This window comes from Alkalicoccobacillus porphyridii (genome assembly GCF_007293315.1).
Taxonomy (GTDB): domain Bacteria; phylum Bacillota; class Bacilli; order Bacillales; family Bacillaceae_D; genus Alkalicoccobacillus; species Alkalicoccobacillus porphyridii.
This window is the reverse complement of the sequence record NZ_VLXZ01000011.1, coordinates 57,672-115,342: the sequence shown is the minus strand read 5'-3', so window position 1 is coordinate 115,342 and position 57,671 is coordinate 57,672. Positions and strand designations below refer to the sequence as shown.

Sequence of the window (57,671 nt, the reverse complement as noted above, 5' to 3'; positions counted from 1 at the left end):
AGTCATAAAAACACTGCCTTAACGCTACAAGTACTCGATGAAGCTCGCCGCCAAATTGGGCTGGTTTTTCCTAGCGACTCCTGAGTGTAACTTTTTAGAAATAGGGTATGAGATACACACTACTCAAAAAAGGAGAAGATGTATGTCTACCTTTAAACGCGAATCATATTATGTCACATTAGATATGGCTCTTATGGCTATTAGCAAAACAAAAACGCCGGACAATACGATCCAATATCAAATTTATGCTACCGAAAAGGAAAAGGATCAATTAGCCTCCTTGCTAGAACGAGTGAAATCAGAGGATTTTGAACAGCAGCAAATTCTTCAAAGACCCTTTGATGAAACCAAAGCGGACCAGGAAAAGGTACAGACTCAAAACGATTTAAAAGATGTATACCAAATGCTTTATGATTTAGGCACACTCGAAACAAAGGAAATTATAGCGGACATCATGCCCACTTAAAAGTGGAGCGTGTAGCCAAAAGACTTCGAACCATGTTGGGTTCGAAGTCTTTTGTTTTCAGCACCGTATCTATTTATCCTTCATTCTGATGCAAAATAAGAGCGGCCGCCCCAAGCAAACCGGCATTTTGATGAAGCATAGCAGGAACAATCTCTGTATTCCTACCAGCTGAACTAATCGCAAATTTCTCTACATATGCCTTTACCCCTGAGAATAATGGCTCGCCAACATTTGTTACTCCACCTCCAAGGACAATCCGTTCAGGCTCCAACAAGTTGATAAGTGTTACGCAGCCAACACCAATTTTTTCAAACACTTTATCTACTAATTGCTTGAGTTCTTGATCACCAGCTGCTGCTTGTTCAAATACCTCCTGCGATGTCATCGGCTTTCCTTTAAGGGCTGTTGCTTGTCTTGCAATCGCCGTTCCAGAAGCAATCCATTCAAGAGTACCTTTCTGACCACATGCAGAAGTGCCATATGCAGGATCAATGACTATATGTCCGACCTCCCCTGCGTTTCCATAGGCACCCGTTAGTAATCGTCCATGACTGTAGATCCCTGCTCCTATCCCCGTACTAATGGTCATATAGATAAAATGCTCACACCCTTGCCCGGCACCCAGCCACTTCTCTGCCAGTACTGCAGCATTTGCATCGTTCTCCATAATAACCGGGCATGAAAATGACTCTTTGAACCAGCGCTTGATGGGCGCTCCCCACCATGCTCGTAGGTTTGGTGGTTCTGTTAAGACCCCTTCTTTTCCATTAAGTGGTCCAGGTGCACCAATTCCGATTCCGATTAATTCATCTGAGTTGATATCTTCTATCATGCTTTTTAATTCAGAAATGACTTGATTTATTTTCTTCTCTGGAGTTACTGCCACGGCCTCTGTCGGAATGACGGCCTGTTTTACGATCTCCCCCGATTGATTAATTAAACCAGCAGCAATCTTTGTTCCACCAATATCTATGCCTAGCGCGTATTTCATAGCTCTCTCCTTATCTCTCCATCAATGTAAGCGTTCACTAAAACGATCAAACATGGTATAGTTAATAAAGTAACATAATGATTTAATTGTATTTGTTTTGTGACGAGCTTGTAAAGCATTTTTGAAATCGTATACAACCTTAACTTTAAAATGGAGGCCGATTATCAATGGATATGCGTGGACCAATGGGTGGGTTGCAGAAAATTGCTGAATGGATTACACGATTAGCTTATATTAATTTGTTATGGCTAGGCTTTACGATAGCTGGTCTTGTGATCTTCACTATTTTTCCGGCGACCTTCGCTATGTTTGCTGTCATTCGTAAATGGATCTTGGGTGAGACAGATCTTCCCGTTTTCAAAACGTTCCTTTCCTATTTTAAAAAGGATTTTATTTCCGGAAACTTAATTGGTTTATTGATTACCGTCATTGGTTTGATTCTATATGTTGATTTACAATTTCTTATCACCTTTGCTGGAGAGGGCATCGTAGCTTATTTTTATTATCCTGTGCTCTTTGTTACTTTAGTGGTTGCCTTAGGAACATTATTTATCTTTCCAGTATATGTACACTACGACTTAAAGCGTCTACAAGTGATAAAAACAGCCTTTTTCTTAATGGCTGTTAATCCAATTCTTTCTATATTAATGGTGGTGGCGCTCGGAACATCTGCCTATGCTATGCTTTCATTTCCAGCGACGGTTGTCTTTTTTGGTGCTAGTATTCCGGCCTATCTGATCATGAGAATTTCATATGGCATTATTCAGTTGGCTGTAGCTAAGCAACAGGCTAGAGATGAGAAGGCTAAAGCTGCACCTCATGCATCAGGAATGTAACACCTCAAGGTAATAAAAGGAAATAAGTCCAACCAATTGCTTATTTATAGCTGATTTCGGCTGATTCCGAAACTTTTTGATGCGTTGATCTGTAGATAAATAGTAGATCACACATTTAAAGGAGGATTCTTATGAGTTATCAAACAGATGCACAACAGAACAAGCTGTTAGCCATTGTTGCCTACATTCCTATATTATTTTTGATTCCTTTATTTGTAGCTAAAGACTCTGCCTTTGCGCGATACCATGCAAATCAGGGGATTTTAGTTACTATCATCTGGGCTGCGGGATTAGTTGTAGCCTCCATTCTACCAGGCTTCTTGAGCGGATTATTTAGTACGGTTTGGATGTTGGCGCTGATCGCATGCTTTATTATCGGACTGTTGAACGTTTTGAGAGGTGAGACGAACCCTCTTCCATTTATTGGTGAAACGAAGATTATTAAATAGCCACGGCATAGAGACTTAAGAGTAGTGGGTAAGGTCATTAATGACCTTACCCACTATTTTTTATAGTAAGAAACGAAACTCAGCTTTACTCAGGTCTCTCAAACCAGAATGACATAGCATAACGATTGTCCCAAGCACATATATATTCTAACTAATTCTCACAAACCTTATGAGTTTACATTACTTTTACTAGGGTATATAGTAATCCTTGCACAATTTATTACGTGATGGGAGGACTTATTCTATGGCTCAGACTTCAACTTCTACGGTTTCAACTGAATGGAACCAGCGATCTACAACAGTAAAGGGTCCTATTCAACCTATACAAAAGCCATACGTCTTCGTTGGGCTCTTAGGTATTATCGCCCTATTCACGGCAACGGTTATTGTTGCTGATTGGGTTCAGGGTATTCTATTTTTGATTGGTTTAGCCTTAGGCATGGCTTTATTATATGCACGTTTTGGTTTTACCTCTGCCTTTCGCAGATTAGTCTCTGTTGGTAACGTCCAAGGACTACAGGCACATATGCTGATGCTTGCAGCAGCGACAACCTTATTTGCTATCATCTTTGCAACAGGGTTTAGTTTTACAGGGACAGAACCCACTGGCTTTGTTTCTCCTGTTGGGATTAGTGTATTAGTAGGAGCCTTTATGTTTGGAATTGGCATGCAGCTAGGGAGCGGCTGTGCATCCGGAACGCTTTATTCCGTAGGTGGAGGGTCTTCTTCTATGGTTCTCACACTCCTATTCTTTATTATTGGTTCGGTAGCAGGCGCTTATCATCTAGCATTTTGGCAAGGCACGCCGCAAATGGAGCCATTTTCATTAGCTGAGAGTACTGGATTTGGCTTTTTTGGGGGCTGGGCGATACAAATGGCTTTATTTGCAGCCATCTACTTCGGAACCGTCTTATTTGCAAGATGGAAAAATCCTCCGATGATGAAGCCACTAACAACAACAAGTGGTTTCAAGAAAATTTTGCGCGGATCATGGCCGTTGTTTTCAGCTGCCATTGTGTTAGCACTCTTAAACGCTCTCGTGCTTGCCATTCGCGGAACTCCTTGGGGGATCACATCTGCGTTTGCATTATGGGGAGGTAAATTTCTCAACTTTATTGGTGTGGACGTAGCATCCTGGGATTATTTCACTGGGGAGAATGCTGCAGCATTAACTGATTCCGTCTTACTCGATACAACCAGTGTCTTAAACTTTGGAATTATTCTTGGAGCATTTGTCTCAGCTGCCCTGCAGGGGACATTTAACCCTAAACGAGTGAAACCTGGCGTAGCCGGAGCGTCTATTATTGGTGGACTGCTAATGGGTTATGGTGCACGACTAGCCTACGGTTGTAATATTGGTGCGTACTTTGGAGGAATTGCTTCCTTCAGTCTGCATGGTTGGGTATGGGCGGTCATGGCCATTCTCGGCACAGGCCTCGCGCTCTTTATCAGACCGCTATTTGGGCTAACGAACCCCACGCCCAAAGACTCCGTCTGCTAAAAATAAAAATGACAAAAACGATGAGCCATTCGCTGCATGCTGAGCTCATCGTTTTTTGTTATGTTTATATACATCATGTATTAAGAATATGGGAGGAAAGCGAAATGTTAGGTTTTTTGCAACGAATTGGGCGGGCGTTAATGCTCCCGATTGCCGTTCTACCAGCAGCGGGGCTTTTGTTTCGGTTAGGTCAGGAGGATTTATTAAATATTGCATTCATGGAAGCAGCGGGAGCAGCCGTTTTTGATAACCTAGCCTTAATTTTTGCGATTGGGGTAGCGATAGGCTTCTCAAGAGATGGGCATGGGGCTGCTGCCCTCTCAGGTGCGATTGCTTTTTTTGTATTGGACAATGGAACAAAGGCTATAAACGATCAATTAGATATGTCCATATTAGGTGGGATTCTTTCAGGTGTGGTTGCTGGGTTACTCTATAACCGCTTTTATCAAATTCAGCTCCCAAACTGGCTTGGCTTCTTTAGTGGTAAACGATTGATTCCAATCGTAACTGCGCTTACGATGTTTCTATTGGCTGGACTATTTGGGGTTGTTTGGACCTTTGTACAAGAAGGCATTGATGTGGTTAGTCAATGGATTGTCGGCGCAGGCACTTTAGGCCTTGGGGCATTTGGCTTATTAAACCGACTGCTACTCCCCCTTGGTCTCCATCACGTACTTAACAGTATGGTTTGGTTTGTGTTTGGTGAATATGAAGGCAGTACGGGAGATTTAACACGTTTCTTTGCTGGTGATCCAACTGCCGGTGGTTTTATGGCTGGATTTTTCCCTATCATGATGTTCGGCTTGCCTGCAGCTTGCTTAGCGATGATTCTTGCGGCAAAACCAGAGCGTCGTGCGTCCATAGCAGGTATTTTAGGCGGGTTAGCTCTGACCTCTTTTATTACCGGAATTACAGAGCCGCTTGAGTTTACATTCATGTTTCTTGCTCCTGTTTTGTTCGTTGTCCATGCGATTTTGACTGCCTCATCCATGATGATTGTGAGTGAGCTAGGTATCTTGCATGGCTTTACTTTTTCAGCAGGCGCCATTGATTACGTTTTAAATATGGGTATTGCAACAAGGCCACAACTCTTACTCGTAGTTGGTGCGGGTTATAGTTTGATATATTTTCTATTGTTTTACTTCCTAATTATTAAATTTGATATTAAAACTCCTGGGCGGGAGGATGAACCAGCTCCCGAATCAGTCCACACGACCTCCAGTGGTTCAAAAAAATATGAAGAAATGGCTCCCTTATATTTAGCTGCCTTAGGAGGAAAAGAAAATATTCAATCCTTAAACAACTGTGTCACCCGATTAAGATTAGAAATCCATGATGTCACAAAGGTAGACGAAGAGAAGTTAAAAACTCTCGGTGCCAAGGGCGTCCAGAAAATCAGCACCAAGGATCTTCAAGTTATTATTGGAACAGATGTTGAATTTCTTGCAGATGCCATGCGTTCAGAGATGAAGTGACCGGGAAAGACCAACCTTGAATAATGTAGAGGCCTTAGAAAAAGAAGCTTTGTATGATATTGAAATTTTTTAAAATACCTCATTTTCTTTACAGAAATGTTGGTCTAATCGGAAATATGAGCGAAAGGAGAAACCGAAGACTCCTGCGTAACAGAACGAGGCAGACCGACATTGAAGTGGCGCCCTTCCACTTTAAGGGCTGAGGCCGTTCCCTTGAAAAGCGTAGGTTTCTCCTGTAGCGGTGCACATAAGCTCATTTAAGGATGTAAAGGTCAGTCTATCCTCTTTTACAAGAACTAGCTATCATTCTATGATAAAATTAGTAAAAAAGGAGTGAGTTTACAATGATTAAACCTTTACATAATGCAGAAGATATTGCTTCCTTTATTCATGAGCTTAATGTAAACGCAGATCACCATATTGGTTATGTCGGTACAGATCTTGAAGAGATTACAGATACGCTCAAACATGATTTTTCTGATTTTTCTCTTAATCAATCTGTTATTGGAGCTTATGAAGGCGAGGAGCTTGTGGCCCTCATTGCTTTCGATGTAGATGAAGTGGAAGCAACTGTTGAAGTATGGGGACCATTTTTAAAAAATCCAGATAATGAGGAAGCGGCTTTAAAGCTTTGGCATACTTGGTGGAAGAACACACCATGTTCTATTTTAAGATATTATTTATTTCCAAATGTACATAACTACGCTGTTATTGAATTTGCTAACGCAATTGGTGCGCGTCCTAACGGGGAGCACTATGTTCTTTCAATTGAACGTTCATCGCATCAGCCATTAACCAAGCTTCATACAATAGTACCTTTTCATGAAAAAGACACTGATGCTATTGCGGCGTTGCACAATGAACATTTTCCCGACACCTATCTCTCGGTAGAAGATATGGTTTCATCTCTCGACTCTAATAACAAGCTTTTTCTATATAAAGAAAACGATGTCGTTAAAGGCTATGTATATGTGGAGGCAGATCCAAAATTTGAAGAGAGTGACATTCATTATATCGCTGTAAAACCAGAGTATCGTGGACAAGGCATTGGAACCCTTCTCCTTCATGAAGCAACAACATTTTTGTTTTCTTTTTCAGCCATACAAAATATCTCTTTATGTGTTTCAGCTGACTCAGAGGACGCTTTGTTTATGTACAAAAAAGCCCATTTTACATTGGATCACCAGTTAATTAGCTTAGTCGGTAAAACGTAAGGAGGTACAAGCATGAGTGAACCACTTCGCATCAGCAAACAAACAGCCAAGCGATTTCTGTTAAAGGCTCTTGGATTTTACCCACAATTAGAAGTAACCACGGAAACAATGTGGAGACAGCTTGAGGCTGTTCAATTAGATCCTGTAGCAACAATTGAGCGCAATCATCATCTTGTGTTAATGAATCGCGTACAGAGCTATCAAATACCGAGCTTCAGTCAATTGCTAGAAAAAGGTCAAGCCTTTGAATATTGGGCCAATGAAGCATGTATTATACCCATAGAGGACTACCCTCTATTTGAATTCGTCAGACGATACCGCCAGCAGGCCTTTAAAGCTGAGCTCGAGCAATACTCTTCAACGGTGAAGCTAATGAATGACCTCTTTCAAGAAAATGGCCCACTTAGCTCAAGGGATTTCACTTCTTCTGGAAAAGTCATTGGCGGCTGGGATTTGGATAAAGCGACAACCAAAGAAACCTCATATGTGCTCTCCTTATTACATCGAACAGGTGATATTCAAGTTGTCAGACGCGACGGCGCGACTCGATTTTTCCATTTAACTGAACAAGTGATACCAGAGCAGCTATTAGAACATGCATCAAAGATCACTCCATCAGAAGCAAGCCGACGACTTCTTGAAAAATACTATCGTGCCTACCGCTTGTTTTCAGCCACCGATGCTCGGTACGGCTGGCAAAAAATAAAAGCAGCAGACAGACGCAGACTTCATGGGGAGATGATGCATGAAGAGGTTATCGTTCCGGTTGAAATTGAAGGAGTCGCCCGACCATATGCTGTGCTAAAAGAAGACGCTAATCGTATCATGGCTGAAATCACAGCACCCGAAACAAACAGTGTTCGATTTCTACCTCCGCTCGATAATTTGTTGTGGAGCCGGGAACGCCTTGAGGATATATTCTCGTTTTATTATCGCTGGGAAATTTATATTCCCAAGGACAAAAGGCAGTTTGGTGCGTATGCCATGCCAATATTGGAGGGCGATCAGCTTATTGGACGTATGGATCCCCTGTTTGATCGGAAAAGTGGCACACTGATTGTGCAACGCTTGGAGCTCGATAGTGACTTTTCATTGACAAATAAAAGGAAAGAAAACATTCAGCATGGATTAACCGTGCTTGCTAAGCACATTGGTGCACATTCTGTTCAATTGGAGCATTCGATGTGAACGGGTATGGCTCTTGGTAAAACGACAACGTTCTTGGTAATGAGCCTGTTCATCTTGGTAAGTCGGTTTGGCTCTTTGTAAAAAGCCCGTTCCTCTTGGAAACGGGCTTGTTCTTCTTTGTAATAGGCTTCGACTCTTGGTAGTAAGGTCGAATTTCTTAGTAAAACGTAGGTTTCTCTTGGATAGGAGCTTTTCCTCTTGATAAAGAGCTGGTTCCTCTTGGTATTGAGCCCCTCCACCTTGGTAAAACTTCCACACCAACAATGCCTCATCCTAACTTGTGACTGGTTCGAATTGCTGCTCAACCATTTCCCGATACACGTCATGAGTCTGAATTAATTCCTCGTGTGTTCCAATACCGGTAGCTTGCCCCTTCTCTAGTACAATCAGACGATCGGCATGACGGACGGTGGATAAGCGGTGGGCAATCACTAGCGTTGTTCTGCCTTTCATTAATTCTTGCAAAGCTTCCTGCACAAGACTTTCAGATGTACTGTCTAGATGCGCGGTCGCTTCATCCAAAAGCAGGAGCTCTGGATCACGAATAATGGCTCTGGCAATGGCTAGTCTCTGACGTTGACCTCCAGAAACTTTTACCCCGCGTTCACCAACCTGAGTATCATATTGATCAGGAAGTCCTTCAATAAATTCCCTTAGATTCGCCTGATTCACTGCGAGGTCTATCTGTGAATCTGTTATACCATCTAGCCCATAGGTCAGATTATCTCGAATGGTGCCTGCCATCATTGGACTTTCCTGTGAAACATAAGCAATCTTGCTGCGCCATTCTCTTAACTGATACTCTGAAAGGTCGCTTCCTTCATAACGAATCGCCCCACTATTTTGTTTATAAAAACGTTCGATCAGTGAAAAAATCGTTGTCTTGCCTGCCCCACTTGGTCCAACAAAGGCTGTAACCTTGCCTTTATCCACTTCAAAAGATAAATCATTTAAAATACGCTTATCCTCGGAATAGCCAAAGCTTACTCGATCAAACACAAGACCTTCCTGCTTAGCTTTGAACTCAATAGGCTTTGTTAAGTCGGCTTCAATTCTTTCATCCATAATCTCTCGTATTCTCTCTGTAGCTCCCATGGCCTTTTGAGACTGCGTAAAAAATGTCGCCATCTGACTAAAGGGGACAATGATTTGAAACATATACAAAATAATGGCGACCAGGGATCCGGCACTAAGTGTACCCTCGGATACACGGAAACCACCATAACCAATTAAGAATACAAGCATGACAAGGTTAACCGTCATCATAAGCGGGGAAACCACTGCATTAATTTTTGCTTCTCTTAGACCGTACCTAAAAAGCTTGGTAATTCGTTGCATGCCTTGCTCTTCTTCTTTAGGTTCAGCAAGTGAAGACTTTACCAATCGGATATCTGATAAAACACGACCCAGATCTCCTTGAAATTGAGCTGTTTCGTCTTGTGTCGCTTTTGATACTTTGTACATCTTACGGCCAAGAGGCATAAGAATAGCAAAAGCCACTGGAATGATGACAAGCATCATTAACGTGATTCTCCAATCGATAATGAGTAGAAGAATAACGGAACCAATAATTGAGATTACCCCTGAGAAAAAGGGAATAATCTGCATAACAACAAATTCCTTTATCACATTCGTGTCGTTTGTAATGCGACTCATCGTCTCTCCAGAATTACGTTTATCAAAAAAAGGAATCGGCAGCTTAACAACATGCTTCCACAGGTCCTCTCTAAGTTTAGCAATCATATGCTGACCAACCCTGGTCATCATATATATGGAGAAACCAGACATGACAGCCTGAGCCAAAAACACTCCCACAAGTAAAGCAATTAACCCTGTAGATATAGTAGTTACTGATAAGATATCAACTAATTGCATGGTTAGAAGTGGCACAAGAAGCGAAAGAATCGTTTCTCCAAGTCCAAGAACAATGGCCCCGCCCATTAACCATAACGACGGTCTATACTTCATTAATAACTGCCAAAACTCGCCCCATTTAGGACGTTGATTTATCGTCTGCTCTTCTTCTTTCATCATTCTGCATCTCCTTTTGCATCTCGTATAAAAATTGTTCCAGCTTTGTGCTCATTTCATCCATAAGGAACGGCGGAGCATCCTTTATCTTGTCAGCATTTTGCTCTAGCTCTACTAGCATTTCCGGTGTGAATATAGACTCTACTATTTCAAAGAGGGTTGTGACTTTTTCTTTTGCATACTCGCTTGAAGGAGAGTGCGTATGAATAACGTTCGTCAGTTCCGTTATAAGCAGCCAATATTTTTTCTGTGTTTCTAACGCAAACAATACATCTACTAACTCCTTTGATAGAAAGGAAGATAACCACTGTCTACGCTCTTCACCCTGCTGAAACGTTTGAATAAAAGAAAGAATTAATTCTGGATCTGCTTCGCCTGTTTCACCAAGCATCTTTTCCACCGTTTCTAATGACTCAATGACCTTCTGCAAGCTTTTTTGCTTTTCAACAAGCATACGTTTTTGAAAGGAAATTGTTTCAGTTAAATTTATTTCAGGGTTTTCCAGAAAGTGAGCTATTTGATCTAAGGAAAAGTCTAGATATTTAAATGTAATGATTCTCTGATAAAGAAATAAGTCTTCCTGTCTATATAGTCGATGTCCTTGCTTATTAAATGTGGTAGGCACCAACAGTTTTTTCTTATGATAATATCTTAAGGTCCGCACCGTTGTGCCCGTTAATTTTGCGAACTCACCTACTGTGTACAGCTGATTCATGGTAGCTTCTCCTTTCCATATAGTTAGTATAGCCCCTAACGTAACGTCATGCACAAGACATATCTAAATTCAATATAAATAGAATTTATTATTCTAAAAATATAGAATAAAGAACCGTCTTTATGTATACTAAAACCAACAAAGTAAGAGAGGGGACGCAAAATGAAGATTCTAGATTATTCGAATCCCAACCGTGAAAGCTATACTATTTCCTTTCATTCTTCCCTATTATGGGAAAGTGCTCTCGGAATAGCCGCCATCACTCATGACAAGCTTAGAGAGACATTAACCGAGGAGGCGTTTTTTTCACCTGTTCACACTGGGGAAATCTCTACGAAGTTAGCAACAGAATTAAAAACCGTTCACGCACATAACACCTGGAAGGCTTTACTTCAATTGCTTCATCATCTTGAAGATCATTCACTACCTGGTTTTCAGCGATTTATAGAGACATTAGATGCTACGAAGCTACGTCATTACTGTTTGCCTTATCTTAATAAACAATGGGTAGCTTTGATGGAACAAGCAGCACAGGGGGACGCATCATCAATTGAAGCCTATGCTGATGCTTGTCAACACATTGCATTTTTCCCCGAATACGTCCGTTACATATGCCGGACTGACATTGTCGTGTTAAAAACGCATTTAATTGATGTGATGACCCACTGGTTCGATGAAATCTTATCGTCTAATCAAAACAAGTTAGAAAAAATGATCCACCGTGATTTAGATACAAAACGGGCAAAACTAAAAACGTTTAATCGAAGCGAGGCTTTTGTTGAGTTTGTCACGGATGGCATTGATTATCAGCCAGAACCATCTGTATCAAACGTACTTCTCATTCCACATTTCTCGTATCGACCTTGGACAATTGTTGCAGACTTACAGAATACAAAAGTGTTTTATTACCCAATTGCAAATTCCAGCATCCACCCAGGAGATCCATTAGTGCCAGATCGTATGCTTCCTCTAGCTTACAAAGCTCTTGGAGATGAAGCCCGTTTAAAAATGGTCAAGCTACTTTATCAAGGACCAAAAAGCTTGCAAGAGATAGCTGCAACTTTAAATATGCCAAAATCGACTCTTCATCATCATCTTACCCAGCTTCGTTCAGCCAGACTCGTCACAAGCCAGTCATCAACGTACAGCTTAAACAAACAAAAGCTACATGAACTAGGAGAAGCACTTACCGAGTATCTATCAAACTAACTGGAGGCGATTTCATGGAAGTAGCATTGCATAGAAATCAATCATTTTACTGGCTCATGGGAGGCAACCTCGCCTCCTTTGCTGGAGCTCAAATTTATTTAGTAGCTCTTCCACTTGTCGTGTTATCACTAACAGGCTCAGCGATTGCGATGGGTACAGTTGCCGCTATTGGACAAGCCACTGCTTGGCTCCAGCCCTTTGTTGGGCCTGTAGTTGATCGATATTCTAGAAAAACCCTGCTTCTTCTGTCCGATTTCATAAGAGCTTTTGTGCTGTTGTTAGTCAGTGCCCTTTATTTTGTGGACTCTCTCCTCATTTCCCACCTATTTATTGCAGCTTTATTAGTTGGTATCTGCACCCAGCTTTATAACACCGCTCAGTTTGCTCTCATACCGACTATTGTCAATAAAGAGGACCTCCCGCTTGCCAATACCATAGAATCCAGCTTGTTTCATACAACCATTCTTATCGGACCTACACTTGGCGGTCTGCTCATTGTCTTTGTGAATCCAGGCGCTGGGCTCTTCGCCAATAGCATTGGTTTTTTTCTTGCATTTATAACCGTTCTATTTATTCAAATGCCTAAGAAAAATTGGTTGGAACCCAATGAGAAAAGCCGAGGTTTTTTTCGCGAGGTTGGAGATGGTTTTAGCTTTATCTATCAGAAAAAAATCCTACTTCTAACCAATCTAGGCACAGCAATGATAAGCTTCGGCATTACAATGTCATTAACTCTCTTAGTCTTTCACCTTCAAGCAACTGTTGGACTAACCCCTTTAAAAATTGGTTGGCTTTTATCGATTGGAGGAGCCGCCGCCATCGCAGGTTCTTTTTTATCAGTAACGATAAGGAAAATCGCTAATCAGCGAACGATTCTATTCGTGGGATTCCTCGGAGGCGGACTGTCACTCATATGGCTCGGATTAGCAGAGTCCTATATTATGTTAATCCTTGCTAATGCGGTGGGAACCTTCTGTGCCTCCTCCTTTAATCCTGTACTTAAAACAATAAGACAAACCCTTACGCCGGACCATATGCTTGGCCGCGTGCAAGCAAGCAGTCGCTTTATCACAATGGCTCTGATCCCACTAGCTGCCATCATTGCCGGCTTTCTCGGAGATTACATAGGCACCCATTTTACAATTGCGGTCGGCGGGATTATTGCTTCACTTTCCGTACTTATATTTTCACACCCAGCGATGAGGGAATTGAGTTAGCGCTAATTTTGCAGTGAAGATGGAAATTTTTAAGAGGTACGATGTGCGTTATAAAGACGGGTGCTTGGTTTATCAAGAAGTTCGGCGGGTTTACCAAGACGCGCCGCACCATCGACCTGTGCTGCTGTGCTCACCAAGACGGTTTGTCGCTTTACCAAGAACCGCACCTAATTTAGCAAGAGGTTTGGCGCTCCTACCAAGCGCGAGTGGGCTTTACCAAGATCCATCTCCTCTTTAGCCAGACGTTTGGTGCTTTTACCAAGCCCGAACAGGCAATAGCAAGAACTATCTGCGTGTCACCAAGAAGATGAGTGGGTTTACCAAGAGCCGGAGGGCCTTTCCAAGACGGTTGCTTGGTTTACCAAAAAGTTCAGCGAGTTTACCAAGACGCGCCGCTCTCTCCTTCTGTACGGCGAGTGTACCAAGTCACACTTCCCCTCTTCGCGTGCGGCTGGGTCACCAAGACACGCCTCCCCTGCCCGTGTTTATTCACCCGGCTTCCCACTCTCCCTCAGCGATATACCACAGAAAAAACCCCGGATCACATGTGACATGTGGTCCGGGGTCCTAAAGGTTATCTTCCTAGGATGCGTTTTAAGTTACCGATACTAATTTCAACACTTTCTAAAGGTGGTCGTTGGCAAACGTCTTGTTCTACAATTAGACGCTTTGCTCCTGCTTCTTCTGCGGCAGATGTAATAGCTTTGATATCTAGTACACCTTCTCCAACCTCAGCGAAGGTCTTTTTTGGAGTTGTGACCATGTCTTTAATGTGAGCGAGTGGCAAGCGGCCTTTGTATTTATCCATGTAATCCACTGCTGATACTCCTGCAAATTCTGCCCAGAATGTATCAAGTTCTACTTGAACATATTCGGGGTTCGTATTTGAGAAAATGATGTCGAGTCCATATTCTCCGTCATATTTCTCAAATTCAAAATCATGGTTATGGTAGCAAAGCTGCATACCTGCTTCTTTTACCTTTTCGCCATAGTGATTCAGGGATTCTGCTAGTTTAAGATAATCTTCTTTAGAGGCTCTGCGCTCTGGGACCAGGTAAGGAATTACGATGGTTTCTACACCTAATTCCTTATGGTACGCAATGATTTCTTCTGCGTCTTTTTCAAGTAATTCAATACCAACGTGACTTGAGAAAGGCTTTAAGTCAATATCCTCTAGTATTCCTTTAAGCTCTGCTGCTTCCAGGCCGCCAAATCCTGCAAATTCAACCCCATCATAGCCAAGCTCTTTTACTTTTTTCAGTGTTCCAACAAAATCCTCTTTTGTTTCTTCACGCAGTGTAAACATTTGAAGTGCAATTGGTAATTGTGCCACGTACATTCATCCCTTCAACTCATCATTTTACTTTAACAAATGCTCTTGTCTCTGCTGACTCTAAGGCCGCAAGTACAACATTTAGTGATTTCATTCCTTCTTCACCTGTGATCGCAGGCTCTGTGCCTTCTTGGATGCTTGTTATAAACGCATCAATGACCCCGCTGGAGTGTTGACCGCCTTCTTCATTAGTAGCAATTGCCCCTACTTGATAACGTTCCACTGTACCATCTGTTAGGCGCACAACAACCTGTTCCTCAGAGCTATCTTTGATCTCAAGCACACCATGCTCACAATAAATGCTTGTGGTGTTATCTTCGCCTTTATAATAGGTCCAGCTAGCGGCCATTGTTCCAATCGCGCCGCTTTCCATTCGAAGCAAGCAGGTGGCGTTATCATCTACGTCCCCTTGTTTATCAAGCGTTTCGACAAACGCTGCTACTTCAGTGACTTCCTCGCTTAGTAACCAGCGAATTAAATCAATTTTGTGTACGCCAAGGTCTCCCATGGCACCTACAAATGCTTTTGAACGATCAAAGAACCAGCTCGTATCGCCTTGAACACTCCATGCATCAGGTCCACCATGGCCAAAGTTTGTTTTGAAAGTGAGCACCTTACCTAATTTACCAGATGCCAGCACTTCCTTTGCTTTAACATGAGGTGGCATGAGGCGTTGATTATGTCCAATCATTAATTGAACATTATTTTCTTTTGCTGCAGAAATCATTTCCTGTGCATCCTCGATTGAGGTCGCCATTGGTTTTTCGCAAAGAACATGAGCACCTGCTTTTGCTGCTGCGATTGATACTTTAGCGTGGTCTACGTTTTGCGTGCACACACTCACAACATCTACTTCTTCATTAGCGAGTAGTTCTTCATAGCTTGTATAAGCTTTTCCACCAAAGCGTTCTACATTTTTCTCTGCAAGCTCAATGGTAAAGTCACAGAAAGCTACAAGCTCTACGTCTTCTCTACTTGCATATTCAGGAATATGACGATATTTTGCGATACTGCCATTTCCAATTACTGCTACTCTTAGTTTTTTCATTCGTCACAAATCCTTTCGATATTCAACTCGTACCTATTTAAACCCACCACATATCAGGTAACGGCTCTTTAATGACAATCTGCTGCAGATTTGCAACAGCCTTGCTGAAACCTTCGTCAATTGACATTAATCCATCTTCATGTTCGATACTAACAGCGCCATCGTACCCTACATTACGCAGTGCACTGATAATGTCAGACCAAACCTTCATGTCATGACCGTATCCTACAGAACGGAAGATCCATGCACGATCTTGCATATTGGCATACGACTGCATATCAAGAAGTCCATGCATGTTAACATTTTCCTGATCAATGTACGTATCTTTAGCATGGAAGAAGTGGATGGCATTTCTCTTTCCAAGGATTTTGATAGCGGCAACGGGATCGATCCCTTGCCACCATAGATGACTTGGATCCACGTTTGCACCAATAACATCTCCAACCGCCTCGCGTAGCTTAAGTAGAGTTGCAGGCGTGTGCACTAAGAATCCTCCGTGAAGCTCAAGAGCAATCTTCACATTATGATCGGCTGCGAATTGACCCGCTTCCTTCCAATAAGGAATTAGCTTTTCTTCCCACTGCCATTTTAAAATTTCGCCATGCTCATTTGGCCACGGGGCAACCGGCCAGCTTGGCGCTTTTGCTCCCTCATAGGCACCTGGAGTTCCTGAGAACGTGGTAACAACCTCTACTCCCAGTTTCTCAGCTAAACGAACCGTATCTAAGAATTCTTGGTGACATTGATCAGCGAACTCTTTATCTGGTGTGATAGGATTTCCATGACAGCTTAAGCTACTGATAGTTAGCCCACGACTCTCTACTGCATCTTTGAAGGCTTTTAACTTGCTTTCATCTGCAAGCAGCTCTGACGGATTACAATGAGCGTTACCAGGGTATCCACCCGTCCCAATTTCAACTGTTTCAAGTCCTAAGCTTTTAATATGATCTAGCATTTCTTCAAGTGGCTTTTCCGCAAATAATACGGCAAAAACTCCTAGTTCCATAGTATCTCCTCCTAATGAATTAGTTTGTTTCAACTGGCGCTGGACGTTCACACTTGCTTTCCATAACATAATGCTGATTATTTGTTGAAGCCGTGTAGAAGCCATGCATCGCTTCAAGCACGTGATAACCCATGTCTCCTGAAGCTCTGGTTTTGCCATTTGTTACAATTGCTTTTGCCATATCCTTAATTCCCAAACCTCGGGCATTTTCAATATCACCATGAGTTAAAGCTAGCTCTGTCCATTCTTGCTCACCCGCTTTTTTTATGTAAACAGGTCCGCCAAATGTATTTGGATCAGGCACACGTAGTGTTCCTTCTGTCCCATAGATTTCAATCCATGGAAGCGTTGCCCCCCATACATCAAAGCTCATAATAATTGTTCCAACTGCCCCGTTTTCAAAATCAATGACACCCGTCACATGAGTTGGCGTGTTAACAGGAATAACTTCTCCGTTACGTTCTGGACTTGTTGCCACTCTTTCCTGTAAAGCAGATTGAGCCGATCCTGTTATACGACGGAATGGGCCAATTAAGTGAATTAATGCTGTTAAATAATAAGGTCCCATATCAAAAAGTGGTCCTGCTCCTTCTTGATAATAGAAATAAGGATTTGGATGCCAGCTTTCAGGTCCGTGTGACATCATAAAGGCTGTAGCAGCAACTGGTCTTCCAATTGAGCCATCGTCAATGATTTTGCGACACGTTTGCAGCCCTCCACCAAGGAAAGTATCCGGAGCAACACCTACTTGAAGACCTTTCTCTTTGGCAACCGTGAGGATTTGCTCCGCATCCTGCAAAGAGATAGCTAATGGTTTTTCAAGAAAGACATGTTTGCCTCCTTCTAGTGCTTTAAGAGACACCTCAGCATGAGCCGCAGGGATGGTTAAGTTTAGAACAATATCAATATCAGGATCTTGATACAACTCATCAGGAGTTAGGACTTTTTCAATTCCATACTCTTTTGCTTTCTCGCGTGCAGCCACTTCATTTAAATCACTACAAGCTGTTATCTCGATGTATTCGTCAGTAGCACAATTACGCAGGTAAATGTCACTAATTGTTCCACAACCTACGATCCCTACTCTAGCCTTTTTCATCTACATCACTCTCCTCCATTTTGATGAACTGCTAGCAAAAACAGATCACAAAAAGACTTATCATGTATACGCTATCATTCTACCTTTTTTTTAGAAGAATGTATAACATTTTTACCATTGGTTATTAAATTTCTTCTAATCTTTAGGTTTCCCCCCCTTCTAGCACTAATATCAGCTGGGGACAGCTGTATCCTGCGCTTGATGAATTGACATTTAATTCTCCACATGAATATTACTTAGCTTCAAAGCAACGCCTAATCCATTTTGCATCTTCCTTATTGCATCTTTTTGTTACCATTCGTATAGTTATAGAAATAGGTTTCTGAGCGAAGGGAGCTTTTGTATGAAGATAAAAAATCTAGCTAACATAGATCTAATGGAGTTAACGGAGTGTTTTAACGCTGCTTTCGCGGATTATAGCATTCCTATGCAGATGACACCTAGCCAGCTGCAGGACCGTTTTTATGCTGGGGGCATTTCCTACGATCTTTCATTCGGTGCCTTTGATTCGGATGATCGTTTGGTTGCGTTTGTTATGCACTGTACGGATCATCCTGAACAGCCAACTACTGTATTTAATGTTGGAACAGGTGTGATTCCTTCATACAGAGGGCAAAGGCTTGTTCCCCGTATCTATACATTCGCAGCACCCCATTTAAAGGAGACAGGTATAAAAACTAAAATGCTTGAGGTCATCCAAACAAACACAAAGGCCATTAAAGCTTATCAATCTGCGGGCTTTCGGATAGAAAAAGAGCTTACTTGCTTAAAAGGCAAAATTAAATCCGTCTCGAAAAAAGAAGCATCTATTATCTATGCTTCTGGGAGAGCTTATCAGACACTCAATAATTCTTTGTTTTGGAACTACCTGCCTGCATGGGAAAACTCCACTCCCTGTATTCTAAGAAATGTGGAGGCATATACCTTTTATTTTGTGCAAGATCCAGAAGATGTCTGTGGGTATGCTGTGGTACACTCCACAACTGGCGTGATCAAACAATTTGGTGTATTGCCTGAGAAAAGAGGAAAAGGATTTGGTCAGGCGCTCTTCCACTCAATTGGCCAGGACCACGATGAAGTAAAGATATTAAATATCGATCAACGTGATACCTCAACCCTCGCTTTTCTTGAGAAAAATGGGTTAACTCCATTTGTTACGCAATATGAGATGCACCACACCGTTTTTTAAAGGGTATTTAAAAAGGAGTTTATTTCTTTAGTACCGGATAAGACATACACTGAACGCTCCTGGTTCGCTTGTTTAAATGTATGTATCAACTCTTTGTGCTTTTTCTTTCTTGAACGATAGGTTTTTAAGATAAATAGTAGAAAGGCCATGTCTATCTTTTCATTACAGCCATGGGTTAGATCTGGTCTAGACTTTCCATGGTACATTACTCGGCGCTTAAATACACGATACAGACACAGCCATAAGGGTTGATGTACACTAATGATTGTGTCCGCTCTGTTAACTCTTATATAAAATGTAGAACTATAATTGCCTTCAATAATCCAATTGTCTGCTTGGACGATGCCCTCTTGTTTAGAGCGGAATGCTTCTTTGTCCTCTTCAACCCAACCCGGCTTCCAGTATAGTGTATCTAGATGATAGACGGGAATATCAAGCTGCTTAGATAAACTGCGAGCAAAGGTAGATTTGCCCGCACCTGCTGAAGATCCAATTACCATAATTCGTTTCATGAGAATTCACTCCTTTTCAACAGGGCATCTCATTAAGACTTCATGCCTGTTTGCTTTTGACTCCACTCCCACAGCTTATCAGCCAAGCCATCGTCAGCCGCCCTTTTTGAAATCGGTGCTCGGGCTGCTTTAATAAAATATTCACCGCTCACATGTTCAATCTCTTCATCTGTTGCTAGATATACGGCTGTCCTTGAGCCCTGTTCTGGCGTTTGAAAAAATGGCTTTAATAATCGATAGATGGCCTTTCCAAAACCAGTATCTCGGTTCACACCTAAATTCGTAGCAACCGCCCCTGGATGCAGAGCATTCACTGATACATTTGTGCCCTTAAGCTCTTTTGCTAATCTTCTAGTGTATAATATATTCGCTAGCTTAGACTGCCCATAGCCCTTCATGATACTGTATTTTTTAGTCATGTGAGGGTCGTTAAAGTTAATATCTCCCCATTTATGGGCGCCGGAGGATACGATGACGATACGCCCATCTAATGATTGCTTGAGCTTATCTAATAAAAGCTGAATCAGCAAAAAGTGCCCCAAGTGATTAACACCTAGCATGGCCTCAAATCCGTCCTTCGTTTCTTGACGCTTGGTCGTTACCACCCCTGCATTTGCAATCAAGACATCAAGCGCTTTGCCAGACTGAATAAACGATTCTGTGTAGGAACGTATATCATCTAGAGAGCCTAAATCACAAAGCTGTAATTCCACAGATCCATTGGTTAGCTGTATCTTAGCCGATTCAACCGCCTGCTCTCCGCGTTGTTTGTTTCTACAAAGCATGATTACATGGTAGCCCTTATTCGCCATCTCTACTGACGTCGCAAGCCCCATGCCAGAATTCGCTCCAGTCACTATGGCGACCTTCTGATTCATTCCATTTGCCTCCTGATAAATAAATTTATGATTCTATCGTACCTTAGCACTTTAAAAATAGACATGAAAAAGCACTTTTTCTTCAAGATGAATCGTAATGAAAATTGACTTACTTCCAATCAAATGGTAGATTCGTACGTATCAATTAATATATTTTGTCCTATACACCCATAGTCATCCGCACAATTTGTAGCTTATTTGTACTTTTTGATGAAAGCGCTTTCTAATCTATGTTTGGAAAGGGGTCTGATTCTAGTTGAGTGGAACAAGATTATCTTTTGTGCTTGTCTGTGCCCTCTTTTTGTTAACAGGATGTAATGAGACGGAGCAGACAACAAGTGACGGACGAATTAGTTTAGATTATTGGGTTTTGTTTGGTGGTGGTGATTTAGGCTACATGCAGGATATTGTTCAAGATTACAATAACTCTCAGGATGAAGTGTATGTAAACATTATTCTCCAAGACTTTGACGATTACTATACGAAGCTAGTTACAAGTGTAGCCGCTAATCGTGGTCCTGATATAGCCGTATCTCATGCTGCTATTGTGCCTGAGTTAGTGAATCAGGGGTTGACCACTCCACTTAATGATTTGGCAGAAGATGTAGGTCTTGATTTTGACAGTTTCTATGAAAACCTTCAAGAGGCCATGGAAATTGAAGGAGCTTACCATGCGGTGCCAATTGATTCCCACCCATTCATTATGTATATCAACTCGGATTTGGCAGATGAAGCTAATCTGTTAGATGAAGAAGGGTTGCCCATTATTGAGGAAACACCTGAAGGGTTTCGACAATTTTTCATGGACGCCATGGAGGTTCATCCTGACAAAACCAGCATTGCCATTCCCACAAATGGTCATGATGTGTATCGGTGGTGGTGGATGACGTACTTTCAAATGGGTGGCACGCCTATCTTTTCTGATGATCTGACGAATCCTGAGATTACGATTGATCAAGAGATTGCCGTAGAGGCAGCTGAATATGTACTCAGTTTTTATGGTGAGATTATCCCCATGCACATAAGTGACCCTTATGAAACATTTCAATCAGGAAATGCGTTTAGCCTATTTACTGGTGTTTGGGGAACAGGAATATGGGAAAGTGCTGATCTTCCTTTTGTAGCTGTACCTTTCCCGCAGTTATTTGAAGAAGAGGCTGCTCAAGGGGGTTCGCACACATTAATTATTCCGATTAAGGAAGAGACTACAGACGAAAGACAACGAGCAAAAATGGAGTTTATCGAATATGTCAGTGATAACGGCTTAGAATGGGCAGAAGCAGGTCATATTCCATCTAAACCAGAGATCGTTGAATCAAGTGAATTTCAAGAGATGCCTTACCGGTCTGATTATGCAAACATCGCCCCTTACATCGTCTATCCAGATCAAACCATTTATCAAAGTCCTGCTGAGACAGATATATCACGAAGCTTAGATGAAATTATGGCTGGTCGACTAACGCCTGAGCAAGGCATTGAAAGTATGATTAATGATTTAGAGGTAACGATTCGCTAATCAGATGAATGGAGGTGTTGTGATGAATAAACAGTCTTGGAAAAATGAGCTCCGTCCTTTACCTTTTATCCTACCGTTTTTTATTGCGTATCTCGCATTTACGATCTATCCGATATTTAAAGGCATGCAAATGAGTTTCTTTAATTGGACTCTCATCGAGCAGCAAGAATTTATCGGTCTTGAACATTATCGTAATGTGTTAGTAGACCCAAACTTCTGGGAAGCCTTTCGAAACACCACTCTATTTGTTGTCCTTTCTACACCAACGATGGTTATTCTTGCATTAGGCTTAGCGCTCCTTGCCAATTTAAATACTCGTTTTCGTACTCTCTTTCGAGGAGCCTTCTTCATCCCAAGCATCCTGTCCGTTTCCGTTATTTCGTATGTGGCGATTTTTATGCTGCAGCCCTATACGGGAGTCGTAAATAATTTGATCCAAGCTATAGGGTTGAACATCGAACCATTTTGGCTTGCTACTCCATCACTTGCCTGGGTTAGTATTATTGGTGTTACGCTTTGGTGGACGGTTGGGTTTAATATGATTCTTTACCTTACCTCATTGCAGAATATTCCTGATGACTTGTACGAGGCGGCAGAGGTTGATGGCGCAACTCGCTCGATGATGTTCTGGAAAATTACCATGCCTCAGCTTATGCCCATTACACGAGTCATACTACTACTACAGATCCTTGCTTCCTTTAAAGTATTTGGCCAAATCCTACTAATCACTGATGGTGGACCTGGAACATCCACTAGACCTATCATTCTCTATATCTATGAGATGGGCTTCCAGCGCTATGACCTTGGCTATGCGGCAGCCATGTCGTATCTCCTATTTGTTGTATTGCTGATTCTTTCGCTCATTCAATTACGTATGGGCGGTAAAGGAGGGCGAATGATTTGAGTCAAACAGATACACTTCTTGAAAAAAAACGGGATCCGCTACGTATACCAAAAGTCGCACTAGCTTTATTTGTTACACTGATTTTTCTTTTCCCGATAATTTGGATGTTTTTTGTATCGCTTAAGCCAGAAAGTCAGCCTGCCACCACGCCTTTAGAGTGGTTTTTGCCGCCATATACCTTCGTAAATTATGTAGATATTATTGGCGGTAGTGACATCTTTCTATGGGTATGGAATAGCTTTATTGTAGGCATTATTACAACTGCACTAACGTTAGTGTTAACTTCACTCGCTGCTTTTGCTCTATCAAAAATGCAATTCCGCTATCGTCGTGCTCTATTCGTCTTCTTTATCGCAGGCTTGATGGTGCCTGGTGAGGCGATGATTATCCCGCTCTATGAGATTATTGGAAATCTGAATTTACTAGATACGTATAGCGGCTTAATTCTACCAATGATTGCCGCTCCGCTTGGGGTCATTATTTTAAAGAGCTTTTTTGATGGTGTACCGAATGAGGTCATTGAAAGTGCTCAAATTGATGGTTGCAGTGACATTCGCCTTTTTTGGAACATTGTTCTTCCGTTAGCTAAACCCGCACTCGCCGCTATCGGGATCCTAACCTTTATTGGTTCATGGAATAATTTCCTATGGCCTTATCTTGCTATCATTTCCGAGTCTCTGTATACGCTACCCGTAGGGATTCCAATGTATAACTCGAATTATTCGGAGAGCTTTATCCTACCTATGACGGTAAATGCCTTAGCCTCTGTACCCGTCATTATTGCTTTTCTAATCTTTGAAAAGCAAATTGTTAAAGGAATTAGCTTCACCGGTATCAAAGGTTAATATAGGAGACTCAGAGGGAGGTATCCTTATGATTGTGTAATTACTCATTCCAACACCTATCTAAACAAGTGGACGAAAATGGTGGGCCGACACCTGGGGGGGGGGTAAAAAGGGGGCACTGAAAAGGTCATGTAAGAATGAGCTGAATGGCGCCGCTACAGGAGAACCCTTCGCTTTCCGCGGGAACGGCCTCAGCCCTTGAAGTGGAAAACCACCCCTTCAATGTCTTCAGACTCGTTCTGTTCCGCAGGAGTCTACGGGTTCTCCTTCCGCTCATGTTCCTAATCAGACAAATGAACGCATTATTTTTTAAGGAAATGAGGGCTTTTAAAAAAAGAAGTGTCAATTTCTTATAAAGCTTCTTTTTCAGAGGACTCGATGAAAAGGTTCATTGAGATAAAAGGGTATTGCCTGTTAGCTCAGGTACTCCCGCGGTAAATATGCCCCCCATTTTCGGGAGCGGCAGCCGAAGAAACAAAACATGAACATCCAGTAGGAGGTGATATGAATGACTGGGGTTCGAGAACGAATCCTTAATGCCTTAGAAAATGTAAGCGTTTTAGCATATCTAAACATCCTGTGGATTATCTTTACCCTTCTTGGTTTAATTGTTGGTGGGTTCTTCCCTGCGACTGTGGCTATGTATACTTTAATTCGAAGATGGCTTCAAACTGCTGAGCTCGAATCCCCATTTAAAGCATTTTGGCAGGAATATAAAAAGCATTTTTGGTCTGCTAATCTCTATGGATACATCTTCTTTTTAACTGGAACTGTTTTAGTTGTAGATCTTATGATTTTGGCGTCACTGGGCACCACATTTGGCTATATCGTTACAAGCATCTTAACCACATTCACCATTGTATTTCTATTAATGTCGGTGTTTTGCCTACCCGTCTTTGTTCATTTTAAAGGTAAACCGTTGCAGCTGGTAAGGAAATCGCTCCAACTAGCGATCCCTTGCCTGCCCTATGCTCTTCTATCACTTTTACTAACAGCTGTGCTCCTACTTATTTTATTCTTTGTGCCAGCAGCTGGTGTATTTTTCTCTGGTAGTATAGTAGCTTTACTGAATATGAAGCTTTTCTTATCGGCAATTCAACGACTTGAGCAAAAGCATGTCTCATCGGAAGTTTCATCTCTATAACCAAAACGAAGGAGTGTTTCATCATGACGATTTTGCGCACAGAATATCCTAGACCTGATTTCAAAAGGGAACAATGGACCAATTTAAACGGCGAATGGGAATTTGACTATGATGACAATGGGATCGGTAGTAAGGAAAAATGGTATCAAGACCATTCTTTTTCACAACGAATTCACGTTCCTTTTTCCTACCAAAGCGCTCTAAGTGGAATAGGTGATACTACCTTCCATGATTTGGTTTGGTATCGTCGCAAGCTTTCATTACAAAAAAATTCCGACTCTACTTATATCCTTCATTTCGGGGCAGTAGATTACGAATCAAGAGTGTGGGTAAACGGTGAGTTAGCGGGCTATCATGAAGGGGGGCATACACCTTTCTCTTATGATGTTACGAGTCTACTACATTCAGGAGAGAATCAAATAGTTGTGCAAGCATTTGACGCATCAACAGCTCTTGATCAGCCAAGAGGTAAGCAATACTGGAAGGAAGAGTCTGAGGGCATCTTCTATACTCGTACGACTGGCATTTGGCAAACCGTTTGGCTTGAAACACTCTCAAAGAGTTATCTAGCAAACGTATCCTTTACTCCTGACATTGATCAGAAGCAAATTAATATAGATTATTCTATTGCATCCGGTAATCCCGAACAAGTACTTGAGGTAACCATTTCCTTTAAAGGTCAAACCATTTCTAAAGACAGCATACAAGCGATTAATAATCACGGTTCACGTAGCTATAGCATCGACCATCATGCCCTGCAATTAGAAGATTGGCTCTGGAGCCCAGAGCATCCAAATCTATTTGATGTTACGTTCCAACTGTTGGAGGATAAAACCGTTTTAGATAAGGTTGAAAGTTATTTTGGCATGAGAAAGATTTCTGTTCACAATGGAGAGGTGCACCTGAACAATAAGCCATATTATATGAGACTTGTCCTTGATCAAGGATACTTCCCGGATGGTATACTCACTGCACCTTCAGAGGATGACCTCATTGGTGACATTAAATATACAAAGGAATTAGGATTTAACGGCGCACGTAAGCACCAGAAGGTTGAAGACCCTCTTTATTACTATTGGGCTGACCGTTTAGGTTTGCTTGTCTGGGGTGAGATGGCGAACAGTTATGTGTTCACTGATCGTGCCGTGGAACGTATCTCAAAAGAATGGCAGGAGGTCATTGCTCGAGATTATAATCATCCGTGTATTGTAGCTTGGGTGCCTATTAATGAGAGCTGGGGCATTCGCGATGTTGTTCAGAATGCAAAGCAACGCAGCCATAGTTTGACGATGTATCATTTAACAAAATCATTGGATCAAACCAGACTGGTAATGTCTAATGACGGATGGGAGCACACGACTTCCGATCTGTGTACCATTCATGACTACGAGGCCTCTAAGGGGGTATTAGAGAATCGCTATCAAGCGGTAGAAAATGCCTTAGCATTTTTACCTTCTGGCAAACCTATTTATGCACCAGGACACTCGTATCAAGATGAACCAATTCTAGTAACGGAATTTGGCGGTATTTCATTTAAGCAAAGTGACTGGGACGGCTGGGGCTATTCTCATGCAACAACAGAAAATGAGTTCCTGACTGGCTACAGGGCCGTTCTCGATGCCATGCACAACTCTCCACTTGTGAAAGGCTTCTGTTATACACAGCTAACAGATGTCGAGCAGGAGATTAATGGATTATTAACGTATGATCGCAAGCCAAAAGCAGAGCTGAAGAAAATCAAAGAAATTACACAAGTGGGGAAAGGCTGATTGAATAAAAGGTTGAAGGGTTCGGGTTCTACTGAAGCTTTCGCTTTTTCTAGGGATCCATTACTTAGATTAAACCAAACGGCAACCGCTCATTTTATACTGAGCGGTTGCCGTTTTGGTTTGTTAACCTTTTTTTGTGTATAGAGGATGGTTCATAATTAATTTCTTTGTCCGCTGCCCCCAAAATATGGGGCACTTACCATAGGCAAGGTAATGAGGACTATTTTTTAATTGGCCTCATTTTCTTCCCACAGGTGTCGGACCTCCTATTTTGTCCGCTTGTTTTAGATAGGCATTGGTGTGACTACCCTTGAGTTCACTTTCATTTTTGTTCTTAGTATTATGAGCTTCTTCTTGGTGAGCTGGCTATTCTTCTTGGTATCGCTCCTACGCTCTTGGTAAGGGGAGCTTCTTTCTTGGTGTCCTGGCTTTTCTTCTTGCTATCGCTCCTGGGCTCTTGGTAATGGGAGCTCCTTTCTTGGTGTTCTGGCTTTTCTTCTTGCTATCGCTCCTACTCTCTTGGTAATGGGAGCTTCTTTCTTGGTGATCTGTCTTTTCTTCTTGCTATCGCTCCTACTCTCTTGGTAATGGGAGCTTCTTTCTTGGTGATCTGTCTCTCCTTCTTGGTATCGCTCCTACCCTCTTGGTAACCGGAGCTCCTTTCTTGATCAACCACTTTTTCTTCTTGCTATCGCCCCTACGCTCTTAGTAACCGGAGCTCCTTTCTTGATAATCCGACTCTTCTTCTTGGGATCGCTCCTACGACCTTGGTAATGGGAGCTCCTTTCTTGGTCATCCGCCTCTTCTTCTTGGTATCACTCCTACGTTCTTAGTAATGGCACCTCCTTTCTTGGTGTCCTGGCTTTTCTTCTTGCTATCGCTCCTGCGCTCTTGGTATTGGGTGCTCCTTTCTTGGTGTTCTGGCTTTTCTTCTTGCTATCGCTCCTACCCTCTTGGTAATGGGAGCTCCTTTCTTGGTGTTCTGCCTCTTCTTCTTGCTAAGGCCTCCCCGCTCTTGTTAATCTCTCAGATCTTACTCCGCAAATTCCTTTATTACCTGATCCACTAACTGACTCAAATCTTGCCTGGCCTCGGGAGAACTGTATGAGTGGTTCTCCTCCTTGTTTAGCTCTTCTTTAAATACCTCCATTCGCTTAACAACCTGTTTGGCAGATCCCGCTTCTGCGTGTGCTGTGGCACGCTCAATCTCCCTAAAGAGAGTTTTACTCACTGGCTCCACAACTACTTCATCCTCTAGATATCTGGTCAAGTTAGCCTCTAGCTCTTCTAGCGGATCTTTAAGTTGTTCAACTGGAATGGGAACGTACGCCCAATCCATATCTGAAGCATAATAAAAGCTTGGATAAGAAGGCTGGTTATACGTTACGTTTTGCCATGCGATGCCTGTGCGGTATTGAATATCATGCATCAGGGTGTAGAGCTTGTGTTCTGTCACGTCTGTATTTATGTAGATGCGGATGGCTGAGCTATCTTCTGTTCTAACAAGTAGCTCTTCTCTAAAATCACCAAAGATATCGGCAACTAACGACGGCGTTCCCTTTGTATAATTATTTGTTCTTGTTCCCTCTGCCACAAGCATTCGACCGTTTTGCCAATCATCAATGGTTGGGGTTTGATCTATTGCTCCGTTGACAATTTGTGTCGTTAAATCTCCAGACCATTTAATATTAAAATTTGTTCCTGGCATGGAATCGCTAAGCTTTTCTCCATCTGCCGTCCACAAACCTACAGCCCAGGTCTCGAGTCCTCGCTGCTCAGGGTTGACATCGCCCACCATGCCTCGCCCGGTATCTCTGCCTGTATATCCACCATAAATGACTTCCCCTGTTTCAGCATCACGTAGGGCGTAACCATATGGAGCCCACTGACCGCCTTCAAAAACCATAAAGCTCTCTAATCCTGGACGATCAGGATTTACATCTGCTACATGTAGGGCATCTCCATGCCCAAGCCGTGCCCACGCTCCAGGATCTGCACTTTCAGGAGGCATTACATCAAAGGAGCTATATAAGAGGGAGCCGTCGTGATCAATGGTCGCTCCTCCGTAGATGATTTCATGCTTACCATCTCCGTCCACATCAGCCACACTTAACGAATGGGCACCTTGAGTCGTGATGGTTCCAAACTCTTCATCGGTTCCATCCACACCGTGAGGACCATCGTTAAATGGGTTTGACATCGGTGTCCACCCACTGTCTACATACCAGTGTTCATTCAATGACTCTCCGTCCCAATCATAGGAAACAAGAGTTGTTCTTGTGTAATATCCCCTCGCAAAAACGGCATATGGATTCTCTCCATCAAGATAAGCAACCCCACCTAGAAAACGGTCGACCCGGTTTCCTGGTTCAATTCGAGACATTGCATAATCTCCCCACATTAACCCATCATCCGTTCTACCGGGCTTATAGTGGATCGTTTCTAACTCTTGACCCGTTTCTCCTTCAAAAACAGTCAAATATTCAGGACCTTCCACAATAAATCCTTCAAAATCCGTTAAATCATTTCGGTCACTACGTGATGGTGCATACTCATTAATAAAGTAATCTGTTAACGCTTCAGCGTCCTCTTGTGAAAGAGGATACTCATATTCAGGATCAATACCAAAGCTCTCCTCTAATGTCTCCGGCCAGTTACCTGCAACCACTTCCTCATGTTCATGCCAGCCTTTGAACATCTCGACTACATGCTGATAGTAATCATCTGCGCTCATTCGATAGTCGTCCTGATGACTGTAGCCTCTCTCAATGTCTTCTTGAGGCATGGTTATATACTCTTCAGACTCAACCTCACCATTCTCATCAAACGTCATGATTTTTGTTCCTGGCGCTGTCTTGAACATCATTTCTGCCTTACCGTCACCATCGAAATCGTAGACAAGAAACTGAGTATAATGTGCACCAGAACGAATATTGACTCCTAAATCAATTCGATACAAAAGCTCTCCTTCAAAGGTATACGTATCAATATATGTGTTGCCAGTATAGCCTTTTTGCGAGACGTCTTTTGAATTAGACGGTTCCCATTTCACAACAAATTCATATTGGCCATCACCATTTACATCGCCAACGCTCATGTCATTTGCATGATAGGTGTAGGTTTCGCCAGCTGGTGTCACCCCATCCTCTGGCTTTTGTAATGGTAAGTCATAGTAGCCATCCTCCCATGGCGTAACTGCCGTACTGGTTTCTAGCTCCTCTTTCCCAAGTACTGCTTGGACTTGATACTCTGAATCCGCTCTCCCTTCCTTATCGAGATAATTGGTGCTGTCAGTGACCTTGTTCAGCTTTGTTCCGTCACGGTACACAACAAAATCGACACCCGTTAAACCCGTTTCAGAATATCCATTTACTTCGTCCTTCATCAGCCTCCAGCTTAAGAAAACCCCCTCATCCGTGGATACCGCTACTAGACCACGATCTAAGTCCTCTAATTGTGGTTGAAAGTCTTTCTTTATTTCCGATCGTACAGTATTTGAATGATCCTTCTCCTTGCCATTAGCGACTGGAGCCACCTTAAAATAATGTGGCACATGTGTTGAACGTTTAAAGGTGAAGCTAGTTGTATTCACTGTTTCCAGCAGCTTAAACTCCATGGTCTCTGTATTTTTATCAGCCCAGTACACATGATAGGCCTCTGCTGCATCTACTTCCTCCCATGACAATGACACACTGGATTCTGTTACCTCAGAAATCTTCAATTCTAAGGACTCTTCTGCTTCCGACTGTGTGGGAAAGTTCACAAGAAATAACGATAGAACGGCAACAATACAACTTACACGGATCCAGGTATTTTTCATAAAAACCTCCTAATACAGTATATTAAAGCGCTTACATTATTTTATCATACCTTTTCCTTGTAATTGGATGTTGATTATTTTCCCAACATCAAGTGAGTGTTTCAATCTTTTAAAAACCGGTTATATACATTACAACAAAACGTCTAAAGACGAGAGGGAGATTTCGAAATGCTTATACAAGCAAAGACACTAGAAAGCTATTCCATGAATGCAACAGATGGCGAGCTCGGTTCCATTGCAGATCTCTACTTTGAATCAAATACATTTACCCTACGTTATTTTGTAGGTGATACGAGAACCTGGTTCTTTGGAGGAAAAGTGTTGTTAAGCCCTGAATCCGTTACCTCTATTGACCCAGATAAAGAATTCATTAATATTAACGCCACAAAAGACCAAATTAAAGATAGCCCTAAACCATCTGAGCATGAACCTGTCACGAGACAATATGAAGCTCAGCTTAGAGATCATTATGGCTGGTCTCATTATTGGGGGGCTCCTATTGGCGGGGCTGGAGCAGGTCTTGGTTCACCCGGTGCTTATCCAGGTCCACCAGGAATGATGATACCACCGGCACTATTAAAAAATGATGCTGAAAAAGATGGACGACAAACAAATTCTCTTGACCAGGAAATGGACCAAAACCAGCTTCAAAGTATTGATGACTTACGCGGTTATTCCATTCATGTTCAAAATGGTGAGGTAGGTAAGGCGCTAGATTTTATTCTTAATGATGAGAATTGGACGATCAATTATATTATTGTTGATGTAGGTGGATTATTCTCAAGAGAACCAGTACCTCTTGCCGCAGAATGGATAACAGACATTTCTACTTTTGATAAGACCATCACTATTAATGTCGAAAGTAATTTAGTCGAATCTGCTCCAAATTTTGAAATGTATCAAGATTTCACAAGAGATGATGAAACGGAGCTATACGCTCATTATGGTCAAAAAGGTTATTGGGAAGACCGGTCATAAATGAAAAAGCCGCAGGGGATTATATTCTCCTGCGGCTTCTTTCTTCATTCTATGCAATTCTTAATTTTCTTTTTGACGCTCTTCCTTTAAATCCTCTTTCAGCTGATCCTGTACACTCGTTTCTGTCATAGGAACCCCTGAATGATAGGCGGCACGACAAATTAAGTGACCTGCAACGGGTGCTGTTAAGAATACGAAGAAAATCCCCAACAGAAGCCGCACACTTACAAAATCATTCACTAACCAGAAGAAGACAAATGTCCCTGTTAATGTACACAATACACCGAGTGTAGCACTTTTGGTTCCGGCGTGAGAGCGCGTATAAACATCAGGTAACCGAATGATACCAAAAGCACTAATTAAACTCATCGTGGTCCCCACCATTATAAAAATGGCTGCAATGACTTCACCTGTCCCGCTTACGTTCAATGACAACACCCCTCTCTATAAACTTAGAAAAGGCAACTGTTGCGATGAAGGCTAAAATTCCTAGCAATAAGATAACCTCAAGAAACGCTTGGGAATCAAGGGCAATTGAGATTACTGCTACTGCCGATATTAAATTAATACCAATCGTATCAAGAGCCACCACTCTATCTGGCATGGACGGCCCTTTAATTACTCGGTAAAGTCCGATTACGATTGATATGGAAAGAAAAACTAGGGCTACATATCCTACTATTTCAAGCATTACCGAGTCACCTCCATGATGGCTTTTTCAAATGTGGCTTTAGCCTTTAATACAGCATCTCTTGATTCTGGTATATCCATCGCATGAATATAAAATACGTTTCCGTCCTCGGAAATCTCAAGTACAACAGAACCTGGAGTAAGGGTTAGAAGCAGCGATAATACCGTTAGCTCCAGATCACCCTTCAGCTCTGTTTCAAAGCTGAAAATACCAGGTGTAATATCTAGTTTCGGTCTTAGAATCTGCCTAATCATTAGAACACTTGATAGAATCAGCTCTAAGATAAAAAGGTAAAGCAGACGAAGAATGGAAAACACTTTCTTTAAATAAAATTCTGATGGAAAGAAACGTCTCATAATAAATATCAAACTAAGCCCCACCAAAAAGCCTGTAATAAAGTTTGTCAGCTCAAATGAATCTTGGAGAAAGACCCATAGGAGGGCAATGAGTATATTTAACAGTAATTGAACAGGCAATTCCTCACCTTCTTTCGTTTAAGCTAATGGCTTAGTTATCGTAAAGCACGGCATCAATATAGATGGAAGGATTCATGAGTGTCTCGGCAGCTTGGGTAACATATCCGGAAATACCCTCTACACCCAGTCCAAGACCTATACTTAAGGCTGCTAAAAAGACACAAGGGAGAAGCATGCCTTTTTTAAGTGGAATCACTTCATCATCACTCAAAACGGTCTCACCCCAAAATGTGTTTTTAAATATTTTGAGAAGTGAATAAAGCACCAGTAAGCTTGAACCTAACGCTACGGCTGCAATGACGTAAGATCCTCCTGATAGTGCTCCTTGAGCGACCAGTACTTTACCGATAAACCCACTTAATGGGGGGATCCCTGCTAATGAAAGAACTACAAGAAAGAACGTCCATCCAAGCACTGGATAGTGGCGAATCATACCGCCGACATTCTTTAACCATGCCTGTCCTGTTAGATAAACGATTGAACCTGCAAGTAAAAAGAGTAGTGCTTTGGCAATCATATCATGAATTAAATAATAAATTGCTCCTTCAATGGCTGCTACATTAAAGACAGCCAGCCCCGCGATAATAAACCCTACAGCAATGACAACGTTATAAGAAACAATTCGTTTGATATCCTGATAGGCAATCGCCCCGATACCACCGAGGATCATTGTCGCTCCGGCCATGATTCCAAGCAACGTATGAGTAATGCCTGGCTCATGATAGAACATTAACGTAAACGTTCTGTACAAGGCATAGATTCCAACCTTCGTTAACAATGCTCCAAATAGAGCGGCCACTGCAGCTGGTGGTACAGCATAGGAACCTGGAAGCCAGAAGAATAGGAACAAGGCAGATTTTAAAGCAAATACGATAAGGAATAGAATCGCTACCGTTGTCAGAATACCTGATTGCTCAGCCAAAGCCACTCGTTCTGAAATCTGAGCCATATTTAAAGTACCCACTGCTCCGTATAGGAACCCTATCGAGATTAAGAACAAGATAGAAGAGATAATATTAATCAACACGTATTTAATTGATTCTCTCAGCTGAATCCTCTCTCCTCCGAGTGAAATAAGGACATAGGAAGCGAGAAGCATAACTTCAAAACAAACAAATAAGTTGAAGAGGTCCCCTGTTAAAAATGAACCAATAACGCCCGCCAATAGAAATTGTACAAATGCGTAGAAATAATAGCTTTCTCGCTTGTGGCTGATTGAACTAAACGCGTAGAACAAGCAAGCGATGGCTACAATCGCCGTTGTAAAAACGAGGATAAGAGCAAACATATCACCTACAAATACAATACCAAACGGTGGCACCCACCCTCCTAAATGGATGGTTTGAATACCTTGGGTTGAAACCTGGTGAATCAATATCGCTGTGACAACAGCAATTCCTACAGCAGAGATAATGCTGAGTATTCGTTGAAGTGTGATCTTATGTCTAAAGACAACCATCACGAGTCCCGCTACTACTGGAATGAGCATTGGGAAGATGACAAGATTATTCATCTTTATTCCCCCTTAGGTGGTAAAGGTCGTCCGTCCCAAGCTCTTTGTTACTTCTATACGCCAGTACAAGGAAAAACGCCGTTACACCAAAATTGATAACAATGGCCGTTAGGATAAGGGCCTGTGGAAGCGCGTCCACATATAAGTCGTTCCCCTGACCTAGCAAAGGAGCTGCTCCCCCTTTTAAACCACCCATTGTAATCAGTAATAAATGTGCACCATGTGAATAAATAGCTGTACCTAAAATGATGCGGATAAAGTTTCTAGATATGACCATGTACGTGCCAACCGCAAATAATAGTCCGGTTAATAATGCCATAAGTGTCTCCATTAGCTAACATCCTCACTTATGCTTAAGATGATCGTTAAGGCTGTACCAATAACTGCAAGTGATACACCAATTTCAAAAATAGTAACTGTTGTTAATTCGGTCTCTCCAAATATCGGAAGATCAAAATAAGCAAACTCCATATTTAGGTAAGGTTGCCCAAAGAACAAGCCAACCAGCCCATTAATAACGGCAATTAGTACACCGATTCCCGCCATCAGTCGATAATTAATCGGGATCCCTTTGTCTACCGTTTCAATATCAAAGGCAAGATAAAGCAGGACTAAGGCAGAGGCAAGCACAAGACCGCCAATAAATCCTCCACCCGGTTCATGGTGTCCAGCCAAAAACAAATACACACCAAAAGTCAGGATGATAAACGTAGCTACTTTACTCACCGATTGTAGAATGACATCATTCACTTTCACGCTTATCCCCTCCTTCTGTTGAAGTTAGTTTAATGAGTGTATAAACACCAAGGCCTGCGATACATAAAACTAAAATTTCAAGCATTGTATCAAACGCACGGAAATCAGCTAGAATCGCGTTAACGATATTTTTACCACCCGCTAATTCATACGCATCCTCAAAATAAACGGAGATGCTATCAAACAGTCTATTCCCTTGAATAGACAAGGTAATGAGTGTGATAAGCGTTCCAACGCCAATTGAAAGAGCCAGCTTAAAGCTCTTCATCTTCCTCGAAATCTTCTCTTCTTTCCATTCCGGTAAGAAGTAGAAGCATAGAAGGAACAGCGCAGCAGATACCGTTTCAATCACAAGCTGAGTCAGAGCCAAATCCGGTGCCCGGAAGATAACAAAGAAGATCGCAACCATATAACCTAGTACACCATTAAGAATAATGGCTGTAATTCTTGATTTAGCAAAAATGATGGCGACAGCAGCAACCGCAATAATTCCAATCAGAATCATTTCGTATAGATTAACCGAAGCATCATTGGACGTATCAATCACAAAACCGTTTGTCGCAAAGATTGTCGCTGCTACTGACAGGATAATGAAGACAAAGATATAAGCCAGATAGTGACCAAGATATCCAGTCATATATGAGCCAGTCAGTCTCTGTGAGCCTTTTTCTGAACCTACAAGCATTGCGTTATAGGCACTGTTAAAGGACCATTCGCGTGGGAAAAGTGCGTACACACCTTGCCATTTGCGTAGATATAAGAACAGTACGCTACCTAGAACAACAACCGCAACTGTCATCCAAAGTTCAGGAGCATGCCAACCATGCCAAGCTGTGATGTTAGTGTAGTATTCCGCATTTGTTTCAATTGGCAATGGTAAAACCGCTTGAACAGCCGGATTCAAAATATAATCAGCTAATGTTTGCGGGAAGAAGAATATTACTATTACAAAAGAAACTAGTATGCCTGGTGGAATTAACATCCCAAGAGGCGCTTCATGTGCATTTTTCTCAAGTTTCTCTGGTTTGTATTTACCGGTAAACGTTCGGAAGACAAGGATCATACAATAAACAAATGTCAGTACACTTGCTAGCCAAGCTATGATTGGAAAAAGCAGTCCAAACGTTTCCATATTAAAAATTCCAAGTTCCGCTGCGCGTAGAACGGAGGAGAAAAACATTTCCTTACTCAAAAATCCATTAAATGGAGGTAATCCAGCCATCGCAAAGCTGCCGATAGCTGCAAATGTAAACGTAATTGGCATGATCGTCATTAAACCGCCAAGTCGACGAATATCACGTGTACCGGTTTCGTGGTCAACAATTCCTACAACCATGAAGAGAGCACCTTTAAATGTAGAGTGGTTGACGAGATGGAACAGAGCTGCAAGAACAGCTAAAGATGTGTATTTAAAGGAGTCTGATCCCCCATCAAAATACAATGCAGCTGAACCAATACCTAACATACTCATAATCATACCTAGCTGACTAATCGTTGAGTATGCGAGTAATGCCTTTAAGTCTGTTTGTCTAACGGCCGTGAAAGAACCCCAGAATAACGTGATGAGACCTACCGTACTTACAACCCAGAACCATGTGGCGTCCCCACCAAATAATGGAGTAAAACGAGCCACTAGATAGATACCCGCTTTTACCATTGTTGCAGAGTGTAAGTAAGCACTAACAGGTGTTGGTGCTTCCATCGCATCCGGCAACCAGATATGAAATGGGAACTGAGCGGATTTAGTAAATGCTCCAAGCAAAATTAAGATCATAGCAGGAATAAATAGTGTAGCGTCAGACAGTTCACCCGCTTGTCCAATGATGTCACGTAGACTCCATGTTCCTGTCATGGCGTACAACATAATGAATCCAGCGAGCATAGCAATCCCGCCAAATACAGTAATGAGCAATGATTTTTGTGCACCATATCGAGATTTATCCCTCTGGTACCAGAAGGCGATTAATAGGAAGGATGATACACTCGTCATCTCCCAGAACAGATAAAGAACCATTAAATTATCGGATAACACCACACCAAGCATGGCACCCATAAATAACAACAGATAGATATAGAAATGGTGCAGTGACTCTCTTTTCATCGATAAGTAATATACAGAGTATAAAATAACAAGAGCTCCGACTCCTGTAATTAAAAGAGCGAGAATCAAGCTAAGTCCATCTAAGTATGTGACAAAGTTAATACCAATTGAAGGTATCCAGTAGACGGTCTGTGTAAATACATGATCATTTGCCACTCCTGGAATGAAAGTCGCTAAATAAATGAATAAAACAAGTGGAATCGGAAATACAAACCATCCTGTATGGATGCGGGGTATTTTCTTATAAAAGAAAGGAATAAAAACAGCGTACAATATCGGCAGAAAAATGGCGAAATTTAACCAGTTCAAAGCATGACCTCCTAGAGTTTCGAACAGGACACCTGAATGTTCAGATACTGACGTTTTTTTAGCTAATCTTCCCTTAGACAGAAATATATTCTGAATGCGAAGTAGTCCTTGAATTGAGTGTTGTATAGGTGTATGATGTAAGCAAATAATGGAATTAACGTGGGCACTAAATTTGTCCATTCCAATAGGACTGTGCAATAACCTGCGCAGTCTGCTTTAAAGAATAATACTGAGTGAGCGGGGCTCTGCTCTTAGGAAGTAGAAGCAACCTATTATCCCTATACAATAAGATTTAAAGCATTTAATTTACTGATATGGGCGGTAATACTGTTTCTCATTTATAAAAAGTATATAATAAATAATCGCTGATTGCACACGATAGAGACTGTATTTGCTTTCTGTCTCAAAATCGTAACATTTCCCCTCCTAAATTTTAGGTATATTCGTTTTAAGAAATGTATACTATAGAGCCTGTATTGATAGTATCGTCCTCTTTTTAAAAATAATGATAATAAGAATTGAAAAATTGATTGTTTCATTATATACTGAATTGGTTTTATAATCGGTTTAAGCCAATGCATATACCGTCACTAGGTTTCGTTCCCAATAGATTAAGGAAGTAAAATTAAGAGGTGAATAATTATATGAAGAATCCAAAAGGAAGAATGGATGAAAGCATACTTGTTTGTGTCTATTATGGTCCAAATGGTGAGCGATTGATCAAGCGCGGCTGTAAAATTGCAAGCATGCTCAACTGTCCTCTTTACATTCTAACAATAGATGCCTTACCATATGATGAGCTTGATGCTGAGAAATCCGATTATATTGAACGCTGGAAGCAGCTTGCCATCGAACATAATGTGGAAGAGTTTATGATTAAGGATAATGAAAAACGCCCAGCAGCTAAAGTCATTGCTGAAGTTGCTCGAGAAAAACACATTACTCAAATTATCATCGGACAAACAGCTAAAAGTCGTTGGGAAGAGATTACTAAAGGATCATTTATGAATGTTCTTTTACGTGAGATCCCGTTTGTTGACTTCCATGTTGTCTCAGTTGACCGTTCACTTAAAACGGAAGAAGGGCACTATGAAAAAGGCTGTCGCGCTTACTTAACAAAAGATAAAGAAGGCGCGTATCGTTTAAGCTTCTCTCATCCAAAGGATGCTGTTTTCGAGGGGATCTTCTTTAAAGAGCAAGGCACAGACTTTAATAATGGTGTGTTCAAATTTATGAATGACAACAAAATGATGCAGGTTCATATCACGGACGATGATGTAACAGAGCCGGAAGTGGTTGCCTCCTGTACAGCTAGAATTAAAGAAGAAATGCTAAAGAAATAAGTTAAACTAAAAGCCCCGTTTCACTTTTATAGTGATACGGGGCTTTTTTTATTTTATCTGTATACCTTCACTCTTTCTTCAATGGAATTAAATTGCTTCTCACCAGCAGGTGCGGTTGGTTTTCCAAAGGGCATTTGAGCTCGAAGCTTCCAAGATGCAGGGACGTTCCATTCTTTTTGCACAGCTGAATCAACTAGTGGATTATAATGCTGAAGCGATGCCCCATAGCCTTCTATTTCTAACCCTATCCAAACAGCAAATTGATGCATACCTGATGTCTGTTCAGACCATACAGGAAAATTGTCTGCGTATAAGGAAAATTGCTCCTGAAGCTTAGCGATAACCTCTTCATCCTCGAAAAAAAGAACTGTTCCATACGCCTGTCCAAACATCGTCATTTTCTCTTGCGTAGCACCAAAATTTTCTTCAGGCACCACCTTACGAAGTGTTTCCGTCGTTAGTTCCCAAAACTTATCATGCTCTGTACCTAACAATACAATCACCCGAGTTGATTGAGAATTGAAGGCAGATGGCACATATTTAACCGCGTGCTCTATAATCTCTATGATTCGTTCATCTGATGCAACAACATCTTTGCTAACTGCATAATAAGACCGCCGATCTTCTACTGCTTGAAAGAAATCCTTACTCACACTGATAACCCCCTTTGTTTAATAACCCACATTAGTATTTACATACTCATCTACTTCATACAAACAAACCGTATTTTCATTCCGGATGGGTCTGTCACCCAAAGCTGATCCGGATCCTCTGAATAACTAACACCTGCAGAATCCAATCTGAGTATTAGTTGGTCCCTCTCATTGTTATTAACTAGCTTAACGGTATAGTATGACATACCTGCAGCGTGATCCGGAGTAGCCGGAGCACCTTTTCCAGCCCAAATGTTAAAGCCGAGGTGATGATGATATCTACCAGCCGCCATGAACTTAGCCTGCATCCAACTCTGATAATCACCAACCGTTTCAAAGCCAATCACGTCCCGATAAAATGCCTCTGTCTCATCAAGATCTGACACATGCATATGCACATGCCCAATCACGGTCCCCTCAGGCAGACCATCCCAAGGTTTGCCCTTTGCTTCTTGAAGAAGTCCCTGAATATCAAGAGGGTCCGATGCCATTTTGTAATCGCCGTTCGCTTCAACCTCCCAAGTGTCACGGCTCCTATCCCGGTATATCTCCAGCCCATGCCCATCAGGGTCAGAAAGGTATAAAGCTTCACTTACAAGATGATCCGCTTGACCAATAGGTATCTGCTTATCAGCAAAATGCAAAAGAATACGAGCAAGAGAAGCTCGGTCAGGTAACAGAATAGCCACATGATACAAGCCTGCTGATGAACGCTGAGGAAGTCTCACTAACCCTTCCACCTCCTCCAATTCAAGCAACACTTCTGAACCCACGCTTAACCTTGCTACTGGATGTTCGATTTGGATCAAAGTAAATCCGATGATCTCTTTATAAAATGCCACAGATTGATTTAAGTTAGAGACTCTTAATTTAACTCTTCCTAGCTGAGTACCTGAATGTATAGCCACTTCTTATTCCCCCCGATAATCATGTCATTGAATATACGTAGTATGCGCCATTATATATTTTTATGGAAGTAGGCACTTAAAAGTAGTATAGTGTCATTATAGATACTGAAGGAGGTTACTGGTTTGGAGACATGTAAAGTAGATACAGCCCTTGAAATTCTAATGGGCAAATGGAAACACCGCATTCTATTCGAATTACAAAAAAACGATGTCATGCGCTTTAACGAATTAAAACGAGCGATTCCAGGCATCACACAAAAAATGCTAACGGCCCAGCTTCGTGAACTTGAACATCATGACATCGTGGTCCGAAAAGTGTATGCTCAGATCCCTCCAAAAGTCGAATACGCAATGACCGAGTACGGAAGCAGCCTGCATCCTTTACTAGCTGCTATGAATGACTGGGGACAAAAACACGCCGAGCATCTAAAGCAGCTCGAAGAAGAAAACTCACTCAAACAAACAAACGCATAATACACGTAATATACAGAAAGAGGAGCTTGATAATGAGCTCCTCTTTCATTTGTTTTAAAGAATGACACCATGCGCGGAAAAGGGACAATGGTGCGCGTTATATGTGACAGAATGCTCGATTTTTTTATAATTGCGTGATACCGCAGAAAACTGTTCAAGAAAGGATTAATGCTCCACAAAACACCCTCCCTGTTTGCAAAGCTTGATTCTATGCCTATATCAAAGCGTCTGCTTCTTGCTAACAATCCTGATTTTTTACCATTATTTAGCTATTCATATAAAAGAAATTGAAATTTAGATATAAAAAATACCTGTTTATCTGTAGAATCTGGTAAACTAATACTTGAATTAAGCGGTTTCATAATAATGTGTAGTACATAACAAAGGAGGAAATTACGTGGCAACAACAAGAAAAATTAAATGGGGTATTTTAGGGACAGGTGGAATTGCTAAAAAATTCGCAGCTGACCTTGCACACGCAGAAAACGGTGAATTATTTGCAGTTGGATCCCGGACGACTGAGTCAGCTAAAGCATTCGCTGATGAATTTTCAATTCCTCACGCATTAGGTAGCTATGAGGAGCTTGCCAATCATCCAGAGGTAGAAGCAATCTATGTAGCTACACCTCATCCGTACCACAAAGAAAATGTACTAACTGCTCTTAACGGAGGCAAAGCTGTCCTATGTGAAAAACCAATGACAGTTAACGCTGGTGAACTTGAAGAGCTTATTACAACAGCTAAAGAAAAGAATTTGTTTCTTATGGAAGCAATGTGGTCTCGTTACCTTCCTGCACTAGTGAAAGTAAGAGAATGGCTTGCAGATAATAAAATTGGAGACATCAAAATTGTGAAAGCTGAATTTGGCTTCAGAATTGGCTGGGAACCAGAAAGTCGCCTTCTAGATCCAGCATTAGGCGGAGGCGCTCTTCTTGATGCAGGAATTTATCCTGTCTCTTTTGCTTCAATGGTTTTTGGACCAAATCCAGAACGAATTTGGACAACTGCCCACATCGGAGAAACAGGAGTAGATGAACACTTTTCAATTCTACTTGATTACGGGAACGGCAAAACGGCCTCTCTTCACGGCGGCGTAAGACTTGGTTTACCAAATGATGCATTTATTCATGGAACAAACGGATACATTCATATTCCTCAGTTCTTATTTGCAGATCAAGCAACTCTTCACATCAACGGTGAGGAGCCAGTTACATTCTCTGACTCTCGCGGAGAGCAAGGCATTTCCGGTTATAAATTTGAAGCGGAAGAAGTCGGACGTGCTTTACTAGAAGGCAAAAAAGAAAGCTCTGTTATGACACTTGACGAGTCACTTGCCATTATGAAGCTTCTTGACAAAGTAAGAGCAGATTGGGGATTAACTTACCCATTTGAATAGTATTCTGAACAATAACAAGAGGAACGGACATTGATATGTCCGTTCCTCTTGTTTTTTTTAATGGACAGAGCTCTTGGTAAGGTGCTCTGCCTTCTTGCTTTGCGGTGCTTCTTTCTTGGTATCGTGCTCCGACTCTTGGTTAGCAGCTCGTTCTTCTTGCTTGGCAGTGCTTCTTTCTTGGTATCGTGCCCCGGCTCTTGGTAAACAGCTCGTTCTTCTTGCTTGGCAGTGCTTCTTTCTTGGTATCGTGCTCCGACTCTTGGTAAGTGGATCCGCCTTCTTGCTTTGCGGTGCTTCTTTCTTGGTAACCTGCCCCGGCTCTTGGTTAACAGCTCGTCCCTCTTGCTTAACAGTGCTTCTTTCTTGGTACGTGCCCCAGCTCTTGGTAAACAGCTCGTTCTTCTTGCTTGGCAGTGCTTCTTTCTTGGTACGTGCCCCGGCTCTTGGTAAATAGCTCGTCCTTCTTGCTTAACAGAGCTTCTTTCTTGGTACCCTGCTCCGGCTCTTGGTAAAGAGCTCGTCCCTCTTGCTTAACAGTGCTTCTTTCTTGGTACGTGCCCCGGCTCTTGGTAAAGAGCTCGTCCCTCTTGCTTAACAGTGCTTCTTTCTTGGTATCGAGCTCCGGCTCTTGGTAAGCAGCTCGTCCCTCTTGCTTAACAGTGCTTCTTTCTTGGTATCGTGCTCCGACTCTTGGTAAAGAGCTCGTTCTTCTTGCTTATCAGTGCTTCTTTCTTGGTATCTGCTCCGGCTCTTGGTAAGTAGCTCGCTCTTCTTGCTTGGCAGTGCTTCTTTCTTGGTATCGTGCTCCGACTCTTGGTAAAGAGCTCGTTCTTCTTGCTTATCAGTGCTTCTTTCTTGGTATCTGCTCCGGCGGGTAAAGCCCTTATTAATGTCTATCTAAAACTAGCGGACGAAAATGGAGGGCCGACACCTGCGGGATAAAAAGGAGGTCACTGAAAAACGATCTTTATAAGACTGCGAAATTTCTTCAATTATTTAATTCAGAACGTTAGCGGAAGGAGAACCCGTAGACTCCTGCGGAACAGAACGAGTCTGAAGACATCGAAGTGGTGGTTTTCCACTTCGATCGCTGAGGCCGTTCTTGCGGGTGCTAGGGTTCTCCTGTAGCGGCGCTATTCAGCTCATTCTTACATGACTTTTTCAGTGCCCTCGATAAAAAGGTTCAATGAGATAAATCGACGTAGTCGGGTTAGCTCATTACCTTCCCTCAGGTAAGTGCCCCCATTTTCGGGAGCGGCTGCCGAAGAAACAATACTAATTTACCGCGCTCCTCACCCTCTACCTCAAGCCTTTTTTGAGACGAACAACACCCAACAGATAAGCAGCGGTTGGAATAAAAAACGAATCCATAATATTAATGGGTCGGTGTACGTCTCCCATGGGGCTGGTATTTCAGCAATCGCCATATAAATATTAGCAGGAAACACTGCTACTAAATATATAGCGGTGAGGATACCTGCCACTCGTCTTGTCCGTTTAATTAAAAGCATGATGGCCAAAATCCATTCCATCACTCCGGTAATATAAACAATTGGATATTTAAATGGCACCCATTCCGGGAACATTCTCGCAAACCCGTCATCTAGTGTAAAATGGGCAATTCCAGCGACAATAAATAATAATGCAAAAGCGTATAACAATATCAGTCTTACCATCAATCATGCCTCCCAGAAAAAGTTTTCTTACTGAGAGGGTTCCTCTTTTTTACCGTACTTCAAACTTGGTTTGATCAATAAAGCGACAATTAGGACGATACATGAGAGCACAAATCCTGTTGAAAAGCTTTGCTGGGCTCCGATTGCCAGTGCTTCTACCTCCTGAGCTGCGGATGGATTTTGAATACCTTCCAATGCTCGGTGCTGTCCATTTTCCATAATAGAGATAAACAATGCGACTCCAATCGCTCCGGACACCTGCATTAACGTATTGGATATGGCTGCTCCATGAGGATATAATTCAGCAGGCAGCTGGTTAAGTCCATTGGTTTGTGATGGCATCATAACCATGGCGACAGAGATCATGAGTAATGTATGTTGGAGAATAACAAATCCGATTGGCGTGCCAGCCTCGATAAAACGATAGGAAAATACGCTGGCTACCATAAGGATTGCTCCTGGTATGAGTAATACTCTTGGACCAAATTTATCAAATATACGTCCCATCACTGGGGACATGGCTCCATTTATAATGCCTCCTGGAAGCATCACTAGGCCGGTTGTTACGGCGGTGAATGCAAGAACCGACTGCATATAAATAGGCAGAACTAGCATCATGGCAAACAAGGTCATCATGACGGTAATAACCATTGTTAATCCTAATGCAAACATCGGATATTTTAATACACGTACATCTAGCTGAGGTACTTTCATTTTAAACTGTCTCCAGCCAAAAAGAATAAGTGAGACGAATCCGATAATTAGAGATCCAAGAACCTCTAGATCCATCCACGTTGCTTCCCCCTCACCAGCCATACTAAAACCGAGCACGATCCCACCAAAACCTAAAGTAGATAGAACAAAGGAGAGAATGTCCAGCCTTGGCTTCGTTAATTTCGTGACATTTTTTAAAATATAATAACCGAATAATAATGACATCATTGAGATCGGGAAGACAAGAAAGAACAACCATCTCCATGTTAGATGCTGTACGATTAATCCAGATACAGTGGGGCCTATGGCTGGGGCAAACATGATCACCAAACCAATCATACCCATGGCTGCTCCTCTTCGTTCAATGGGGATGATGACTAAAATGACGTTCATTAACAATGGAATCATAATTGCTGTTCCAACAGCCTGAATCATTCTTCCCGCTAACAGGAAGGAAAAGGTCGGGCTGAATCCGGCTACTAAGGTTCCTAATGTGAACAGACCCATTGCTGTGATAAATAACTGCCTTGTTGTAAAACGTTGAATAAAATAAGCTGAGATCGGAATTAAGGTTCCAATAATGAGCATGTAGCTTGTCACAAGCCATTGTGCATGGCTTGCCGCTACACCTAAGTCAGCCATAATAGCTTGCAGGGCGACGTTTAAAACTGTTTCGTTTAAAATGGCTACAAATGCTCCTGAAAGCAACACTGCAATCAAGGGTACTACCTTTACTTCTGGTACGTCTTTAGGTATTTGTGTATCTGCTGTTGATGTGACATCCATCTGTTACGTTCACTCCTATTCCTGTTCAAAAGCCTTTATTTTCTCTGGCTTTTTGTTATCTGCTTCCAGCGTTTCTTTTCTTGGATCATTGCTCTTTTGTCTACTTGTCTTTTGGCATATGCTTGTTCACGTAGTAGCTTCAAATATCCTTGGTAGCGTTGCTCGCTTAATTCGCCTAACTCAATGGCTTCTTGAACACGGCAGCCTGGCTCTTGATTGTGGGCACAATCATTAAATCTACATTCCTCTGCTAATTGGTAGATGTCATTATAGCTTTGTTCCATTCCCTCCTCGGCTCCAAGTAGCTGAATTTCACGCATGCCTGGTGTATCAATTAATCCAGTACCACTAGGAAGCCAAAAGAGTTCGCGGTGTGTGGTTGTATGCTTCCCACGATCATCTGAGCTTCTTGTTTCCTTTACCTTTTGTACATCTTCAGACATTAATGCGTTGGTAATACTGGATTTCCCTGCACCAGATGATCCTAAGAGCGCCACAGTTTTACCTTGAGTGAGATAATCTGAAAGCTGCTCCATCCCCTCTCCAGTCAGTGCACTAATAGCATGAACCGGTACGCCTGGGCACGCCACCTCTACCTCTTTTACTAATTCTTCGGCTTCTGAACAGAGATCCAGCTTACTTAATAGAACGACAGGGCTTGCGCCGCTTTCGTAGGCAAGCAAAACATAGCGTTCAATTCTGCGAGGGTTAAAATCTTTTGTTAGTGCTGTAACAATAAACAACGTATCTACATTCACAGCGACTAGTTGCTCCTCATACGTATATCCGGCTGCTTTGCGACTAAATTGACTCGACCTAGTTAATACTGCATGAATGATTGCTTTTCCTTCGCCTTTTCTTACAGTAACAGCTACCCAATCACCAACAGCTGGATAATCGGTTCGTTCTATTGAATCAAATGCAAGCTTCCCTGATACTTCACTAAGTAGCTCCCCTTCCGTCGTCATCACTCGGTACATTCGTTTATGTTCTAACACGACTCTTCCAGGTATGCACTCATCTAGCTGAAGCTGCTCCCACTCCTGTTGCCTTTGCTCTGACCAACCAAATTGCTTATTATTCAATATCATCGTCTCCTTTTATCAACTTCTCATCCAACAAAAAAAGAGACCACGGACGGCCGCAGTCTCTTTGTTATACATGCGTTTCCGGACAGACGACAGCCTATCCCACGCTGGATGATGATCTCAAAAAAAGAGCTCGATTTCCTTGAAGGTTATATAGGCTGCCTTATGAACATAATGGATTTTTCTAATTTCTTTGCCATAAGACATCGCCTCCTTCGTTGTTTTTTACATCATACTTTATTTTTAGATGTCCCACAAGTAAAATTAGCATAATTAAGCTAATTTAAATGAGGAGAGGAGGTCTCAAGAATGGAAACTGAACAATTACGTATATTTACAAAAGATGGTGAATGTATTGGTACTGAATCACGTGCGGATGTGCATCAGCATGGATATTGGCACGAAACCTTTCACTGCTGGATGATTGGGGTAGTGAATGGCTCATGGTGTGTTGATTTACAGTTTAGAAGTCCTACAAAAAAAGATTTCCCTTCTTCTTTAGACATTTCTGCAGCTGGGCATTTACTTAGTCATGAGACAAAGGAAGACGGTGTTCGAGAGCTAGAAGAGGAGATTGGTATCGATACAAAATATAGCGAGCTCGTTTTCCTAGAAACGGTATTAGACGAAATTCATACAGATTCCATCGTAGATAAAGAACGCTGCCAATTGCATCTTTACCCGCATTTGCCGAATAAGGTTGAAGGCTATACTGTTCAAGCTGAAGAGGTTGGCGGTATGTTTCGGATGTTATGGTCCGACTGTAAGTTAATTCTCACAAACTCAACCGCCACTGCAACAGCTGCTGGTTTTCTATTGACTGAACAACAGATAAAGGAGCCCAAAACTCTGCATGTTACTAAGGATGACTTTGTTCCACATAGTGACAATTACATCCAGACCCTTATTCAAGCCGTTGACCAGTTTATTCTGATTAATCAAGACTGAAGCGTCCTAGCTGCGGTTTCTTTTGCCGCTCCGGTCTCTTCTAACAAATGACAGGCGGCAAAATGCCCCGCCTTCCACTCTTTTAATGCTGGCTTAGCTTCTGCACAGACATCCATAGCATAGGCACAACGAGTTCGAAAGACACATCCGCTTGGTGGATCAATTGGGCTCGGTAGCTCACCCTTTAAGATGATTCTTTCTCTCTTATCCTCAACATCTGGATCGGGGATAGGAATCGCCGATAATAGAGCCTGAGTATATGGATGAAGTGGGCTGGCATATAGAGAGTCACTATCGGTGAGCTCTACTATTTGCCCTAAATACATCACAGCAATACGGTCACTAATATGCTTAACCATCGACAGATCGTGAGCGATAAAAAGGTAGGTCAACCCCCTCTCCTTCTGTAGCTGCTTCAATAAATTCACAACCTGTGCCTGAATCGAAACATCTAGCGCAGATATGGGTTCATCCGCAATGATGAATTCAGGCTCAAGCGCTAAGGCACGCGCGATGCCTATTCGTTGCCTTTGCCCGCCACTAAATTCATGTGGATACCGCTCAGCATGCTCCTCGTTTAATCCCACTGTCCGCAGTAGCTCGTGCACTCGCTCCTTACGCTTTTTTCCTTTGTTTAAGCCTTGGATCACCATGCCCTCTGCAATACTATCCATCACGGTCGCTCGAGGATTTAATGAGGCATATGGATCCTGAAAGATCATCTGCATTTGACGTGTCAGCTGTTTCCGTTCATGTTCCGTCGCTTCAAATACATTCACCCCGTTAAAATAAACGTCTCCAGCTGTTTTTTGATAAAGGCGGATAAGTGTCCGACCTAATGTGGATTTACCACAGCCAGACTCACCTACCAGCCCAAAGGTTTCTCCTTTTTTTATGCTAAATGATACGTCGTTAACGGCTTTTAGTGTTTTTCCTTTATCTACAGCAAAATGCTTTTTTAGATAAGATACCTTTAATAATTCCTCGGAGCTCATTGTTCATTCCTCCACCCGTTACTTCCCTCGCGCCCAAAATCTCTTTGAAAGGCAGTGTTCTTTTTTATACATTCCCTCGATCTTCACTTCCTCCACGCTTTTACCTGTTTTAGGGGAGTGAAGTATTCGCCCATCTCCTGCATACATCGCGACGTGGTGAACTCTGCCTACCCCTTCTTCATACGCAAAATATAATAAGTCACCAGGTTCTAAGTCCTCTGGTTCGATGGTTGTTCCTACCTTAGCCTGCTCAGATGCATCTCTAGGAATGGTGATTCCATAGGCCCGATGCAGTTGATATACAAACCCCGAACAGTCGAAACCGAACCCACTCATTCCTGCCCATAAATAGGGTAACTTTAGAAATTGCCGACCCAAATCAACCATCTCTTGTCCAGAGTTCGGTAATAAGTATTCATTTGTGTAAACGATCCGAACATCCTGTTGACGTAGCTTTCCTTTTCCTAAAGGCGTTTGTACAATCACCCAGCCTACTTCCTCAGAGCTAATTATAGGCAGACGTGTTTGGAAGCTGAGCTCCATAAACTTTTCCCCATCCATGTGATAAAGCCAAGCAGTAGGACTTTGAATAAACACTTGTGAGGTTTCACCATAAAGAAGAGCTATTTCTTCTATTTGTTCAATTGGAAGCCAGCCAGGGTATCCTTCTTTTGCCTTAGCTGTAGGTTGATCCGATACAAAGACCTCTGCCCAGCCATTTTCTTCTCTTAGCTTGACTACCTCTTGACCAAACAACGCTTGTGTTTGTGCGCGGTTAGCTGTGCACAAATCAAGCCTTTCTTCATAAGTTAGCTTGTTAAGCCAGTCTCGAATCGCGTCAGGATATCTGAGCGCTGGACGATCTATTTCACGTGCCGACTGTGGGTCAGTCCAAATTGTGGCCACAGACGTTCGCACCGCATATCGTTTCATGTCTCTACTCTCCTCTTAAACCGGGTTCAAAGGTAATGGTTTTGTTATCAAAATCAATGGTAGCATTAGCTCCTAACGGGAAGGATATCGTTGAATTACCATGCCCTGCTGACATAACACCTATAGCTGGAACATTTGCCTTCTTTACATGATGCAAAAGAATGTCCTCTATCGAAAATGATTCTGTTCTTTTTCGCGGGAAACATCGGTGGAAATCTCCTATGATCACCGCTTCAGCCTGCGCAAGCTTTCCGGCCATTCGTAATTGATTGATCATTCGATCCACACGGTAAGGCTCTTCATCTACATCTTCTATAAATAGAATCTTTCCTAATGTATTAATCTCAAATGGCGTTCCAAGGGAGCTAATAAGCAGCGTTAAATTCCCACCGATAACAGGAGCCGTTCGTGGTTGCGCTGGCTGATTAATCACATAAAGTGGTGAGATGGATTCATCATAAATAATGATCTTAGGTTTCATGACCTGGCTAAGGTACAACTCAGTCAGCGGATCAACCTCTCCTCCCAAATCACTACTCATCATGGGACCATGAAATGTAACAAGACCTGTTTGTTGATAAAGTGCTAAATGGAGAAAAGTCGAGTCGCTATATCCCCAAAACACCTTTGGGTTTGCTTGAATACCCTCAAAGTCCAAATACTCTACCATCCGTGCAGACCCATACCCCCCATACGCGCTAAAAACCCCTTTTACCTCTGGGTCCAGAAACATTTCCATAAAGTTGTGAGCACGTTCTTCATCGGTGCCAGCTAAATACATTTCGCGTTGAGCAATGAGTGGACTTAGCTTCATCTTTAACCCGTATTTTTCATATATCCGAAACCCATGTTTCAGTTTCACCATATCCGGAGGGCTTGATGGGGCCACAACACCTATGGTATCGCCCTGCTGTAGCATCTTTGGCTTCAACCCACTCACTCCCTTTTTAAAAACAAGAGGGTCCAGTTGCCCAGACCCCTTTCTATCCTATTCTAAACTAGCCCATTTTAATTCAATGTACCCGACCGGGTGTCTTACAATGCCACTGACCTCGTCAGCCTGTAGTAATGGCTGATTATAGAAGTAAATTGGGAAGATTGGCGCTTCTTCCATCAGAATTTCTTCAGCTTGGTGCATGAGATCAAAGCGTGCCTCTTCATCCGCTTCTGCTTTTGCGGCTGCGATCAAGTTATCGTACTCTTCATTGCTCCATCCTGTTCGGTTCATAGAACTACCAGTCACAAAGCTTTCCAAATAGTTAATGGGATCTGCAAAGTCGGCAATAAAGGAAGAACGCGAGAACTGCATTTCTAAATTCTGCTGCGCCTCCAAGAATACATTCCATTCTGTATTGGCCAATGTCACATCTACATCCAAATGCTCCTTAAACATATCCTGAAGAACCTCCGCTATAAGCTTATGTTCATCACTTGTGTTATAGGATAACGTAATATCAGGAAGCTCGGTGTATCCTTCTTCCTCCATGCCTTCTGCAAGTAAGGACTGAGCTTTAGTTGGATCAAAGCTTAATAAATCACCGCCAACCTCTCTAAAATCCTCGCCTGAGGGTTCAAGGAAACCATATGCGACAAAGCCATGCGCTGCATTTTCTTCACGCTTTGTTACATAATCAACAATCTCCTGCTGGTCAACTGCCATTGAAAAGGCTTTACGGATTTTCTCATTTTGGAATGGCTCCATCTCGGTATTAAATCTATAGAAATACGTACCTGATTGATCTTCAAAGTCGACCTCTCCATCCGCAATTAACTGTTCTGCAAGTTCGGTAGGTACGGATGAAGTATGAAGCTCACCCGTTTGAAAGAGCTGGTACTCCGTATTCGGATCATTAACCATTTCCCACACCACACCATCTAACTGGACAGAGTCTGCATCCCAGTATTCTTCATTTTTATCCATCGTTAGATTGGAGTTATGATTCCAGCCAGTGATCGCAAAAGGTCCATTTCCAACAAACGTATCTGCCTCTGCGGCCCAACTGGCATCCGCTTCTACGGTCTCCTGATGAACCGGGAAAAAGGCTGGGTTAGAAATGATACTCAAAAAGTACGCCTGTGGACTCGTTAATGTTACCTCTAACGTTTTTTCATCGATTGCTGTTACAGCCATATCATCTGCTGTGCCCTCGCCGCTATTAAACTCGCTTGCGCCTTCAATTAAATCGGTTAAAAAAGCAGCATCCGCCGCCGTTTCAGGATCAGCTAGGCGTTTCCACGCGAATTCAAAGTCTCCTGCAGTGACTGGTTCACCGTTTGACCAATTCGCGTTTTCACGAATCGTGAAGGTGTAGGTTAAACCGTCATCGGAAACCTCCCAATTCTCGGCTGTTGCCTCTTCTGGCTCATGAGTTTCACCTAGTCTGGTAAGTCCCTCCATCAGATTGTTTAGAATATTGTAGGACACATTGTCAAAGGCTTGAGTCGAATCTAGAGAAGTCGGTTCATTTGAATTATTCAGCCTTAGAATGTTGTCACCACTTCCGCCACCATTCGCTGTGCCATCATCCGTTGTCTCACCATCTTCTGTTCCATTATCAGAATCCGTTCCACCCGTGGTTGTACAAGCGACCAGCAACATCATAAAAGCCATCATAATCAGAAACATTAGCATCGATTTTTTCAAGGTGATTTCCTCCTCATTTTTTGTCTCGATCTACACTGTTTTCTTTAACATTGGCAGCTCATCTTCGTTGTAGGCAAGCTTCACCCGGTCATCCTGCAGCCAGCAGGCAACCGTGTGCTGCCCATTAATACTAGTCTTAGGAGGGTGATAGTCCGTACAGACGTCCATTGCATACTCACACCGATCTGCAAACGCACAGCCCTTAGGTGGTGAAAATAAATCTGGAGGTGTCCCGGCAATCGGAATTAACGGAACATTTCGATCTGCATCCATTCTCGGAACAGAATGCAATAAACCTCGCGTGTAAGGGTGCTGCGGTTGATAAAAGATGTCACGGCGATTGCCCTCCTCTACAACCTGACCTGCGTACATAACCTGAATACGATTGGCTAACTGGGCTACCACTCCCAGGTCATGAGTAATCATGATAATCGCTACTCCCATTTCTCTTTGAATCTCCTTAAATAAATCAAGAATCTGAGCTTGAATTGTAACGTCTAGCGCCGTCGTTGGTTCATCAGCAATCAAAACCTCTGGATCACAAATCAAAGCCATTGCAATCATGATTCGTTGTCTCATCCCCCCACTGAATTGGTGCGGAAATTGCTTTAAGCGTTCCTTAGCATTTGAAATCCCGACTAGATCTAGCATTTGGAGCGCTTGTTTTTGCGCATCTTTTGAGGATAGACTAGCGTGTTTAATTAAACCCTCTGTTAGTTGGTCACCAATCGTTAAGGTTGGGTTGAGGGACGTCATTGGATCTTGAAAAATCATAGAGATGTCTTTACCACGTATGCTACGCATTTTTTTATCTGAATACGTAAGGAGATTCTCCCCTTTTAGAAGAATTTCTCCCTTGTTGATCTTGCCTGGCGGTTCAGCGATTAAACGCATGATACTCTGGGCGGTAACACTTTTTCCACAGCCACTTTCTCCAACGATGGCTAAGGTTTCACCTTTTTCAAGGGATAGGTTCACACCGCGAACAGCATGGACACGCCCCCCATATGTATCAAATGAAACATGCAGATCCCGCACATCTAATAGCTTCTGATTACTCACACTCCTACCTCCTTAGCCTTGGATCTAAGGCATCCTGAAGTCCGTCCCCAAGCACATTAAATGCAAACATCGTAATTGAAATAAAAAATGCTGGGAAAAACAAACGCCACCAGGTTCCTGACGTTAATGTTCCTAATGCGTCCTCAGCCATTACACCCCAGCTAGCGAAGGGTGCCTGCACACCAAGCCCTAAAAAGCTTAAAAAGGCTTCCGCAAAAATGGCTGTTGGTACCGTCAACGTCATTTGCACAATGATGGCACCTACTGCATTGGGTAGCAAAGCTTTTCTAATGATATGTCCAGCTTTTCCACCTAGCGTGCGTGACGCCAAGACGTACTCATTGTTTTTTAACTGGAGGACCTGCCCCCGAACAATTCTGGCCATCCCCACCCAGCCAGTAACTGTTAGTGCAACGATAATGGTCAGTAAGCCCGGGCCCATCACAACCATTAAGAGAATGACAACCAGCAAATAAGGAAGTCCATATAATACCTCAACCACTCTCATCATGACATGATCTGTTCTGCCACCCTTATAACCAGAAATTCCACCGTAGATGATACCAATTACACAATCAATAAATGCCGCCATAAAGCCTACAAATAAACTTATTCTTGCTCCGTACCATGTCCTGGCAAACATATCCCTGCCCAAACTATCCGTTCCAAACCAGTGTTCCATCGACGGAGGCTGGTTCGCATTTGTCCGCAGCTGAGTGGTCACACTATGCGGACTAATCATTGGACCTATAATGGCCATCAAAAGGAGAAGGAGCATTACGATTAATCCGGTCATCGCTAATTTATTTTTCCGTAAGCTCATCCAAGCTGCCTGCCAATAGCTCAGTGAGGGTCTGACCACACGCTCTGCCCTGTTGCGGTCCGTCTTTCGCTTTGAAAATAACTCATCAGGTATGGATTGCTCAGTACGCACCTGGTCACTCCTCCTTCTTATGGAGCTTAATGCGTGGATCCAATATGCCGTATAGAACATCAACAATAAGCAACATAATCATCAAAATACCACTGTAGAAAATGGTTGTACCCATAATGACGGGATAATCCCGACTGTTAATACTTTCAACGAAGTAGCGTCCCATACCAGGGATAGCAAAGATCTTCTCTATGACAAAGCTGCCAGTTAAAATGGCCGCTACTAAAGTTCCTAGAATCGTCACCACTGGCAGTAATGCATTTCTTAGCGCATGCTTTACGACAATGGTAAATGGCGAAAGACCTTTGGCTTTAGCCGTGCGGATATAATCCTGTGTCAGCACCTCTACCATACTTGAACGCGTCAACCTAGCAATGATTGCCATCGGGGTCGTCCCCAAAGCAAGCGCAGGGAGAATCATATGCTTCCAGCTTGCCCACGTTCCGACCGGCAGCAGCCTCCATTGTCCAGCTACCTGATAGATTAATAGTGTGGCCAAGATAAAATTTGGGACCGATATTCCGATAACAGCAAAGGTCATCATGCCGTAGTCAATAACACCATTTCTTTTTAATGCTGCGAGTATTCCAAGAGTAATACCAGAGAGAACAGCTACAACTAATGCCACAATGCCAAGCTCTAATGAAACGGGAAACCCCCTTGAAATGAGTTCATTTACTGTGATTGGATATTGTTTGATTGATGGCCCAAAATCAAATTGAGCGAGTGAGAGTAGATAGTCAAAGTATCTTATGTAATAGGGGTCGTTTAATCCAAAATGCTCTTCCATATTTGCTTGAACAGCAGCATTTGTCGTTTGTTCAGTATTTAAAGGAGATCCTGGAACGGCGTGCATCAAAATAAAGGTTAATGTAATGATGACCCACATCGTTATAATCATGCCTACCATTCGTCTACCAATATAGTTAAACATCATTTCCTACCTTCCTAGCAGAAGTCAGTCCTCATCGCTAGCTCCGTCATCACGAGCATGGCTTGATAGGCTTCAAGGATATCTTTTGCCTGATAGCGAACCGTCGTTGTGCCCTCATCTATTTTCGCACCTGGCATGAGAGCTGCCCACTCTGCTTGACCGTAGTTCGTGAACTCTATCTGTAATAAAGGTTTATCAGGGGGTGTTAAGGGTTTAACTTTTGCTCGGTTATGTAAAGCCTCCTTTGTTTTTTGCTGTAATAGCTCTTTTGCTTTTTGTGGTGATAGACATAAGGCGGCAGAACGAGATTGCTGTTCCTTTACAATAGCAGTCGTCACATAAGGAATTAGCGCCTCAGCCTCTTTTGCTGTCTCATCATCTCCGGTAACTAGCAGAACGGGAACCCCATAATGTCCTGCTACATAGGCATTAAAACCCATCTCACCAATTTCATGATCATTAATAAACATCGTACGTACACCAAAGATCATCGTGTGGCTCATGACTCCTCTTTGAGAGGCCCTCGCATGATATCCGATGAAAAAAGCACCATCATACCCTTCTTGTAACCCTTGTACCATGGAGTATGGTTTGACATCTCCAGAGATGAGCTTAGCTTCTGGATGCAATTCTTCTATAAGAATATTGTTCATCTTAGAGTGGCTATCATTCACCACCACTTCCCTGCCTCCTATTTGTAAGGCCTCTTCAATCACATGATTCACCTCAGCCGTCATCAACGACTGACCGCGAGCGTAATGTCGTTTAGATGAATCTACAAATTGCATGTCGGCAAACCCAGAAATGCCCTCCATATCTACGGATAGATAAAGCTTCATGTCATCCTCCCACTATGTAACGTTTAAATCGTAGTCCAATTATCAAAGAAATCAGACTTTTTTTAAAGCAATTCGTAAGATTATTTCACGCATTCTAAAAAGACCACCTATATTGAAAGCGCTTACTTTGTTAGCTAGTATAACCCCTTCTTTATTTTTGTTTCAAGCTTTTTCTGAGCCGTTATCTAAAACGGCTCAGTTTAAACGAATCAATAGTATGAAGTAAAGGTTGCTCCAGTGCTAGCTCCGAGAGAATCTTCCCCACTACACTCGCAAACTTAAATCCGTGACCAGAAAATCCTCCCGCTATCAAAATGTGAGGATGTTCCGGATGGCGATCTATGATAAAGTCCTCATCCGGTGATTGGTCATAGATACATACGCCACCCTTCAAGAGGTCACCCGATGCTTGAGGCACATAGGTGTTCATTAACTCTCGGAGGTCCTGCTCATCCTCTGGAAAGGCTCCAAATAAGCGATTCAATTGCTCTGGTTCTGTTCTCTGTCCCCCATCATGACGTCCTATCTTAAAGCCCGCTCCTTCATAATCAGGAAAGGCATAATAAAGACCAAGCGGGCTATCAAAAACCACACAAGGAAAATCTGAATGAGAATACAATCTATCCTGGGTTGGTTCGAACCATCCAAATGTTTTTCGGATCGGTTCAATAGGTAGCTGAGCGGAAGGAAGCAGCTGATGTGTCCAAGCGCCAGCAGTCACAATTAATTGACTGGCCCGGACCGCTTGTTGATCCGTTATAACCTCTACATGCTTGTCCTGCACGTCAATCTTAAGTACGGGCTCCTTTTCGAAAAAAACAGCCCCATTAGCCTGCGCTAGCTCCTTGTATGCCTGCACACATTGCTCACTTAATAAAAAACCCGCACGTGTATCCATCACACCTACAAACTGTTCTGGCAATTGAATTCCCGGCCACTGCTTCATAATGCTCTTCGCAGTGAACACATGGTGGGGCAAATCATGGGTCGTCGAGCTGTGTAATACCTCTCGAATAAAATCTGAACCCTCTTCCCCCATTAACAGTGCGCCGGACTGAATGTACAACGTTCGATTCGACTCCTGCTCAAGCTCTTGCCACAGCTCATAAGCACTTTTTACAAGCGGTACATACCGCTCTCCCTCACTATATCCAAAACGTAGCATACGCGTTTGCCCGTGATGACTTCCCTGGTCATTTGGTACAGTATTACGATCAATCACTGCCACTCGCTGCTTCGCTTTAGCCAAATAGTAAGCAGCAGCCGCGCCCATTGACCCTCCACCTACAATGACAACATCAAAATCTCTCATATGTACTCACTTCCTTTTTTGTAGTGTATCTGATTTATTTAGAGCTGCCTATAGGGATGGCAAAGAACATATTTCTCCGCCCATGCTTTAGGCAAAATGCGCAGAATGCTAAAATAATGCCTGCTATTTCTCCAAGCATGCTTCTTTCTTTTCTCTAAATACTTGCGGTATGATGGAAGGAGAATTTTCTATTTTATAAGTAAATCAGGTGAAAGAATGAAACAGCAGAATGAGTCGGTATCAGCTGGCTTTGTAGGGGCAGCAGCGTATATGTTATGGGGAGTCATGCCCCTTTATTGGAAACTAGCTGATGATGTTACGTCAGCTGAGGTGCTGGCTTATCGTATTATTTGGGCATTTGTGTTTATGTTACTTGCCCTGGCATTGATAGGGAAGTTGCAAGGGGTATTACAAGAGATGCGTTTGGTGTGGCAGAATAAACGACGATTGCTTGCCATTACCACTGCATCCATACTCATCACCGCCAATTGGTTTATTTTTATTTTTGCTGTAAATAGTGACAGGATTATTGATGCTAGCTTAGGCTATTATATTAATCCGCTCATGAATGTACTGCTAGCGACTTTTCTGTTAAAAGAAAAATTAGCTACACTTGAAAAAATGGCGGTTGGCTTGGCTTTTGTAGGTGTGGTCATCCTCACCTTGTATTATGGTCATGTGCCATGGGCATCTATTTTGCTGGCCATTACCTTTTGCACATACGGATTTATTAAGAGATCGGTGCCCATTCGTCCGTGGACCGGGTTGACGATTGAGACGCTCTTAATGGCTCCTTTTGCCGTGTTATTTTTATATCTTATACCCGAGCCATCTTATTTCTCTCAGTCAGCAA

At 42.4% G+C, this 57,671-nt stretch carries 53 protein-coding genes (2 of these 53 cut by a window edge); 22 read left to right on the top strand and 31 right to left on the bottom strand.

From position 1 onward, the window contains the following. Both FN960_RS16365 and FN960_RS16360 read left to right on the top strand, forming a co-directional pair. Positions 1–84, top strand: partial view of a Gfo/Idh/MocA family protein gene (locus tag FN960_RS16365; RefSeq protein WP_143849928.1) — the 3' portion only. Its footprint begins 906 nt before the window's first position; 84 of the gene's 990 nt are visible here — the last part of the coding sequence; the start codon falls outside the window, past its left edge; its stop codon occupies positions 82–84. A gap of 58 nt (positions 85–142) precedes the next feature. Then, complete coding sequence (locus FN960_RS16360; protein WP_143849927.1) at positions 143–466, top strand: hypothetical protein; 324 nt, start codon at positions 143–145, stop codon at positions 464–466. Positions 467–539: 73 nt separating this feature from the next. Here FN960_RS16360 and FN960_RS16355 read toward each other — a convergent pair whose 3' ends face one another. Beyond that, complete coding sequence (locus FN960_RS16355) at positions 540–1,457, bottom strand: ROK family protein (RefSeq protein ID WP_143849926.1); 918 nt, start codon at positions 1,455–1,457, stop codon at positions 540–542. Between the two features lie 167 nt (positions 1,458–1,624). Between FN960_RS16355 and FN960_RS16350 the strand changes: the two genes are divergently transcribed. From FN960_RS16350 to FN960_RS16325, 6 genes are all read left to right on the top strand, one after another. Further along, entirely contained in the window at positions 1,625–2,293 is a 669-nt protein-coding gene (locus tag FN960_RS16350) for a YesL family protein (protein WP_143849925.1), read from the top strand. 131 nt (positions 2,294–2,424) lie between these two features. Continuing rightward, complete coding sequence (locus FN960_RS16345) at positions 2,425–2,742, top strand: magnetosome magnetite crystal formation protein family (protein ID WP_143849924.1); 318 nt, start codon at positions 2,425–2,427, stop codon at positions 2,740–2,742. 244 nt (positions 2,743–2,986) lie between these two features. Next, the gene (locus FN960_RS16340; protein ID WP_143849923.1) at positions 2,987–4,243 is read left to right on the top strand and encodes a YeeE/YedE family protein; all 1,257 of its coding nucleotides are present in this window, start codon (positions 2,987–2,989) and stop codon (positions 4,241–4,243) included. Positions 4,244–4,347: 104 nt separating this feature from the next. Then, positions 4,348–5,718 (top strand): N-acetylglucosamine-specific PTS transporter subunit IIBC, encoded by a 1,371-nt coding sequence (gene nagE, locus FN960_RS16335; protein ID WP_143849922.1) that lies wholly within the window; start codon positions 4,348–4,350, stop codon positions 5,716–5,718. 344 nt (positions 5,719–6,062) lie between these two features. Next, on the top strand, positions 6,063–6,932 hold the full coding sequence (locus tag FN960_RS16330) for a GNAT family N-acetyltransferase (protein WP_143849921.1): 870 nt from the start codon (positions 6,063–6,065) through the stop codon (positions 6,930–6,932). A gap of 12 nt (positions 6,933–6,944) precedes the next feature. Beyond that, positions 6,945–8,120: a DNA glycosylase AlkZ-like family protein gene (locus FN960_RS16325; RefSeq protein WP_143849920.1), complete on the top strand. Its 1,176-nt coding sequence runs from the start codon at positions 6,945–6,947 to the stop codon at positions 8,118–8,120. 273 nt (positions 8,121–8,393) lie between these two features. Here the strand turns inward: FN960_RS16325 and FN960_RS16320 are convergent, their stop codons facing one another. Together FN960_RS16320 and FN960_RS16315 are read right to left on the bottom strand one after the other, a co-directional pair. Further along, complete coding sequence (locus tag FN960_RS16320; RefSeq protein WP_260682039.1) at positions 8,394–10,154, bottom strand: ABC transporter ATP-binding protein; 1,761 nt, start codon at positions 10,152–10,154, stop codon at positions 8,394–8,396. After that, on the bottom strand, positions 10,114–10,866 hold the full coding sequence (locus FN960_RS16315) for a MerR family transcriptional regulator (protein WP_143849919.1): 753 nt from the start codon (positions 10,864–10,866) through the stop codon (positions 10,114–10,116). Before FN960_RS16315 ends, FN960_RS16320 begins: the two co-directional genes overlap by 41 nt. A 162-nt stretch (positions 10,867–11,028) precedes the next feature. Here FN960_RS16315 and FN960_RS16310 point away from each other — a divergent pair, with 162 nt between their 5' ends. After that, positions 11,029–12,075, top strand: coding sequence for an ArsR/SmtB family transcription factor (locus FN960_RS16310; RefSeq protein ID WP_143849918.1), 1,047 nt, complete (start codon positions 11,029–11,031; stop codon positions 12,073–12,075). Positions 12,076–12,089: 14 nt separating this feature from the next. Then, positions 12,090–13,292 (top strand): MFS transporter, encoded by a 1,203-nt coding sequence (locus FN960_RS16305; protein ID WP_143849917.1) that lies wholly within the window; start codon positions 12,090–12,092, stop codon positions 13,290–13,292. A gap of 574 nt (positions 13,293–13,866) precedes the next feature. On the opposite strand, the gene FN960_RS16300 is transcribed toward FN960_RS16305, so the two are convergent. Genes FN960_RS16300 through FN960_RS16285 form a run of 4 tightly spaced genes read right to left on the bottom strand, consistent with a single transcriptional unit; the run spans position 13,867 to position 17,778 of the window. Beyond that, positions 13,867–14,625 carry a sugar phosphate isomerase/epimerase family protein gene (locus tag FN960_RS16300; protein ID WP_221936813.1) on the bottom strand — a complete coding sequence of 253 codons (759 nt, stop codon included), beginning with the start codon at positions 14,623–14,625 and terminating at the stop codon, positions 13,867–13,869. A 22-nt stretch (positions 14,626–14,647) separates the two neighbouring features. Further along, entirely contained in the window at positions 14,648–15,673 is a 1,026-nt protein-coding gene (locus FN960_RS16295) for a Gfo/Idh/MocA family protein (RefSeq protein ID WP_143849915.1), read from the bottom strand. Between the two features lie 37 nt (positions 15,674–15,710). After that, positions 15,711–16,679 carry a sugar phosphate isomerase/epimerase family protein gene (locus tag FN960_RS16290; protein WP_143849914.1) on the bottom strand — a complete coding sequence of 323 codons (969 nt, stop codon included), beginning with the start codon at positions 16,677–16,679 and terminating at the stop codon, positions 15,711–15,713. A 19-nt stretch (positions 16,680–16,698) separates the two neighbouring features. Continuing rightward, entirely contained in the window at positions 16,699–17,778 is a 1,080-nt protein-coding gene (locus FN960_RS16285; protein WP_143849913.1) for a Gfo/Idh/MocA family protein, read from the bottom strand. Positions 17,779–18,121: 343 nt separating this feature from the next. Here FN960_RS16285 and FN960_RS16280 point away from each other — a divergent pair, with 343 nt between their 5' ends. Next, entirely contained in the window at positions 18,122–18,967 is an 846-nt protein-coding gene (locus FN960_RS16280; RefSeq protein ID WP_143849912.1) for a GNAT family N-acetyltransferase, read from the top strand. Here FN960_RS16280 and FN960_RS16275 read toward each other — a convergent pair. Together FN960_RS16275 and FN960_RS16270 are read right to left on the bottom strand one after the other, a co-directional pair. Continuing rightward, positions 18,964–19,479 (bottom strand): P-loop NTPase family protein, encoded by a 516-nt coding sequence (locus tag FN960_RS16275; protein ID WP_143849911.1) that lies wholly within the window; start codon positions 19,477–19,479, stop codon positions 18,964–18,966. The genes FN960_RS16280 and FN960_RS16275 overlap by 4 nt on opposite strands. A gap of 32 nt (positions 19,480–19,511) precedes the next feature. Beyond that, the gene (locus FN960_RS16270) at positions 19,512–20,357 is read right to left on the bottom strand and encodes an SDR family oxidoreductase (protein ID WP_143849910.1); all 846 of its coding nucleotides are present in this window, start codon (positions 20,355–20,357) and stop codon (positions 19,512–19,514) included. A 256-nt stretch (positions 20,358–20,613) separates the two neighbouring features. Here FN960_RS16270 and FN960_RS16265 point away from each other — a divergent pair, with 256 nt between their 5' ends. From FN960_RS16265 to FN960_RS16245, 5 genes are all read left to right on the top strand, one after another. Further along, positions 20,614–21,873 (top strand): extracellular solute-binding protein, encoded by a 1,260-nt coding sequence (locus FN960_RS16265; protein ID WP_143849909.1) that lies wholly within the window; start codon positions 20,614–20,616, stop codon positions 21,871–21,873. A gap of 22 nt (positions 21,874–21,895) precedes the next feature. After that, positions 21,896–22,777 (top strand): carbohydrate ABC transporter permease, encoded by an 882-nt coding sequence (locus FN960_RS16260; RefSeq protein WP_143849908.1) that lies wholly within the window; start codon positions 21,896–21,898, stop codon positions 22,775–22,777. Next, entirely contained in the window at positions 22,774–23,622 is an 849-nt protein-coding gene (locus FN960_RS16255; RefSeq protein ID WP_143849907.1) for a carbohydrate ABC transporter permease, read from the top strand. Before FN960_RS16260 ends, FN960_RS16255 begins: the two co-directional genes overlap by 4 nt. Positions 23,623–24,130: 508 nt before the next feature. Further along, on the top strand, positions 24,131–24,766 hold the full coding sequence (locus FN960_RS16250) for a YesL family protein (protein WP_143849906.1): 636 nt from the start codon (positions 24,131–24,133) through the stop codon (positions 24,764–24,766). Between the two features lie 23 nt (positions 24,767–24,789). Next, positions 24,790–26,535 carry a glycoside hydrolase family 2 protein gene (locus FN960_RS16245; protein WP_143849905.1) on the top strand — a complete coding sequence of 582 codons (1,746 nt, stop codon included), beginning with the start codon at positions 24,790–24,792 and terminating at the stop codon, positions 26,533–26,535. A 1,033-nt stretch (positions 26,536–27,568) separates the two neighbouring features. Here the strand turns inward: FN960_RS16245 and FN960_RS16240 are convergent. After that, positions 27,569–30,355: a rhamnogalacturonan lyase family protein gene (locus FN960_RS16240; RefSeq protein WP_185971074.1), complete on the bottom strand. Its 2,787-nt coding sequence runs from the start codon at positions 30,353–30,355 to the stop codon at positions 27,569–27,571. A gap of 168 nt (positions 30,356–30,523) precedes the next feature. Between FN960_RS16240 and FN960_RS16235 the strand changes: the two genes are divergently transcribed. Further along, on the top strand, positions 30,524–31,333 hold the full coding sequence (locus FN960_RS16235) for a PRC-barrel domain-containing protein (RefSeq protein WP_143849904.1): 810 nt from the start codon (positions 30,524–30,526) through the stop codon (positions 31,331–31,333). 60 nt (positions 31,334–31,393) lie between these two features. Here the strand turns inward: FN960_RS16235 and FN960_RS16230 are convergent, their stop codons facing one another. Genes FN960_RS16230 through FN960_RS16200 form a run of 7 tightly spaced genes read right to left on the bottom strand, consistent with a single transcriptional unit; the run spans position 31,394 to position 37,179 of the window. Next, positions 31,394–31,762, bottom strand: coding sequence for a Na+/H+ antiporter subunit G (locus FN960_RS16230; protein ID WP_143849903.1), 369 nt, complete (start codon positions 31,760–31,762; stop codon positions 31,394–31,396). Beyond that, positions 31,740–32,024 (bottom strand): Na(+)/H(+) antiporter subunit F1, encoded by a 285-nt coding sequence (locus FN960_RS16225; protein ID WP_143849902.1) that lies wholly within the window; start codon positions 32,022–32,024, stop codon positions 31,740–31,742. The genes FN960_RS16230 and FN960_RS16225 overlap by 23 nt, the downstream gene beginning before the upstream one ends. Beyond that, positions 32,024–32,500 (bottom strand): Na+/H+ antiporter subunit E, encoded by a 477-nt coding sequence (locus FN960_RS16220; RefSeq protein ID WP_143849901.1) that lies wholly within the window; start codon positions 32,498–32,500, stop codon positions 32,024–32,026. Before FN960_RS16220 ends, FN960_RS16225 begins: the two co-directional genes overlap by 1 nt. 31 nt (positions 32,501–32,531) lie before the next feature. Beyond that, positions 32,532–34,013, bottom strand: coding sequence for a Na+/H+ antiporter subunit D (locus FN960_RS16215; protein WP_143849900.1), 1,482 nt, complete (start codon positions 34,011–34,013; stop codon positions 32,532–32,534). Beyond that, positions 34,006–34,344, bottom strand: coding sequence for a Na(+)/H(+) antiporter subunit C (locus tag FN960_RS16210; protein WP_143849899.1), 339 nt, complete (start codon positions 34,342–34,344; stop codon positions 34,006–34,008). The genes FN960_RS16215 and FN960_RS16210 overlap by 8 nt, the downstream gene beginning before the upstream one ends. After that, positions 34,344–34,769, bottom strand: a complete 426-nt coding sequence (locus FN960_RS16205; RefSeq protein ID WP_143849898.1) for a Na(+)/H(+) antiporter subunit B — start codon at positions 34,767–34,769, stop codon at positions 34,344–34,346. Before FN960_RS16205 ends, FN960_RS16210 begins: the two co-directional genes overlap by 1 nt. Continuing rightward, on the bottom strand, positions 34,756–37,179 hold the full coding sequence (locus tag FN960_RS16200) for a Na+/H+ antiporter subunit A (protein ID WP_185971073.1): 2,424 nt from the start codon (positions 37,177–37,179) through the stop codon (positions 34,756–34,758). Before FN960_RS16200 ends, FN960_RS16205 begins: the two co-directional genes overlap by 14 nt. A 644-nt stretch (positions 37,180–37,823) precedes the next feature. On the opposite strand from FN960_RS16200, the gene FN960_RS16195 reads away from it, so the two are divergent. Beyond that, the gene (locus FN960_RS16195; RefSeq protein ID WP_143849897.1) at positions 37,824–38,522 is read left to right on the top strand and encodes a universal stress protein; all 699 of its coding nucleotides are present in this window, start codon (positions 37,824–37,826) and stop codon (positions 38,520–38,522) included. A gap of 53 nt (positions 38,523–38,575) precedes the next feature. Here FN960_RS16195 and FN960_RS16190 read toward each other — a convergent pair whose 3' ends face one another. Next, on the bottom strand, positions 38,576–39,175 hold the full coding sequence (locus FN960_RS16190; protein ID WP_143849896.1) for a nitroreductase family protein: 600 nt from the start codon (positions 39,173–39,175) through the stop codon (positions 38,576–38,578). A gap of 50 nt (positions 39,176–39,225) precedes the next feature. After that, positions 39,226–40,083 (bottom strand): VOC family protein, encoded by an 858-nt coding sequence (locus FN960_RS16185; protein ID WP_143849895.1) that lies wholly within the window; start codon positions 40,081–40,083, stop codon positions 39,226–39,228. A gap of 162 nt (positions 40,084–40,245) precedes the next feature. Between FN960_RS16185 and FN960_RS16180 the strand changes: the two genes are divergently transcribed. Further along, the gene (locus FN960_RS16180; protein WP_143849946.1) at positions 40,246–40,557 is read left to right on the top strand and encodes a winged helix-turn-helix transcriptional regulator; all 312 of its coding nucleotides are present in this window, start codon (positions 40,246–40,248) and stop codon (positions 40,555–40,557) included. A gap of 397 nt (positions 40,558–40,954) precedes the next feature. After that, positions 40,955–41,953, top strand: coding sequence for a Gfo/Idh/MocA family protein (locus FN960_RS16175; protein WP_143849894.1), 999 nt, complete (start codon positions 40,955–40,957; stop codon positions 41,951–41,953). 1,304 nt (positions 41,954–43,257) lie between these two features. Here the strand turns inward: FN960_RS16175 and FN960_RS16170 are convergent. From FN960_RS16170 to rsgA, 3 genes are read right to left on the bottom strand one after another with little or no spacing between them, the layout of a single operon-like run. After that, a complete protein-coding gene (locus FN960_RS16170) occupies positions 43,258–43,629 on the bottom strand; it encodes a DoxX family protein (protein ID WP_143849893.1) in 372 nt (123 codons plus the stop codon). A 27-nt stretch (positions 43,630–43,656) separates the two neighbouring features. After that, complete coding sequence (locus FN960_RS16165; RefSeq protein WP_143849892.1) at positions 43,657–45,129, bottom strand: MDR family MFS transporter; 1,473 nt, start codon at positions 45,127–45,129, stop codon at positions 43,657–43,659. Positions 45,130–45,164: 35 nt separating this feature from the next. Then, complete coding sequence (gene rsgA, locus FN960_RS16160) at positions 45,165–46,220, bottom strand: ribosome small subunit-dependent GTPase A (protein ID WP_143849891.1); 1,056 nt, start codon at positions 46,218–46,220, stop codon at positions 45,165–45,167. Positions 46,221–46,526: 306 nt separating this feature from the next. On the opposite strand from rsgA, the gene FN960_RS16155 reads away from it, so the two are divergent. Then, positions 46,527–47,165, top strand: coding sequence for an NUDIX hydrolase (locus tag FN960_RS16155; protein WP_143849890.1), 639 nt, complete (start codon positions 46,527–46,529; stop codon positions 47,163–47,165). On the opposite strand, the gene FN960_RS16150 is transcribed toward FN960_RS16155, so the two are convergent. From FN960_RS16150 to solA, 9 genes are all read right to left on the bottom strand, one after another. Then, positions 47,156–48,160: an ABC transporter ATP-binding protein gene (locus FN960_RS16150; RefSeq protein ID WP_143849889.1), complete on the bottom strand. Its 1,005-nt coding sequence runs from the start codon at positions 48,158–48,160 to the stop codon at positions 47,156–47,158. The genes FN960_RS16155 and FN960_RS16150 overlap by 10 nt on opposite strands. Positions 48,161–48,178: 18 nt before the next feature. Further along, the gene (locus tag FN960_RS16145; RefSeq protein ID WP_143849888.1) at positions 48,179–49,093 is read right to left on the bottom strand and encodes a C40 family peptidase; all 915 of its coding nucleotides are present in this window, start codon (positions 49,091–49,093) and stop codon (positions 48,179–48,181) included. Between the two features lie 4 nt (positions 49,094–49,097). Beyond that, complete coding sequence (locus tag FN960_RS16140) at positions 49,098–50,024, bottom strand: S66 peptidase family protein (protein WP_143849887.1); 927 nt, start codon at positions 50,022–50,024, stop codon at positions 49,098–49,100. Between the two features lie 57 nt (positions 50,025–50,081). Beyond that, positions 50,082–51,725, bottom strand: coding sequence for a peptide ABC transporter substrate-binding protein (locus FN960_RS16135; protein WP_143849945.1), 1,644 nt, complete (start codon positions 51,723–51,725; stop codon positions 50,082–50,084). Between the two features lie 42 nt (positions 51,726–51,767). Further along, entirely contained in the window at positions 51,768–52,799 is a 1,032-nt protein-coding gene (locus FN960_RS16130; protein WP_143849886.1) for an ABC transporter ATP-binding protein, read from the bottom strand. Between the two features lie 4 nt (positions 52,800–52,803). Next, on the bottom strand, positions 52,804–53,793 hold the full coding sequence (locus FN960_RS16125; RefSeq protein ID WP_143849943.1) for an ABC transporter permease: 990 nt from the start codon (positions 53,791–53,793) through the stop codon (positions 52,804–52,806). After that, a complete protein-coding gene (locus tag FN960_RS16120) occupies positions 53,738–54,667 on the bottom strand; it encodes an ABC transporter permease (protein WP_143849944.1) in 930 nt (309 codons plus the stop codon). The genes FN960_RS16125 and FN960_RS16120 overlap by 56 nt, the downstream gene beginning before the upstream one ends. Positions 54,668–54,681: 14 nt before the next feature. Then, positions 54,682–55,506, bottom strand: a complete 825-nt coding sequence (dppA, locus tag FN960_RS16115; RefSeq protein WP_143849885.1) for a D-aminopeptidase DppA — start codon at positions 55,504–55,506, stop codon at positions 54,682–54,684. 181 nt (positions 55,507–55,687) lie between these two features. Further along, positions 55,688–56,818, bottom strand: a complete 1,131-nt coding sequence (gene solA / locus FN960_RS16110; RefSeq protein ID WP_143849884.1) for an N-methyl-L-tryptophan oxidase — start codon at positions 56,816–56,818, stop codon at positions 55,688–55,690. Between the two features lie 216 nt (positions 56,819–57,034). On the opposite strand from solA, the gene rarD reads away from it, so the two are divergent. After that, positions 57,035–57,671, top strand: the 5' portion of a protein-coding gene (rarD, locus tag FN960_RS16105) for an EamA family transporter RarD (protein ID WP_143849883.1). Its footprint extends 284 nt past the window's final position; the window shows 637 of its 921 coding nt (coding positions 1–637); the start codon lies at positions 57,035–57,037; the stop codon falls past the right edge of the window.

Coding starts and splice junctions, on each gene's coding strand:
- FN960_RS16360 (WP_143849927.1), top strand. CDS start 143: ATGTCTACCTTTAAACGCGAATCATATTATGTCACATTAGATATGGCT.
- FN960_RS16355 (WP_143849926.1), bottom strand. CDS start 1,457: ATGAAATACGCGCTAGGCATAGATATTGGTGGAACAAAGATTGCTGCT.
- FN960_RS16350 (WP_143849925.1), top strand. CDS start 1,625: ATGGATATGCGTGGACCAATGGGTGGGTTGCAGAAAATTGCTGAATGG.
- FN960_RS16345 (WP_143849924.1), top strand. CDS start 2,425: ATGAGTTATCAAACAGATGCACAACAGAACAAGCTGTTAGCCATTGTT.
- FN960_RS16340 (WP_143849923.1), top strand. CDS start 2,987: ATGGCTCAGACTTCAACTTCTACGGTTTCAACTGAATGGAACCAGCGA.
- nagE (WP_143849922.1), top strand. CDS start 4,348: ATGTTAGGTTTTTTGCAACGAATTGGGCGGGCGTTAATGCTCCCGATT.
- FN960_RS16330 (WP_143849921.1), top strand. CDS start 6,063: ATGATTAAACCTTTACATAATGCAGAAGATATTGCTTCCTTTATTCAT.
- FN960_RS16325 (WP_143849920.1), top strand. CDS start 6,945: ATGAGTGAACCACTTCGCATCAGCAAACAAACAGCCAAGCGATTTCTG.
- FN960_RS16320 (WP_260682039.1), bottom strand. CDS start 10,154: ATGATGAAAGAAGAAGAGCAGACGATAAATCAACGTCCTAAATGGGGC.
- FN960_RS16315 (WP_143849919.1), bottom strand. CDS start 10,866: ATGAATCAGCTGTACACAGTAGGTGAGTTCGCAAAATTAACGGGCACA.
- FN960_RS16310 (WP_143849918.1), top strand. CDS start 11,029: ATGAAGATTCTAGATTATTCGAATCCCAACCGTGAAAGCTATACTATT.
- FN960_RS16305 (WP_143849917.1), top strand. CDS start 12,090: ATGGAAGTAGCATTGCATAGAAATCAATCATTTTACTGGCTCATGGGA.
- FN960_RS16295 (WP_143849915.1), bottom strand. CDS start 15,673: ATGAAAAAACTAAGAGTAGCAGTAATTGGAAATGGCAGTATCGCAAAA.
- FN960_RS16290 (WP_143849914.1), bottom strand. CDS start 16,679: ATGGAACTAGGAGTTTTTGCCGTATTATTTGCGGAAAAGCCACTTGAA.
- FN960_RS16285 (WP_143849913.1), bottom strand. CDS start 17,778: ATGAAAAAGGCTAGAGTAGGGATCGTAGGTTGTGGAACAATTAGTGAC.
- FN960_RS16280 (WP_143849912.1), top strand. CDS start 18,122: ATGAAGATAAAAAATCTAGCTAACATAGATCTAATGGAGTTAACGGAG.
- FN960_RS16275 (WP_143849911.1), bottom strand. CDS start 19,479: ATGAAACGAATTATGGTAATTGGATCTTCAGCAGGTGCGGGCAAATCT.
- FN960_RS16270 (WP_143849910.1), bottom strand. CDS start 20,357: ATGAATCAGAAGGTCGCCATAGTGACTGGAGCGAATTCTGGCATGGGG.
- FN960_RS16260 (WP_143849908.1), top strand. CDS start 21,896: ATGAATAAACAGTCTTGGAAAAATGAGCTCCGTCCTTTACCTTTTATC.
- FN960_RS16250 (WP_143849906.1), top strand. CDS start 24,131: ATGACTGGGGTTCGAGAACGAATCCTTAATGCCTTAGAAAATGTAAGC.
- FN960_RS16245 (WP_143849905.1), top strand. CDS start 24,790: ATGACGATTTTGCGCACAGAATATCCTAGACCTGATTTCAAAAGGGAA.
- FN960_RS16240 (WP_185971074.1), bottom strand. CDS start 30,355: ATGAAAAATACCTGGATCCGTGTAAGTTGTATTGTTGCCGTTCTATCG.
- FN960_RS16235 (WP_143849904.1), top strand. CDS start 30,524: ATGCTTATACAAGCAAAGACACTAGAAAGCTATTCCATGAATGCAACA.
- FN960_RS16225 (WP_143849902.1), bottom strand. CDS start 32,024: ATGCTTGAAATAGTAGGATATGTAGCCCTAGTTTTTCTTTCCATATCA.
- FN960_RS16215 (WP_143849900.1), bottom strand. CDS start 34,013: ATGAATAATCTTGTCATCTTCCCAATGCTCATTCCAGTAGTAGCGGGA.
- FN960_RS16210 (WP_143849899.1), bottom strand. CDS start 34,344: ATGGAGACACTTATGGCATTATTAACCGGACTATTATTTGCGGTTGGC.
- FN960_RS16195 (WP_143849897.1), top strand. CDS start 37,824: ATGAAGAATCCAAAAGGAAGAATGGATGAAAGCATACTTGTTTGTGTC.
- FN960_RS16180 (WP_143849946.1), top strand. CDS start 40,246: ATGGGCAAATGGAAACACCGCATTCTATTCGAATTACAAAAAAACGAT.
- FN960_RS16170 (WP_143849893.1), bottom strand. CDS start 43,629: ATGGTAAGACTGATATTGTTATACGCTTTTGCATTATTATTTATTGTC.
- FN960_RS16165 (WP_143849892.1), bottom strand. CDS start 45,129: ATGGATGTCACATCAACAGCAGATACACAAATACCTAAAGACGTACCA.
- rsgA (WP_143849891.1), bottom strand. CDS start 46,220: ATGATATTGAATAATAAGCAATTTGGTTGGTCAGAGCAAAGGCAACAG.
- FN960_RS16155 (WP_143849890.1), top strand. CDS start 46,527: ATGGAAACTGAACAATTACGTATATTTACAAAAGATGGTGAATGTATT.
- FN960_RS16150 (WP_143849889.1), bottom strand. CDS start 48,160: ATGAGCTCCGAGGAATTATTAAAGGTATCTTATCTAAAAAAGCATTTT.
- FN960_RS16145 (WP_143849888.1), bottom strand. CDS start 49,093: ATGAAACGATATGCGGTGCGAACGTCTGTGGCCACAATTTGGACTGAC.
- FN960_RS16135 (WP_143849945.1), bottom strand. CDS start 51,725: ATGCTAATGTTTCTGATTATGATGGCTTTTATGATGTTGCTGGTCGCT.
- FN960_RS16125 (WP_143849943.1), bottom strand. CDS start 53,793: ATGTTCTATACGGCATATTGGATCCACGCATTAAGCTCCATAAGAAGG.
- FN960_RS16120 (WP_143849944.1), bottom strand. CDS start 54,667: ATGTTTAACTATATTGGTAGACGAATGGTAGGCATGATTATAACGATG.
- dppA (WP_143849885.1), bottom strand. CDS start 55,506: ATGAAGCTTTATCTATCCGTAGATATGGAGGGCATTTCTGGGTTTGCC.
- solA (WP_143849884.1), bottom strand. CDS start 56,818: ATGAGAGATTTTGATGTTGTCATTGTAGGTGGAGGGTCAATGGGCGCG.